The following is a 56,035-nucleotide window of genomic DNA, read 5'->3' as shown; positions in this document are numbered from 1 at the left end:
CAGCGGCTCATCGTCTTCGTCACCGTGACCCTCCTCGTCGCGCTCGGCATCGCCGCCGCCCAGGGCTGCCAGGGCCCCAGCCGCGGCCTCGGCCTGCTCCCCGGGGCCGGCGCGGACATGACGGCGCCGCACGCGCCGTAGCCTGCCGTCATCGCGCGTCACTGCCGCGGGGCCACCGCCGGCTCCTGTCCTGACCGTCCGCGTCCCGGCGCCCGGCCGCCTGGACCCGCGTGAACCCGAATGAACTCCCCACGCGCCTTCGCCGCGGCATGCCCCGTGCACGACCGCCGTCGCCGCAGAGGTGACCCCGTCGTCACCGGCGCGGGGTCGGGGCTCGGCGAGGCGGGAGCCAGGCGGCTCGCCCGCGAGGAGGCCAGGATCGTCGTGGCCAATGTCGACGGGGCGGCCGCCCAGCGCGTCGCCGACGAGATCAACCGCGCGGGAGGTGAAGCCGCACCGTACGAGGTCGACGTCGTGTCCCTTGAGGACACCCGGCGGCTCGTGGAGTTCACCGTCGCCACCTACGGCCGCCTCGACATCGCGTTCAACAACGCCGGCGTCACCCCGCGACCGGTCGACGCGCACGAGATCGCGCCGGCGGAATGGCTGCGCGTGATCGACGTCAACCTGACCGGTGCCTTCGCGTGCATGCAGGCCGAGCTGGCCCACTTCGTGGCCCACAGTGGCGGCGCCATCGTCAACATGGCCTCCACCGCGGGGGTCATGGCGCACGCCGGGCGGGCGGCGTACGCCGGGTCCAAGCACGGCGTCGTCGGCCTCACGCGCTCGGCGGCCGTGGAGTACGCGCGGCTCGGCATCCGCGTCAGCGCCGTCGCGCCCGGCCCGATCGACGCGCCGTCGGCGCGGGCGCTCCCCCCGGAAGTCCGCGCCGCGATCGCCGCGAAGACCGCGATGAACCGCACCGGCGCCGGCGTCACAGGCGGCCAGGGTGTCATGTGGCCGTGTCGCCGGAGGGCCGGGTCGCCGGCTCCCGGTCGGCGCACGGCACGGACTCCCCGCTCCGGAGAGCGGGGAGTCCACCGGCGCTGCCGGGGTCAGCCCTCGGTGTCGGCGGAGGCCTCACCGGGGCTGTCGACGACACCGCTCGCCGTGACGGCGTCGACGCCGTAGAGCGTGTCGGCGGTTCCGCCGGTTCCCTTGTCCGTGGTCATGTAGGACCGCGAGCCGAGATAGGCGAAGGTCTTCTTGTCGAAGATCCACTCGTCGCGGGTGGCGGACGCGGGGTCCTTACGCGTGATGCCGATGCCGTGACGGCCTGCCGCGTCGACGGCGTCGGGCACCACGGTGACGCCGGGGATCTTCTCGACGACCTTGTACAGCGCGGAGGCGGTGGCGGGCGGCATGATCGTCGAGCGCAGCAGCTCGCCGACGTTCCTGAAGACGGTCTCGTCCTGCGACAGGTCGCCCCACGGCTCGGTCTGGTCGTAGAGCAGGGCGCGCAGGGCCTCCGGGTCCGTGGGCAGCGTGGCGAGCCACTTGTAGGTGGGGTGGTCCAGGCCGGCGGGCACGGGCGAGGTGGTCACGATGGGGACCAGCTCACCGGGCATGACAGCGTCCTTGCCCGTGTCGCGGATCCAGCCCGTCCTGGTCGTGGGGCCCGAGCCCTGGGCGGTCCACACTTCGTGCTTGCCCAGCGCACCGAGCCGGACCGGGCCGCCCACGGTGCCCGTGTTCTGGCGGCCCAGGAACTCGACGTACACGAACTGGTCGTCCTTCACCGGCTTCACGTCCCGTGACATGGCGGCGGCGGCGATCCGGTCGAGGGTGACGGACGCGCCGTTGTCCTTCACCGGCCCGGCGGCGGAGGGCCGACGCGCGGCGGAGGTGTGGTCACCGCCGGACGCGGTGACGACCAGCACGCCGGTCAGTGCGGCTGCCACGGGCAGGACCATCGCCGGTCGGAGCAGTCGGCGGCGGGGTCGTGCCGTCGACGTCCGTGCGTCGGAGATGGTGTCCCGGTCGATCTGTTGCATCAGAACTTCCTTGTGGTGGAGATGGCGAGTCGGCGAGAGGTCCCAAGCGGGCGAGGTCGCCAGCAGTTCTTCCGCGTCACTCCGGGCGGCGCCGGTGCCGTGCGGATATTCGGCGTTCATGGGGTTTCCTCCTGCAGAAAGAGCGCCGCGAACGCGGCCTCGCTCTCTATCCCTCCGCAAGCGCCGTCCGGTTCCACCTTCGCGCCGGGCGCTGGTGCGGCACTCAGCTCGGCCAGTCGGTTCCGGGCACGCGAGAGCCGCGAGCGCACGGTGCCGACCGGGATGTTCAGAGCCTCGGCGGCTTGCTGGTAGTCCAGCCCGGCCGCCACGCACAGGGCGATCACTTCCCGGTCCTGGCGGCGCAGCCGGCGCAGCGTGTCGTGCACGGCGGCCAGGCGGCGTGCGTCGTCGATCCGGCCGGCCGTCTCGTCCGCGAAGTCCTCGACGGGGCGGGGCTCCGGGCTGCGCGCGAGGAAGGCGAGCTTCCGCCGCAGTCCACGGTTGGCGTTGTGCGCCTTGTACGTGGCGATGCCCAGCAGCCACGGGGTGAGTGTGCCGCCCTCCGGCTCCACGGTCTCCCGCACGCGCCAGGCGGCGAGGAACGTCTCGGACATGACGTCCTCGGCCTCCGACCAGCTCCCGGTCAACCGCAGTGCGTGACTGTAGACCGCTCGCGCGTTCTCTTCGTACAGGTCGGCGAACGCGGAACGGTCTCCTGCACGTATGCGCGCACGCGACGGCTCTGATGGCTCTATTTGCGTCACATTCATTACCCTCCGCCGCCCCGGCCGAGTTCCTGTGTCCGCTGTCACACAGCCGCCGGGGAGGCGCGAGAGTCATGGAAGCACACATCGGCGGGCGCCCTCGACGTCCGGGCCGGCGGCCGCTGCCGGACCGCGTGGTACGTGCTGCACCCGCCGGGCACGTGGGCGGTCGCGGCGACTGCGACCTTCGTCACCGTCCGGAGCCCGTTCGCTGGTGGACGCCCGCCGCAGGCGCGAAGCCCGCACTCGGGGCGCGCGGCACCAGGGGGTGACGAAAGCGCGCCGGGTGGGTTAGTTTCTAAGCGCTTGCTTAGGCTACCCACACGCGGAGGGACGCATTCGCATGACGGTCACACCGGAGGAGCTGCGCGGGCGCGTGCGCGCGCTGCTGGCCTCTCACGATCCGGCGGCGACGGACCGCATGGACTTCCTGCGGGCCCGGTTCGACGCCGGCCTGGCGTGGGTGCACTACCCGGAGGGCCTCGGCGGACTGGGCGCGCCCCGCGCCCTGCAGGGGGTCGTGGACGCCGAACTGGCCGCCGTCGCGGCGCCGGACAACGAACCGCGCCGGATCGGCATCGGCCTCGGGATGGCGGCCCCCACCGTCCTCCGGTACGGCACCGAGGAGCAGAAGACCCGCTTCCTGCGCCCGCTGTGGACCGGGGAGGAGGTGTGGTGCCAGCTGTTCAGCGAGCCCGGCGCAGGCTCGGACCTGGCGGGCCTGCGCACCAGGGCGGTGCGCGACGGCGACGACTGGATCGTCACCGGCCAGAAGGTGTGGACGTCCAACGCCCACAACGCGCGCTGGGCGATCCTGATCGCCCGCACCGACCCGGACGTGCCCAAGCACCAGGGCATCACGTACTTCGTGTGCGACATGACGGACCCGGGCGTCGAGGTGCGGCCGCTGCGGCAGATCACGGGTGAGGCCGAGTTCAACGAGGTCTTCCTGACGGACGTGCGGATCCCCGACGCGCACCGCCTGGGCGAGGTCGGCGACGGCTGGCGCGTGGCGCAGACGACGCTGATGAACGAGCGGGTCGCCATCGGCGGCACCGCGCTCCCCCGCGAGGGCGGCATGATCGGCACCGTCGCCGCGACCTGGCGTGAGCGGCCCGGGCTGCGCACGCCGGACCTGCACGACCGGCTGCTGCGGCTGTGGGTGGACGCCGAGGTCACCCGACTGACCGGCGAACGGCTGCGCCAGCAGCTCGCGGTGGGCGCCCCGGGCCCCGAGGGCTCGGGGATGAAGCTGGCGTTCGCCACCCTCAACCAGCGCATCAGCGGCCTGGAGGTGGAGCTGCTGGGCGAGGACGGGCTGCGTTACGGCGACTGGACGATGACGCGTCCGGAGATCGTCGACTTCTACGGCCGCGACGCCGGTTACCGCTATCTGCGGGCCAAGGGCAACTCGATCGAGGGCGGTACGTCCGAGATCCTCCGCAACATCATCTCCGAGCGTGTCCTCGGCCTGCCCTCCGAGCCCCGTACGGACAAGGACGTCCCCTGGAAGGACCTGCCGCGATGAGCTCCGACCTGCTCTACTCCGACGTCGAGAACGACCTGCGCGCCGCGGTGCGCGGCCTGCTCACCGACCGGTGCGCCCCGGCGGCCCTCCTGGCGCGCTGCGAGGGCGAGGAGCCGTACGACGCCGCGCTGTGGCGGACCCTGGCCGGGGAGGTGGGGGTCGCCGGGCTGCTGGTGCCGGAGAAACTCGGCGGCCAGGGCGCCTCCGCGCGGGAGGCCGCGGTCGTGCTGGAGGAGCTGGGGGCCTTCGTGGCCCCCGCGCCCTTCCTGGGCAGCGCCGTACTGGCCACCACGGCGCTGCTGGCGGCAGGCTCCACGGAGGCCGACGCCGTCGTGGCGCGGCTCGCGACGGGCGAGCGGACGGCCGCGCTGGCCGTGCCGCTGCCCTCGGCACCGGGCGCGGAGGTCTCCCAGGGAGTGCGGGCCGACGCGGACGGCGTCCTCGTCGGGCGCTCGACCAGCGTCGCCGACGCGACCGCCGCGGACCTGCTGATCGTGCCGGCGAACGGTCCCGACGGGCCCGGGCTCTACGAGGTGCGCAGCGACGCGGCCGGGGTCGCGCTGTCCGTGCCGGTGCCGCTCGACCTGACCCGGCCGATCGCGGACGTCACCTTCGACGGGGCGGCGGCCCGCCGGCTCGCCGGACCAGGGACGGCCGCGGCGGCCGTGGAGCGGGCCCTGCTGACGGGGGCGGGGCTGCTGGCCTCGGAGCAACTGGGCCTGGCCCAGTGGTGCCTGGACGAGACGGTGGCGTACCTGAAGGAGCGTCATCAGTTCGGCCGGGTCGTGGGCTCCTTCCAGGCCCTCAAGCACCGGCTCGCGGACCTGTGGCTCGAGGTCGTCCAGTCGCGCGCCGCCGCGCGCAACGCCGCCGACGCGCTCGCGGGCGACAGCGCCGGCGCCCCGGTCGCGGTCGCCGTAGCGCAGGCGTTCTGCGCGCCGGTCGCCGTACGGGCCGCGGAGGAGTGCGTACAACTGCACGGCGGCATCGGCATGACCTGGGAGCACCCGGCCCACCTGCGGCTCAAGCGCGCCAAGGCCGACGAGATCGCCCTGGGGACGCCCGGCCGCCACCGAGCGGCCCTCGCCGCGCTGGTGGACCTGCCGGCCGCGGCGGGCTGAGTCAGTCCCGGGGGCGGCCGGTCGCCACCGCGTAGAACGCGACCGCGGCGGCCGCCCCCACGTTCAGCGAGTCCACCCCGTGCGCCATCGGGATGCGCACCCACTCGTCCGCGGCGACCAGGGCACGGGTGGACAGGCCATCGCCCTCGGCGCCCAGCATCAGCGCCGCGCGCTCCAGGCGGTGCGGGGCGGCCTCGTCGATGTCGGTGGCCTTCTCGTCGGGGGTCAGCGCGAGCAGCTTGAAGCCCGCCTCCCGTACCGTCTCCAGATCCCGCGGCCAGCTCTCCAGCCGGGCGTACGGGACGGAGAAGACGGCGCCCATCGAGACCTTGACCGACCTGCGGTACAGCGGGTCGGCGCAGTCCGGGGAGAGCAGGACGGCGTCCATGCCGAGGGCGGCGGCGCTGCGGAAGATGGCGCCGATGTTGGTGTGGTCGTTGACCGACTCCATGACGACGATCCGGCGCGCGTCGCCCAGCAGGTCGGCGGCGTCGGGCAGTTGCCTGCGCTGCATCGAGGCGAGGGCGCCCCGGTGCACGTGGTAGCCGGTCACCTGCTCGGCGAGCTCGGGGCTGACCGCGTAGACCGGGGCGGGGACCTCGTCGATGACGTCCCGCATGGCATCGACCCACTTGGCGGACAGCAGCATGGAGCGCATGCGGTAACCGGCCTGCCGGGCGCGCCGGATGACCTTCTCGCCCTCCGCGATGAACAGCCCCTCGGCCGGTTCGCGGCGTCGGCGCAGCTCCACGTCGGTCAGGGACGTGTAGTCGCGCAGACGCGGGTCGTCGGGATCGTCGATGGTGATGAGCTCAGCCACAGGGTGCACTGCCTTGTCCGAAGTGCGGTGCCAACGGCACCGACGTCACTGGTTACCGCCGGTTACGCGATCGCCCACGGCGACGACCTCGCCGATGACGATCACCGCGGGCGGCCGGATGCCTTCCGCCGCCACCCGCTCCCCCACCGTCGCGAGCGTCGCGTCGACCCGGCGCTGGGCCGACATCGTGCCCTCCTGGATCACGGCGACGGGGGTGTCCGCACCCCGGCCGTGCTCCACCAGCGCCGCCGCGATCGGGCCGATCCGCTCCACGGCCATCAGCAGCACCAGCGTGCCGCGCAGCCGGGCGAGGGCCGCCCAGTCCACCAGCGACCGCGGGTCCTCCGGGGCCACATGTCCGCTGACCACGGTGAACTCGTGCGCCACGCCCCGGTGCGTGACCGGGATGCCGGCGGCGGCCGGGACGCTGATGGAACTGGAGATGCCCGGCACGACGGTGCAGGCGATGCCCGCCTGCGCGAGCGCCTCCGCCTCCTCCATGCCGCGCCCGAACACGTACGGGTCCCCGCCCTTGAGCCGCACGACCGCCTTGCCGGCCTTCGCGTGCTCGATCAGCGCCGCGTTGATCGCCTCCTGGGCCATCGCGCGGCCGTACGGGATCTTCGCGGCGTCGATCACCTCGACGTGCGGCGGCAGTTCGTCGAGCAGGTCGCGCGGGCCGAGGCGGTCGGCGATGACGACGTCCGCCTCCGCGAGCAGCCTGCGCCCGCGCACGGTGATCAGGTCCGGGTCGCCCGGACCGCCGCCGACCAGCGCCACGCCCGGGGTCCTCCCACGGTGCTGGGGCGCCGCGAGCGAGCCGTCGCGCAGGCCCTCCACGATCGCGTCCCGCACGGCCGCGGAACGCCGCGGGTCCCGGCCGGTCAGCACGGCCACGGTCACGCCCTCCGTACGGCCGGTCGCCGGCGTCCACGCGGTCGCCGCGTCGGCGTCGTCGCTGCGGACGCACCACACCCGGCGCTCCTCCGCCTCCGCGGAGGCCGCGGCGTTCGCCTCGCGGTCGGTGGTGGCGATGACCGCGTACCAGGCGTCGGCGAGGTCGCCGGGCCGGTAACGGCGGCGCTCCCAGCGGATCTCGCCGGCGGCGGCCATCGCGTCCACGGACGGTGTCGCGGACGGGGAGACCAGGACGACGTCGGCGCCGGCCGCGACCAGCGGGGGCAGGCGGCGCTGGGCGACCTGGCCACCGCCGAGGACGACCACGCGCCGGCCGGTGAGGCGCAGTCCGACGGGGTAGGCGGGTGCGTTGCGGTCCTCGGCGGCAGTCATGGCGGTGCGGCTCCTCGGGTGTGCCTCGCGGCGCGACAGGGGGTGGGGTTGCGGGGCGACCCTGCCCCGCCCCAACCCTACGGTGCGGGGTGGCCGCGCCGCAGCGCCCAAGATCACACCTGCGGTGCGGTGCGCCCGCGGCGGGCATCCCCCACCCACCCGCCCTCCCCCGGCCGGCACGATCGGTACGGCCCGCGCACACTGGCGTGGCACCGGCCGTTGGTCGCGCAACCGACGGAGGGGGCGCGGGCCCCGGGGCAGCCCCGGCCGAAGGCTGGGGGCGGGAGGGCGTTCTGGACGCTGACGTGTATGTGTTTGTGCGGCACCCGGGGCGGCCAAGCGCGAGTGCCCGCCATGCACATGAATATGCGGTACAGAACGCCCAGCCCCGGCGGGCCCCGACCCCGGCCCACCCAACGCACCCCGCGCAGGCCCGCACCTACCGCGCCGGACGGGGGTCCCCTCGGCCGAAGGCTGGGGGCGGGAGGGCGGGAGGGCGGGCGGGGAAACCAACCCGCCCACCACGGCCGCCCGCGTCAGGACTTCTCGGTGACCCCGGCGGAGTCGAACGTCGCCACCTCGTGCATCGCGCGCGCAGCGCTCTGCACCAGCGGCAGCGCCAGCAGCGCGCCCGTGCCCTCACCGAGCCGCAGGTCGAGGTCGACCAGCGGCCGCAGGCCCAGCTTCGTCAGCGCCGCACGGTGGCCGGGCTCCGCGCTGCGATGGCCGGCGATGCAGGCCGCGAGGACCTCCGGCGCGATGGTGCGGGCCACCAGGGCGGCCGCGCCCGCGCTGACGCCGTCGAGGATGACCGGGGTCCGCAGGGACGCCGCGCCGAGCAGCAGGCCGACCATGGCCGCGTGCTCGAGGCCGCCGATCGCCGCGAGGACCTCGATCGGGTCGGACGGGTCGGGCCGGTGGAGTTCGAGGGCGCGCCGCACGACGTCGATCTTGCGGGCGTGCATCTCGTCGTTGATGCCGGTGCCGCGCCCGGTGACCTCCGCCGGGTCGACCCCGGTGTAGACGGAGATCAGGGCCGCGGAGACGGTGGTGTTGGCGACCCCCATCTCCCCGGTGAGCAGCACCTTGTTGCCCGCGGCGACGAGGTCGCGGGCGGTCTCGATGCCGACCTCGATCGCGCGCAGTGCCTCCTCGCGCGACATGGCGGGCCCGGCGGTCATGTCGGCGGTGCCGGGTCGGACCTTGCGGGGCAGCAGACCGGGCGTGCTGGGCAGGTCGGAGGCGACGCCGACGTCCACCACGCACACCTCGGCGCCCACCTGGTTGGCGAAGGCGTTGCACACGGCCCCGCCGCCGAGGAAGTTGGCGACCATCTGGCCGGTGACCTCCTGGGGCCAGGCGGTGACGCCCTGGGCGTGCACCCCGTGGTCCCCGGCGAAGATCGCGACGGCCGCGGGCTCGGGGATCGGCGGTGGGCACTGCCGGGACAACCCACTGAGCTGCGCGGAGATGATCTCCAGCATGCCCAGCGCGCCGGCCGGCTTGGTCATCCGCTTCTGCCGCTCCCAGGCCTCGCCGAGCGCCTTCGCGTCGAGCGGGCGGATGCCGCGGAGGGTCTCCTCCAGGAGGTCGTGCGGCTCCTCGCCGGGCAGGGCCCGGTTGCCGTACTCCTCCTCGTGGACGACCCAGGACAGCGGGCGCCGCTTGGACCAGCCGGACTGCACCAGTTCGGGGTCCTCGGGGAACTCGTCGACGTAGCCGACGCAGAGATAGGCGACGACCTCGAGGTGCTCGGGCAGCCCGAGTTCGCGGACCATCTCACGCTCGTCGAAGAAGCTGACCCAGCCCACGCCGAGGCCCTCGGCGCGGGCGGCGAGCCAGAGGTTCTCCACGGCGAGCGCCGAGGAGTAAGGGGCCATCTGCGGCTGGGTGTAGCGGCCCAGGGTGTGGCGGCCGCCCCGGGTGGGGTCGGCGGTGACGACGATGTTGACCGGGGTGTCGAGGATCGCCTCGATCTTCAGCTCGCGGAACTGCTTGGCGCGGCCCTTGGGAAGGGACTTGGCGTAGGCCTCGCGCTGCTGCATGGCGAGTTCGTGCATGCGCTCCCGGGTCTTGGCGGAGCGGATGACGACGAAGTCCCACGGCTGGGAGTGGCCCACGCTCGGCGCGGTGTGCGCCGCCTCCAGCACGCGGATCAGCACCTCGTGCGGGATCGGGTCCTTGCGGAAGCCGTTGCGGATGTCCCGGCGCTCGCGGATGACGCGGTGCACGGCGTCCCGCACGGCGGGGTCATAGCCCTCGGCGGCGGGGAGGAACGGCTCCGGGCTCTCCTCCTCGCCGGCCGCCGGCACCTCGGGGGCTTCGGCTGCCTCGGGGACTTCGGCTGCCTCGGGCACCACGTCCGCCTCGGGCACGGCCTCGGCCTGCGGCTCGGCGACGGTGACAGCGACGGCGAGCGGGGTCTCCTCCTGCACGGCCGCGGCAGGGGCGGTGGCGGGTTCCACGACGACGGGCGCCGGCGCGACCGCGGGCTCGGGACCGGGTTCCGCCACGGCCTCGGCGACCGGCTCCGGCGCGGCGGCCACCGGCTCCGGCTCAGGAGCGGCGACCGGCTCCGGCTCAGGAGCGGCGACCGGCTCGGGCGTCACGACGGGCTCGGACGCCTCCGCCACGGCCGGAGCCACGGGCGGCTCGACGGCCGGCTCCATGCCGAACGGCAGCGGCTCGTCCGGGGTTTCCAGCGGTGCCACGGGCACGGCGGCGACCGGCTCCGGCACGACGGCCTCGGGCACCGGCGGCTCGGCCGAGGCCGTCCAGGTCTCGCCGGACGCGGGCACCGGCACCGGCACCGGCACCGGAGCCTGGGGCTCGGCAGGGGCCTCGTCGCGGGGGATGTCCAGGTACTCCGGTCCCGTGGTGGGCGGCCCGGACTGGCGCATGGGCGCCGGGACCGGCTGCGGCGCCGGGGCGGGTGCGGGGGTGGCCGGACCGCGGTCGGCCAGGGAGCGCACGATGCCACCGCCGTTGGACGGGTCCGGGATCGGGGGACCCATGTGGAGCGGCCGCCGCGGCGGTGCGGGCGCGGCCGGGGCGGCCTCCTGCACCTGTGCCTGCGCGGGTACATGGGGCTGCGGGGCAGGCTCGGCCGCCCGGACCTGGACGGCTTCCTCCGCGGGCTGCGGGAGGGTCTCCGCCACGGGCACGGTCTCCGCCACGAACTGCGCACGCTGCTCGGGCTGCTCGGACAAGGGCTGCGGCGACGCGGCCTGCTCGGCCGGCACCTGCTCCGGCACCGGCACGCCCGGTACGACCGGCACCTCCGCGCGGACCGCGGAGTAGTCAAGGGAGACGGAGTCACGGCCGCCGCTCTCGTGGGCGTCGTGCTCGATGCCCACGGGCGCCACGGGCACTCCGACGTGCGGGGTGTGCTCGACCGGCACGGGGGTGGGAGCGGGGCCCTGCGCCGGGACCGGCGTCGGCGGGATCACGGGGACGGGCGCCGGGACGGGGGCCGCGGCGACCGGGGACGGCTGCGGCGGCACCGGCTGCGGGTCGGCCCACGACCCCTGCAGACCGGGCATCAGCAGCATCTCCTCGTCCTCGTCGACCGGCAGGGCGCCGGACGGCTGGTCGAGGTACTGGTACTCGGGAGGAACCGGCGCGGTGAGCGGATCGACGTCCCACGAAGGGACGGACTGCTGCTGCGCGCCACTGCCGGGAAGGTCGGCGTGCGGTTGCAGAACCGCTTCTTCGCCTGCGTTCTCCGGCAGTCCCTCACCCGGGACCTGGCCGGTGTCAGTCATGCGTGCCCCTCGCCCATCGGTTTCGCTCCTTCCATCGCTGCGCCGAGCACACCGCCCACTCAGAGAACGAGCGTGGGCGGCAACCGGCACGACGACGGCGATTGACCGGTACTGACCAATACTGATCAGCCCTCACGCGACGTCAATGCGCGACGACGGCACAGCGGTCCGTCAGCCTACCGTGCGTGTGCCCGCGCATGCTCAGGGGGTTCACCTCAAACCGGTGCCAATGTGGGCGCAACCCACCGGCTCACCTGCGGTGTCCGAGGAGCGCGAAGACCACCGTGCGCTCCCGCTCGGACCACTCGTCGTCCAGCTCCACAGCCTGCAACAACGCGCGTTCCACGGTGTATCCGCCCTCGTCGAGGGCGCGGCTGACGGCTTCGGCCTCGTCCCGGTTCGCGGCGCTCGCGGCGATTCGCTCCGGCCGGCGCGCGGCGCAGGCGGCGACGACCTCCGGTCCGCCGCCTCCGATGCGCACGATGTCCGGTTCCGGAAGGTCCTCCAGCACGTGCGGTGCCTGGCCGTGGACGACCCGCACCCGCACCCCGAAGTCCCGTGCGGTGTCCTCGATCCGGTCGCACGCCGCGGCCTCGGCCTCCACCGCGATGACGGCCGCGCCGAAGCGCGCCGCCTCCACGGCGACGGCGCCGCCGCCGGCGCCGATGTCCCAGAGGAGGTCGCCCGCCCGCGGCCCGAGCCGGGCCAGTTGCAGGGCGCGCAGGTGCGCCGGACCGTCCCCCGGCGTGTACCGCTCGGCGGGCAGCCCCCAGCCGCGTACGCGGTCGGCCGCGGCGGGGTCGCCGCCCGCCAGCCAGCCGGACTGCGGGGTGACCGGAACGGGCACGGGCGCGGGGGCGGCGGCCGGGGCGGCACCGATGACGAGGACGACGTTGGGGTCCCGCCAAGTGTGGTCGGCGACCTTGTCGGAGGTGAGGACGGTGACCTGCTCGTGCTCGGTGCCGAGGGCCTCGCAGATCACGAAGGTGCGGTGCTCGTCGCCCAGCAGCAGGGCGAGTTCGGCCGGGCCTGCGCCGGGCGCGGTCAGCACGGCGACCTTGGGGTGGGCGCGGCAGACGTTGACGGCCCGCCGCAGGGTCCGGGTGTGCGCGACGACCACCCGGGCGTCGTCCCAGGGCATCCCGGCCCGTGCGAAGGCCTGGGCGACCGAGGAGACGCCGGGGACGACCTCGACCTCCAGCCCGTACTCGGGGGTGCGCAGGGCGCGGACGACGCCGAAGAAGCCGGGGTCGCCGTCGGCGAGGACGACCGCGGTGCCGCGGTGCCGAGCGATGCGGCGGGCGGCGAGGTCGATACTGCCCAGCACGATCCGCTCGGCGTCCTCCGGCACGAAAGGCAGTGCCAGATGGTGCCGGGTCCCGGCCACCAGGGTGGCGGCCGAGAGCGCGGAGCGCGCTGCCTCGCCCGGTGGTGAGCCGTCCCACCCGATCACGGTGACGCGGTCGGCCATCGTCGTCCTGCCTCCTGGGCGCGTCGCGGTGTGGTGCCCGGGGGTGGTGTGATCCCGGGGTGTGCACAGTACCCCGGACAGGATCTTGCGCTAGCGGGTGCTCACTGCCAGTCGGGGTACGCCGTGTAGTCGGAGCCGTCGGCGGACTGCTCCGCGAGCCCGTCCAGGTCCTCCGGGAGCAGGCTCCAAACGATCAGGTCGGTGCGGATCTCCTCCCAGTGGCCGCCGGTATCCCCGTCCGGCCTGTGGCGGACCAGGCCGGCGCCGCGCAGCACGCCCTCGCTGATGCAGCCGATCTTCTGCGCGACCTGCTGCGAGGCGGCGTTGCCGGCGGCGGTGCGCAGTTCCAGGCGCTCGAACTTCTGGTCGTCGAAGAGCCATTGGGCGGTGCCCTGGACGGCCTCCGCCGCGTAACCCTCGCCGCGCGCCCAGGGGGCGATCATGTAGCCCACCTCGCTGCTGCGGATGCGCCAGTCGGTGCGCTGCAGGTGGACGGTGCCGACCAGCCGCTGGGTGAGGAACTCGGTGACGGCGAGCACGATGCCGCGGCCCTCCGCGCGCTCGGCGGGGGCGAACTCGGTGATGAAGGAGCGGGCGTCCGCCTCGGTGTACGGGTGCGGCACGGAGGTCCAGGCGATCACGGACTCGTCGTTCATCATCTCCGCCAGGGCGGGGATGTCGGACTCCTCGTACGTGCGCAGCACCAGCCGCTCCGTACTGATGGAGATCTCCGGGAAGCTGGTCATTCGACGCTCCGTAGCCAGGGCATGTGTGAAGTGCACAGCATGCAGCATCCACCGGGTCACCGCAGGACCGGGTCGCCGCGGGGGCCTGCGCGGCCGTCGCCCAAGGGTACGTCCAACCATCCGTACGACGGGAGCAGTTGGTGTGCTGTTCCCCGGCTTTTCCGCAGGTCCGCTCCCCCTGTTGTCATACGGTCCTGCTAGCGTCTGCCCGCGTGACGGTGCACCACGCAGCAGGAGTCGGATATCAGCGGGCCGCGGGTGTGTACGAGCGGTCTCGGCCCTCGTACCCCATGGCGGCCCTGGCCGAATTGGCGGACGCGCTGCCCCTCGAGGCCGGCCGCACGGTGGTCGACCTGGGCGCCGGCACCGGCAAGTTCACCCGCTTGCTGGCGCTGACGGGCGCGGAGGTGATCGCGGTCGAGCCGGTGACGGAGATGCGCGAGCGGCTCGCGGAGCTGCTGCCGGGAGTGCGGGTGTCCGCTGGGACGGCGGAGGCGACGGGCCTGCCGGACGGGTGCGCGGACGCGGTGGTGGCCGCGCAGTCCTGGCACTGGTTCCAGGAGGAGGCGGCCCTGGCGGAGGTCGAACGCCTGCTGCGGCCGGGCGGTTCGCTGGCGCTGGTGTGGAACACCTACGACACCTCGGTCCCCTGGGTGCGGGACTACCAGGACATCGTCTTCCGGCTGGCGCCGCGCGATCTGCCGAGTCCGCTGGACGACGGCTGGCGCAAGGCCTTCACCGACCGCGCGGGCTGGTCGCGGGTGCACGAGCGGCACTGGCCGAACCCGCACTCGACGACGGTCACGGACGTGGTGGAGCGGATGACCTCCTCGAGCCACATCGCGGTGATGGACCCGGCCGAGCAGGAGCGGGTGCGTGCCGAGGTGGAGGCGGTGCTGGCCGGGCACGCTGCGACGCGCGGCAAGGACGCCGTCGAGATGCCGTACACGACGGACGTGTACTGGGTGCGGCGGCGCTGACCCCGCTGCTCTGCCGGTGGCGCCCTGTTGAATGGGCGGATGGACGCGGATCGGCTCAGGGGCTTCTGTCTCGGCTTCAACGGCGCGACGGAGGAGAACCCCTTCCCGCGGGACACCGAGGTGACCGTCTTCAAGGTCGGCGGGAGGATCTTCGCCATCAGCGCGCTGGGGGACGAGCCGCTGAAGGTGAGCGTGAAGTGCGATCCCGACCTGGCGGTGCGGCTGCGGGCGGAGCACGCGGCGATCGCGCCCGGATGGCATCTGAACAAGCGCCACTGGAACACGGTGACGCTGGACGGCTCGCTGCCCGACGCGATGGTGTGCGAGCTGGTCGAGGACTCGTACGACCTGGTCGTGGCGCGGCTGCCGCGCGCGGAGCGGTTGCGGCTTGACTGGCCCGGGGCGGCGGGGGACGGGGCGCGGTGAGCGGCGCGGTGCCCGCCCCCGCCGGGGGGCCGGTGGGTCAGAAGGAGGGGATGACGGAGCCGGCGTACTTGTCCTCGATGAACTTCTTCACCTCGGGCGAGGTGAGCAGCTTCTTGAGCTTCAGCACGCGCGGGTCCTTCTCGTTGCCCTCCTTGACGGCCAGGAAGTTGCCGTAGGGGTTGTTGTCGGCGGACTCCAGCACCAGGGCGTCGTCGGCGGGCTTGAGGCCCGCGGAGATGGCGTAGTTGCCGTTGATGACGGCGGCGTCGACGTCCTGCAGGGAACGCGGCAGCTGGGCGGCCTCCAGCTCCTTGAACTTCAGGTTCCTGGGGTTGGCGGTGATGTCGGCGGGGGTGGCCTCGTTGCCGACGCCGTCCTTGAGGGTGATCAGGCCGCCCGCTGCGAGCAGCTTGAGGCCGCGGGCCTCGTTCACCGCGTCGTTGGCGACGGCTATCGTGGCACCGTTCTTGATCGCGTCGGCGGACTTCAACTTGTCGGAGTACAGGCCGAGCGGCTCCAGGTGGACCGTGACGACGGGCACGATGTGGGTGCCCTTCTTCTTGTTGAAGTCGTCCAGGTAGGGCTGGTTCTGGAAGTAGTTCGCGTCGACGGAGCCGTCCTCGGTGGCGGTGTTCGGCGTCACGTAGTCGCTGAACTCCTTGACCTCGAGCCTGAGCCCGGCCTTGGCCGCCAGCTTGTCCTTGACGAAGTCGAGGATCTCGGCGTGCGGGACGGGGCTCGCGGCGACGACGAGCGGGTCGCTCGCGCTGTCCTTCGTGGAGCCGGAGTCCGCGCCGCAGGCGGTCAGGCCGAGGGTGAGGCCCGCGGCGGCGAGGACGGCGGTCGTGATCTTGACGGTGGTACGCACGAAAAGTGCCCTTCTTCAGCGGTGTTGCCTTGCGGTGTCAGGAGGTTTCAGGGGTCGCGGCCGGGCGCAGCAGGCGCAGCCGGGGCGCGGTGGAGCCGCGGCCGCGGTGCGAGGCGGCGCGGGCGGCGAGGTCGCCGGCGAGCTGGACGACGGTCACGATGACGATCAGCACGCCGATCGTGACGAGCATCAGCGAGGTCTCGAAACGCTGGTAGCCGTAGCGGATGGCGAGGTCGCCGAGGCCGCCGCCGCCGATGGTGCCGGCCATGGCGGAGTAGCCGATGAGCGCGATCACAGTGGTGGTGAGCCCGGCGATCAGGGAGGGGAGCGACTCGGGCAGCAGGGCCTTGCGGACCACGGTCCAGGTGCTGCCGCCCATCGCCTGGACGGCCTCGACGAGTCCGCTGTCGACCTCGCGCACGGAGGTCTCCACCAGGCGCGCGAGGAACGGGATGGCGCCGATGGAGAGGGGGACGACCATGGCCTCCGCGCCGATGGTGGTGCCGATCACCCAGCGGGTGAAGGGCAGCACGGAGATCATCAGGATGAGGAAGGGCAGCGAGCGGCCGAGGTTCACGACCACGCCGACGGCCTTGTTGACCGCGGCGTTGCGCAGCAGTCCGCCGCGGTCGGTCAGCACCAGCAGGACGCCCAGCGGCAGCCCCCCGGCCACCGCGATCAGCGTGGACCAGCCGACCATGATCAGGGTTTCCCAACAGGCCTGCGACAGCAGCGGCTGCATCTGCGACCAGCTCACTTCGCGCCCTCCTTGGCCGGCTCGTCACCGGCGACCGGGGCGACGTCGACCTGGAGGCCCTTCTCGCGGAGGAAGCCGATCGGCACGACGTTGTCCTCGAAGGCGCCGGGCAGCTCGATCCGCATCCGGCCGACCTGGCGGCCGCCGATGGTCTCCAGCGCGGCGCCGAGCACGGAGATGTCGATGTTGTAGGTCCGGGACAGCTGGGAGATGACGGGTTCGGTGGCGGCCTCGCCGTGGAAAGTGAGGTCGACCACGGTGCGGCCCTCGCCGGACGGCTCGCCGCCGACCGGGAAGAGTTCGTGGGCCAGTTCGGAGCCGGGCGTGGCGAGCAGGTCGGTGACCTTGCCGGATTCCACGATGCGGCCTCCCTTCATCAGCGCGGCGGAGTCGCAGACGGCCTTGACCACATCCATCTCGTGGGTGATGAGCAGGATGGTCAGGCCGAGCTGCCGGTTGAGGTCGCGCAGCAGCTGCAGGATCGAGCGGGTGGTCTCGGGGTCGAGCGCGGAGGTGGCCTCGTCGGAGAGCAGCACCTTGGGGTCGCCGGCCAGGGCCCGGGCGATGCCGACGCGCTGCTTCTGGCCGCCGGACAGCTGGGCCGGGTAGGCGCGGGCCTTGTCGGCCAGGCCCACCAGGTCGAGCAGTTCCAGGGCCTTGCGGCGACGCTCGCGGCCGGAGACGCCGAGGATCTCCAGGGGCAGCTCGACGTTGTCCCGGACGGTGCGCGAGGACAGCAGGTTGAAATGCTGGAAGACCATGCCGATGCCCGTGCGGGCGGTACGCAGGGCGGAGCCCGCGCGGTCGGAGCGGCCGGCGAGTGCGGTCAGGTCCCGGCCGGCCACCTCGACGGTGCCCGACGTGGGTCGCTCCAGCAGGTTGACGCAGCGGATGAGCGTGCTCTTGCCGGCACCGCTGCGTCCGACGACGCCGTACACCTCACCCTCGCGGACGTGCAGGTCGACGCCGTCGAGGGCCACCGTCTCCCGGTCGCGGGATCGGTAGACCTTGGTCAGGCCCGTTGTGGTGATCACTGGATTTCCGTCACTGTCGGGTGCGCGGCGGACGAGAGCCGCACACGGGGCGTATGGACCGCGGACATGGCATGGCTCCGCCCCTGTGCGGAGCGTGGAAGAAGGTCAGCAGCGGGTGCCGGGCGGCCGGCGGTCGTGCGCCGGCCGGCGACGGCGGAAGGACTGCTGCGATTCCATGTGCATGGGGGTGTGCGGTCCGCGGCAGGAGGGGCGGGTCTCGCTTCGGGGCGCGGGACTCAGATGGCGTGGGCCCTCAGCGTGCACACATTCGACACATACGACGAACACCGGGCGTCATCGCCTCGGTCGCGCGGCAGCGGCGGTTCGTCGTGGTCATGCGCACCAGTAAAGCAGACGCCCGTGCGGCGTACCAATATCCGGTCCCGGAGTCCGGAATGTGGACACCCAGGGGGCGGGGACCCGGCCGTTTCCGCCCGTAATAGAGTCGCGCCATGCTCGACGCGCTCACGATCGTGGTCTCGGCCACGGCGCTGCTCCTGGCCGCCTGGTGCGGCTTCGCGGCCTTCCGCGACCAGCCGACCAAGGACTGGCACTTCATCGGCATGGCCCTGGTGGCGGTGCTGGCGCTCGTCCAGCTGGTGATAGGTGTGGTCAAGCTCAGCGGCGGCGAGAAGCCGGTGGACGGCACGACGATCTTCGTGGCGTACCTGGTCGGCGCCGCCTGCACCGTCCCGGCGGCGGGCTTCATGTCGCTGACCGAGCGCACCCGCTGGGGCTCGGCGATCGTGGCCGCGGGCGGGGTGATCCTGGCCGTGCTGGAGGTGCGGCTCCACGACATCTGGGGAGGCGTCAGTGCCTGAGACCGCGAAGGACACCACCGCGCCCGCAACCGCCGGACGCGGCATCGGCCGCGGGCCGGGCAGGCTGCTGCTCTCCCTGTACGGGGTCTTCACCGTCGCCGCGCTCTCCCGCGCGATCGTGCAGATCAGCACGCAGTTCGATCAGGCGCCGCTGGCCTACCTGCTCTCCCTGCTGGCGGGTGTCCTCTACGCGGTGATCACGGTGGCCCTGTGGCGGGGCGGCGAGGGCGCGCGGAAGGTCGCGCTGGTCAGCTGCACGCTCGAACTGGCCGGCGTGCTGGCGGTGGGCACCCTGACGCTGGTCGACTCCGGAGCGTTCCCGGACCAGACCGTGTGGTCCGACTACGGCATGGGCTACCTGTTCCTGCCCGTCGTCGTACCGGTGACCGGCCTGCTGTGGCTGCGCCGGCAGGCGCGGCCACAGCAGGCCTCCGAGCAGTACCCGGCCCCCTGACGCGGGCTCAGGCGCTCGCGGCGTACGTCTCCGGCCGGGCGGCCGGCTTCTCCATGTGCACCAGGCTCAGTTGCCGGGTGACCGGTTCGACGCTGCCGACCTGCGCGTAGCCCAGCTTGCGGTACAGCCGCAGGCTGAACTCGCTGCGGTGCCCGGTGAAGAGCCGGTACCGCTTGGCCTCGCTCTCCGCGGCCAGGCGCTCCTCGATGGCCCGCAGCAGACGGCCGCCGAGTCCGTGCCGCTGCATGCGGGGGTGGACGATCAGCTTGGCGATCCGCGCGGTGCCGTCCTCGTCCACGCAGCCGCGGACCGAACCCACCACCTCCTCGCCGAGCCGGGCCACCACCACGATCCCGCCCGCGAGTTCGGCGCGCAGCGCGTCGAGGGTCTGGGTCAGCGGTTCTATGCCGTAGTCCCCGTACAGTGCGGCTTCGTCCTGGTAGCAGAGGTACTGCAGTTTGAGGATCTTCTCGGCGTCGTCGCCGGTAGCCGCAGAGATGGTCACGCTCATACCCATGTGCGCTGGCCTCTCCTTCGAGTCCGCCCGGGCCGCGGGGGGTGAGGGTGCGGCGCGGGACGTTGCCCTGAATCGTTTCCGGAAGGCGGCGCGGCCGTGCACAAGCGTCCATACGCCGACTGTTTACGGTGCATTACCCCGTCGTACGGGTCCTGCAACCCCGGTTGCGAGGATCGTACGCAGGCAACTCAGGCACCGGGAACGCATCGGTCCGAGGCTGCCCTGTGAGATTCCCAACTCGCCTGAGATTTCGCGGTAAGTGGGGTCGGAACGGGAGATCAGGGCGGATACCAGCTCAGGACAGCGCCCGGGCAGCCGGCGCGCGGCGGCCAGGAGGGTGCGCCGCTGCTCGGCGGCGAGCACCAGCTGTTCGGTGCTCTGCGGTGCCTCGGCGGCGGGGTGCCGGCCGGGGCCGTACGGCGTCTCCCGGCGCGCCCGGCGAACGGCCAGGCGGACCTCGGCGCGCACCGCGCGGCGCAGCCAGCGGGCGGGGTCGGCGGGCGGCTCGGGGAGTTCCAGCAACCGCAGCCATACCGACTGTTCGAGGTCGGCCGCCTCGATGCAGGCGGGGACGGACTCGGCCGCGGCCTCGGCGGCCAGCAGCGGCCGGATGGCGGTCAGTTCTTCGCTTCGTGCACGCGGGGTCATGCCCGCCGGGACACTCGTGCCGCGCCGGGTGGTTGCCCCCTGGCGGGGGAACCACCCGTGCGCGGGAGGGGGATCACCTGGTGTTGACGGTCACTTCCGGCCGGCGAAGTCCGCGCGGGCCAGGAGCGCGGTGTCGCAGTTGTCGGAGAAGATGCCGTCGATGCCCTGCTCGAAGTACACCTTGAAGGCGCCGAAGGCGTCGCCGTAGGCGTTGGGGTCCGTGCCGACCCGGAAGTCGGCGGGCAGGAAGCTGTTCTCGTTGCGCATCGTGTAGGGGTGCAGGATCAGCCCGGCCTGGTGGGCGTCGCGCACCAGCGTGGTGGGCATGCCGAGCTTGCCGGCCGCGTCGCGCGGGATGATCAGGTTCAGGGTGGGGCCGATGCCCTGCGCGAAACCGGCGATCCACTTCAGTCCGGCCGGGGTGACCAGGTCGGCGACGGTGCGCGGGTCCCCGGCGACGACGAAGTCGTAGGGGCGGGTGGTCGCCGCGTCCAGCAGGAAGACCTTGGGGTTGCGCAGGCCGAGCGCGCCGAGCCGCTGGAGGCTGCCGGGCTCGAAGGACTGCAGGAACAAAGGGGAGTTGCGCTTGTCGCGGCCGTAGCGGCGCAGCAGCTTGGCGAGCCGCTCCTCCAGGCCGAGGCCGAGGCCGCGGAAGTAGGTGGGGTGCTTGGTCTCGACGTGCAGCCACACCGCCTTGCCGCGCTTACGGCCCTGCTCGTCGGCCCAGCGCAGCACCTCCTCGAAGGTGGGCACCTCCCAGTGGCCGTTGTAGAGGGTGTTGCGCTGCCGCTGTGCCGGCAGCCGCTCGACCGCGCGCAGGGTCTTGAGCTCGGCGAGGGTGAAGTCCTCGGTGAACCAGCCGGTGGTCGCGACGCCGTCGATGGTCTTGGTGGTCCGGCGGGAGGCGAACTCGGGGTGGCCGGCGACATCGGTGGTGCCGCCGATCTCAGGCTCGTGACGGCAGACGAGGTGCCCGTCCTTGGTGGGGACGACGTCCTGCTCGATGACGTCGGCACCGAGGTCCAGGGCGAGCTGGTAGGAGCCCAGGGTGTGCTCGGGGCGGTAGCCGCTCGCGCCGCGGTGGCCGACCACGGTCGGCACGGGCAGCGGGTGGACGGGGACGGAGCCGTGCGAGGAGCCCCGCTCGCCGGCCGCGGCGGTCCCCGCGCCGCCGAGCACGGTGACGCCGGCGCCGAGCGCAGCGGCCCCGATCAGTGCCCGGCGCCCGGGCCCCCTGCCCTGTTCCCGGCCGCCCTGCTGCTCGTGCCTCATGTGCGCCCCCTCGTGTCGGCCGAACGTCCGTCCGGATCCTCGCAAACGACGCGCGCATCGTAGGCAGGCCGGTGTTGCCCCCGAGCGGCGAGCGACGGAACGTGACGCAAACGCACGTCAACAATGCGTACCGGTCGTGTGAACCCGGTGTGCGTGTCGCGACGTGGCGGAAGTATCGTCCTCACCGGGGGAGGCGCACACTGGTGAGCGAACCCCGCGGGCGTCCCGGCCGGACTCCCGCCGACCACGACCGGAGGACCCGTTGTTCCGCATCATCCTCAAGGCACTGCTCGGAGTACTGATGCGCGTTCTGTTCCGACCCAGGGTCGAGGGGGCGGAGAACATCCCGGGCGACGGCCCGGTGATCCTCGCCGGCAACCACGTCACCTTCATCGACTCGATGTTCCTGTCCCTGGTCGTGAAGCGTCAGGTCTTCTTCATCGGCAAGGACGAATACGTCACCACGCCCGGGATCAAGGGCCGGCTGATGGCGGCCTTCTTCACCTCCGTCGGCATGATCCCCGTGGACCGCGACGGCGGTCACGGCGGCGTCGCCGCCCTGATGACCGGCCGTCGCATCCTGGACGAGGGAAGGGTCTTCGGCATCTACCCCGAGGGCACCCGCTCCCCCGACGGCCGCCTTTACCGCGGCCGCACGGGCGTGTCGCGGCTGGCGCTGATGACCGGCGCGCCGGTCGTCCCGTTCGCGATGGTCGACACCGACCGGATCCAGCCGGGCGGCGCCGGCGTCCCGCGGGTGCACCGCTTCACCGTCCGCTTCGGCAAGCCGCTGGAGTTCTCCCGCTACGAGGGCATGGACCGCGACCGCTATGTGCTGCGTGCCGTCACCGACGAGGTGATGAGCCACGTGATGCGGCTGTCCGGCCAGGAGTACGTGGACATCTACGCCACCAAGGCGAAGGCGTCCAAGGCCTCGGTCCACGCGACGGCGGCATAGGCCGTGTCGTCGCATGAGCGCCCACCCGGCGACGTCCGGCACGGCACTCCCCCGGCCTTCGGCCCGCGGGAGTTGTCCGATCGTCCGAGTGGCCCACCACGAGGCCGACTCTCCGCCCTGCGACGCACCGCGCCTGGGGGCACCTCCCGGTAGCCGGGGGAGCTCATCCGACGACACGGCCGGCACGCGCCCCTGCCCGGCTCACAGCCGCGGCATCCGGCCGACCGGCCCGTTGCCGGCGGGTGTCCGCGCCGAGGCGAGCACGACCTCGCCGCGCGGGCCGCGGGAGATCTGGCCGATGCTCGCCGACAGGTCGGCCTCCATCCCCCCGGGCAGTTTGAGCCGGATCAGCACCGGCAGCAGGAACCCGACCGCGATGAGCCCGGCCAGCACCGGCGTCAGGGTCGTGAGCATCACGGCGGTGACGTGGTGCTTCCACAGGAAGTCCACCCAGGCGGCCGCGAGGACGGCGGTCGCCACCAGCACCAGGACCGCGCTGCTCAGCCGGCTTCCGCGGGCTGCTCGCGCGTCCTCCTCCAGCAGCCGCAGCGCCCGATCCGCGTCCTGGTGCGCCGGGTCGAGACGCCGGCACCGGGTCAGGAAACGCTGGGCCCGGCGCCGGTGGAGCAGTTTCAGCCGCACGTCGACGGTCTGCGTGCCCAGGCGCTGCTCCGCGACACCGGCCACGAAGTGCGGTTCGGCCTCCCGCTCGGCCAGCCGGATCGCGGCACGAGCCTCCTGGGCCGCGTCGCGGTAGCGGTCGGCGCTCTGCTCGGCGTCGCCGGCCTGCACGAGCAGCCGTGCGAGCGCCAGCCGCAGTTGCCACTGCGGCTGGTCGCGCACCCCGCTCCGGCCCAGTACGCGCCGCAGCTCCTCCTCGGCGGCGCCCAGGTCCCCCGCGCCCTCCGCCAGCGCCACCGCGAGCCCGAGGGCCGCGCTGCCGCTGTCCGGGTCCACCGCGACGGCCCGGCGGAACGCGCCGGCCGCCTCCGCCATCGTGGCGTCGCCCGCGCCCTCGCGGGCCCGGTGCAGCGCCAGGCTGCCGAGCTCCACGTGGGCCTGCACGTCGTACCAGTCCAGCTCCACGGCCCGGCGGAGCACGGCCTCGGCCTCCGGGTACCGGCCGAGCTGCACGTGGAGCGCGCCCAGTTCCGTGTGGGAGCGCCCGTACGGGTCCAGTTCCACGGCCCGGGCGAAGTGCCGCTCGGCGGCGGCCGGTTCCCCGCGCCGGTGGGCGATCAGCCCGAGGCAGGTGTGGGCGGCGGCGTTGCGGGGGTCCTCACGGCTGACGGCACGGCAGTGGGCGGCCGCCTCGGCGAGGCGCTCGTCCGCCTGCGGGCCGGGGGCGAGGTCGGCCAGGCGCACCAGCGACCAGGCACGGCCGACCCGGAAGTCGTGGTCGTGCGGCCACTGCCGCAGGATCTCCCCGAAAGCGTCCGCCGCGTCGAGCGGACGCTGGTCCATCAGTGCGACCCAGCCGGTCGCGGCCCGGGCCTCGGCCCGGGCGAGGGGGCCGGAGGCGGACTCCAGCAGCTCGTCCAGGACCCGCCGGGCCGTGGTGTGGTCGCCGCGCTCCGCGTGCACCGCCGCCAGCTCGAACCGGATCGACGTGAGGTGCGGGCGGCCGCGGGTGAACTCCTCGACGCGGCTCTCGGCCTCGTCCAGGCTGCCGCATTCGCGCAGCGCGGTGGCCCGCTGGTCGTGGGCGGCCACGCTGTACGGGTCGTCGGCCAGGGCGCGTTCGCACTGGGCCAGGGCCTCGTCGTACCGGTGCTGCTCGCACAGCACCGCGGCCAGCCTGCACCGCACGGACACCGCGTCCGGGACCCTGCCGAGCAGCGCCTGAGCCGCCTGTTCCGCCTCCTCGAAACGGCCGAGCGCGGCAAGGGTGTTGATCAGCAGCCGGCACGCCCACTCGTGCTCCGGGTCGAGTTGCAGGGCGCGCCGGAGGTGGGGCAGCGCCTCCTCCCGGCGGTAGGTGCCGGCGAGCACCTGGGCGGTCGCGACGTGCGCGGCGGCGATCTCCGGATGACTGGCGCGTGCCTGGCGCGCCACGGCCTCCGCCTCGTTCCACCGCCGCAGCGCGCACAGCACCTCCACCTTGAAGGTCAGCGTGCGGACACGGTCGGGTCGCAGGGCCAGGGCGCGGTCGACACTCGCGAGGCACTCCTCGTCCTTGTCCTGGTCCCAGAGGCAGTACGCGAGATCGACGTGGGCGTCCGGCTCCTCCGGGTGACGGCCGATGTAGCCGCGCAGCACGTCCTCCGCCTCGTTCCAGTGCCGCGCACGGCGCAGCAGCCAGGCCAGGAGGCCCGCGGCGTCGGCGCCGCCTCCGGTCAGCTCGTCGGCGCGCCGGGCGAAGGGCAGGCCGTCGTGCGGCCTTTCCATCGCCGAGTACAGCCGTCCCGCGGCGATCAGCACCTCCGGGTCGTCGGGCCGGAGTCCGACGGCGTGCTCGGCGGCGCTCTCGGCCTCCTCCCAGCGCCCGAGCGTCTGCAGGACGGAGAGCCTGCCCAGCAGAGCGTCGCGGTGGTCCGGCTCACGCCGCAATGCCTCCTCGTACGCCTCGCACTCCTCGGCGCGCCGGTCCTGCTCGCCGAAGCACCGGGCGAGCAGGCAGGGGCCCGCCGCCGAACGGGGCAACACGGCGGCGGCCCGCCGCGCGGCCGACTCGGACGCCGCCCACTGCTGAAGGCCCGCGTGCGCCAGGGTGAGCACGTGCAGGGCACCCACGGCGCTCGGGCGAAGGCGCAGACATTCCTCCGCCGCGGCGAGGGCCGCTTCGTGGTCCTCACCTCCCAGGTGCACCCAGGCCCGTTGAACGGCCACTTCATCCGCCGGCACACCGTGGCGGGCAGCCTCCTCCAGAGCGGCGGCGGCCTCGCTCCACCGTTGCGCCCCGCGGAGGCCGCCGAGCCGGGCCAAGTGGGCCTCCGTGGAGGTGATGTCGAGCCGCAGGGCGCGCTCGATCGCCGCGAGTGCCTCGTCGTCGCGCTCCGCGGCGAACAGAACCTTCGCCAGGAGCACGTGGGCGTCCGGGTCGTCGGGGGCGTCCTCGGCGCCCCGCCGGGCGGCGGCCTCCGCGTCGGCCAGGCGCCCGAGCATCTGCAGGGACTGGACGCGCAGCCGGGCGGCGAGGCGGCGCCCCGGGTCCGCGCGCAGCGAGGCCTCGAACTCCTCCAGCGCCCGGGCGTACATCTCCCGCCCGTAGGAGACGCAGCCCTCCTCCTCCAGGAGGAACGCCTCCAGTCGCTCCGCGCTCTCGCCCGCACGCACGGAGGCGATCAGTTGCCCCGCCTCGTCCCAGCGATGGGTCGAACGCAGCAGGCCCAGGATCTCCTCCACGAGGACGGTGTCGCCGGGGGCGAGTTCCCTGGCGCGCGTCAGGACGGCGAGCGCCTCGTCGTGCCGGGCGGCCGCGTGCAGGGCACGGGCGAGGGTGGTGAGAGCCACCGGTTCGGCGGGGCGCAGGGCGGCGCCACGCTCGGCGGTCGTGATCGCCCCCGCCGTGTCGCCGGTGTACATCAGCAGCTCGGCGCGGACTGACAGCCCCCATTCGTGGGTGGGGTCGAGCCCCAGGGCCTCCTCGGTACGGGCCAGGGCGCGGTCGAGTGCTCCGTCGGCCAACTCGGCGGCGGCCAGTTCCAGCCTGATGCCCGGGGAGTACCGGCACGTCCGTGCCGCGTGCCGTCCCGTGGAGAGAGCTTCAGCGAGGTCGCCGCGCTGCCGCTGTGCCTGGGCCTTGCACCCCCATGCCTCGACCCAGCGCGGTTCGATCGTCAGCGCCCGGTCGCAGGCCGCGATCGCCTCGTCCCATCGCCGGAGGTCCAGGAGGCCGCGGGCGTGCTCGACGTGCGCCTCGGGCCGGCGGCCGTACCTGCCCACGAGGCGCTGGGCGGCCTCCACGGCGGTCTGGTGGGCCCCGCGGCAGCTCTCGTACCGGACCTCCGCCGTCAGCACGGCGATGTCGTCGCGGTCCAGAGAGCGGGCGGAGACCAGCTTGGTGTGGGCGAGGTCGGCCTCGCCCCGGCTCGCCGCGATCCGCACCGCCGCGCAGCGCACCTCGACGGGGTCGGCCAGACCGCGCTCGGCGTCCTCCAGCCCCTGGAGCGCGGCCGTGGTGTCGCCCAGCTCGGCACGCGTCCACGCGGCGCCGATCCAGCCCTCCGCGTGGCGCGGTCCGACGGCGGTGGCCCGCTCGAAGGCGGCCAGGGCCTCGTCCCAGCGGCAGGCGCCGTGGTGCAGCCAGCCCAGCGCGGTGTGGACGTCCACGGCCTCCGGGAGCCGCGCCGCGGCCGCCGTGCCCTCGGCCAGGGCCTCGTCGTGGCGGCGCATGCGGTCGAGGGCCGCCACGCGCCATCCTGCCGCCTGGCCGCATTGCGGGTCGTGACGCAGGGCCGTGGCGAACTCGGCGAGCGCCGACGCGTGTTCGTACTGCCGCAGCAGCGACCGGCCGCGTGCGACGTGCAGTCGGGCCGTCCGCACCGGGTCGCCCTCCGCCCGGGCGAGTTCGGCGCCGATGAGGGCCTCGGTCTCCTCGTAGCGGCAGTCGAGGGTGTACTCCCTCAGGACGGCCAGGACGTCGGTGTCCTGACCGGACTGTGCGTCCGTGCTCATGGCGCTCCCTCCCCCGCGGCGGGTACCGGCAGCATACGGAGTGCAACCCGGCGGCGCGCAGACCACGTTGGCCTCGGCGCAACCCCGCGGCCCCCGCAGCGCGTCCTCGCGATCGACGGATCCGCCGGGGGCGGGGGGGACGTGTGCAGTACATAGAGGTCACGGAGCTGGCGGGGGTACGGTCGGCGCTCATCCGGTTCCGCAGTCGCGGCTCGGCGCTGACCTTCGAGCTGTACCCGATGATCCATCTGGCGGAGCCGGCGTTCTATGAGGAGGTGACGGCCCGTCTGCGCGCCTCGTGCGACCTGGTGATCGCCGAGGGCGTCCAGGGGGGCACGGCGGCGCTCGCGCTCACGCGGTCGTACCGCAGCCTCGGGGGGCACGAGCGTCTGGGACTGGTCGTCCAGGACATCGACTTCGCCACGCTGGGCGTGCCGGTGGTGTGCCCGGACATGAGCGGTGCGGAGTTCGACGACCGGTGGCGGCGGCTGCCGCTCAGGGAGCGGGCGACGCTGGCCGTGCTCGTCCCCGCCTACGTCGCGGGCATGCGGTTGCTCGGCACGCGCCGGTTCCTCGCCCGGTACCTGCAGTTGGAGGACCTGCCCGGTGACGACGAGGAGGAGACGGAGTTCTGGGCGGGGACGGAGGACCTGGTGCTGCACCGGCGCGACCGCCTGCTGATCGACGCGGTGACGCATGTGCACCACGCCCGGGCCGGCCGTACCGAGCCGTTCACGGCAGGGATCCTGTACGGCGCGGCGCACATGCGCGCGGTGACCACGGCGCTGATGGACCTCGGCTACCGGCCGGCGGGTTCGCAGTGGCTGACGGTCTTCACCCTCGACGACCCCGGCGCCGCGTGACCCGGCTGTCCGCAAGCCGCCGGCGGCGGAGGCGGCGGGCGGGCCGTCGGTGGGGGCGGCGGGCCGCCCGAGGCCGGGCCGCCGGATGTGCCGGTGACGGCGGAGCCGGGGAGGGCGATGCGAGGGCGGCGCCGAGGTCGTACGCGGTCTCGGAGACGCCGGAGGCGGCACCGGCCCGCCGCGGCGGGACGCCGGGGAGGCTGACCTCCGCCGTGACGGTGGACGACAGCCCGGCCCGCGCCGAGGCCGTCCGTGACGGCGACGCGGACCGGCCAGCGGCGCGCGACGGCGCCGCGGCGGCCCCGGCGGCGGCGCCGAGGGTCGCGGGAAGTGCGTCACCCGGATGAGACATCGGTGTCTCATCCGGGAGGACGAACAAGCCCGGCCGGGTGAACGGACCCGGCCGGGCTCGCGGTCCCCGGGATCAGCCCTTGGCCCGCGCCCACGCCAGCTGGACGGCCAGGTTCCGCTTGACCTCCGCGAGCTGCACGACCACGGCCGACGGCGCGGTCCCGCCGTGCCCGTCACGGGCGGCCAGCGCGCCGTGGACGTCGAGCACCGTGCGCACCTCAGCGGTGAGGTGGGGCGAGATCTTCGCGAACTGCTCGTCGGTGAGCTGATCCAGCTCGATGCCTTCGGCCTCGCAGACCTTGACGCACTCCCCCGCGACCTCGTGCGCGACACGGAAGGGCACGCCCTGCTTCACCAGCCACTCGGCGATGTCCGTGGCGAGCGAGAAGCCGGCCGGGGCGAGCTCCTCCATGCGCTCCCGGTTGACGGTGAGCGTGGCCATCATGCCCGTGAAGGCCGGCAGCAGGACCTCGAGGGTGTCGCAGGAGTCGAAGACCGGCTCCTTGTCCTCCTGCAGGTCGCGGTTGTACGCCAGGGGCAGCGCCTTCAGCGTGGCGAGCAGGCCGGTCAGGTTGCCGATCAGCCGCCCGGACTTGCCGCGCGCGAGTTCGGCGATGTCCGGGTTCTTCTTCTGCGGCATGATCGACGAGCCTGTGGAGAAGGCGTCGTGGAGGGTGACGAAGGAGAACTCCTTCGTGTTCCAGATGATGACCTCCTCCGCGATCCGCGAGAGGTCGACGCCGATCATGGCGGTGATGAAGGCGAACTCGGCGACGAAGTCGCGCGAGGCCGTGCCGTCGATGGAGTTGGCCACCGAACCGTGCTCGAAGCCGAGGTCCTTGGCGACGGCCTCCGGGTCGAGCCCGAGGGAGGAACCGGCCAGCGCGCCGGAGCCGTACGGCGAGACGGCGGTGCGCGCGTCCCACTGCCGCAGCCGCTCGGCGTCCCGGGACAGCGCCTGGACGTGGGCGAGCACATGGTGGGCGAAGAGCACCGGCTGGGCGTGCTGCAGGTGGGTGCGGCCGGGCATGGCGACGTCGATGTGCGTCTCGGCGAGCCGGACCAGGGCGTGCTGCAGTTCGGCGATCAGACCGCCGACGATCCGGGCGTGGTCGCGCAGGTACATCCGGAAGAGCGTGGCGACCTGGTCGTTGCGGGACCGCCCGGCGCGCAGCTTGCCGCCGAGGTCGGGGCCGAGCCGCTCCAGGAGGCCGCGCTCCAGGGCGGTGTGGACGTCCTCGTCGGCGATGGTGCCGGTGAACGAGCCGTCGGCGACGTCGGACTCCAGCTGGTCCAGGCCCACGAGCATGCGGGTCAGCTCGACGTCGCTGAGCAGGCCGGCCTTGTGCAGCACGCGCGCGTGGGCGCGGGAACCCGCGATGTCGTACGGCGCGAGCCGCCAGTCGAAGTGGACGGACGCGGAGAGTTTGGCCAGCGCCTCCGCGGGACCGTCGGCGAAACGGCCGCCCCAGAGCCGGACGTCGCCGCTGTTGGTGCTCACTGCTCTGCTCGCTTCCCTCGGGGGTGGATGTGCGGCCGCCTCCCCGCCGTGGGCGGGGAGGCGGGCTGCCATGGTCGAGGCTACTGACTAGGCCAGGTCGCGCTTGGCGGCGATCTTCGACGACATGCCGAAGATCTCGATGAAGCCCTTGGAGAGGGACTGGTCGAACGTGTCACCGGTGTCGTACGTCGCCAGGTTGAAGTCGTACAGGGACTCGCTGGACTTGCGGCCGGTGACGACGGCGCGGCCGCCGTGCAGGGTCATCCGGATGTCGCCGGTGACGTGCTGGTTGGCCTCCTCGATGAAGCCGTCCAGGGCCCGCTTGAGCGGGGAGAACCACAGGCCGTCGTAGACCAGCTCGCCCCAGCGCTGCTCGACCTGCCGCTTGTAGCGGGCGAGTTCGCGCTCGACGGTGACGTTCTCCAGTTCCTGGTGGGCGGTGATCAGGGCGATCGCGCCCGGAGCCTCGTACACCTCGCGGGACTTGATGCCGACCAGGCGGTCCTCGACCATGTCGATCCGGCCGACGCCCTGGGCGCCCGCGCGCTCGTTGAGCTGCTGGATGGCCTGCAGCACGGTGACGGGCTTGCCGTCGACGGCCACCGGGACGCCCTGCTTGAAGGTGATGACCACCTCGTCGGCCTCGCGCGGAGTGGCCGGGTTCTGGGTGTACTCGTAGACGTCCTCGATCGGGGCGTTCCAGATGTCCTCGAGGAAGCCGGTCTCGACGGCCCGGCCGAAGACGTTCTGGTCGATCGAGTAGGGGGACTTCTTGGTGGTGGCGATGGGGAGGTTCTTCTCCTCGCAGAAAGCGATCGCCTTGTCCCGGGTCATCGCGTAGTCGCGGACCGGCGCGATGCAGGTCAGCTCGGGGGCGAGGGAGGAGATGCCGGCCTCGAAGCGGACCTGGTCGTTGCCCTTGCCGGTGCAGCCGTGGGCGACGATCGAGGCGCCGTGCTTCTTGGCGGCGGCCACCAGGTGCTTGACGATGGTCGGCCGGGAGAGCGCGGAGACCAGCGGATAGCGTTCCATGTAGAGGGCGTTGGCCTTGATCGCCGGGAGGCAGTACTCGTCGGCGAACTCGTCCCTGGCGTCGGCGACCTCGGCCTCCACCGCGCCGCAGGCGAGCGCCCGCTTGCGGATGACGTCCAGGTCCTCGCCGCCCTGGCCGACGTCCACGGCCACCGCGATGACCTCGGCGCCGGTCTCCTCGGCGATCCATCCGATGGCGACGGAGGTGTCCAGTCCGCCCGAGTAGGCGAGTACGACGCGCTCGGTCACGGGTCTCTCCTTTGGTGCGCGAGGTCGGGTGCGTATGGCGGCGATGATGAGTCATACGCTGATGGGTATAAGTATGCACTCCTCTGCATGCTTCGTCAATCGCCCGTGTCGCCGCAGGTCACAGGCGTGTCGGCGGCTCTCCGCGGCAGCCGCGCCGAGGCCCCGCCCGGCCGCCCGGCCCTGCGGGCCCTCGGCGCGCGCGGCATTACCACACCGCCGTACGGCGCGTGGCGAGAAACCGGGCATTGAGCGGGGACGCGCGGCCACGCGTACACATGCGCATGGCGGCCACGACCACGATGATCCACAACGGCAGGGCGGGCAGGCGGCAGGCCATGCGCCGGATCCGGCCCCGCCGTTCCCCCGCGATCCCGCTGCTCCTCCTGGCCTGGGCGGGCGCCGCCGCGGTCGTGTGGCTGTGGTGGGACAACACTCCCTACGTCCAGCCGACCACGGCCGGCCGGCTCACCGCGGCGGGCCGGATCACCGGTCTGCTCGGCGGCTACGCCATCGCCCTGGTCGTCCTGCAGATGGCCCGTGTCCCCGCGCTGGAACGGCGCGTGGGCAGCGACCGGGTGGCCCGCTGGCACGCGATGAGCGGCCGCTACGCCGTGTCCCTGGTCGTCGTCCACGTCGCGCTGATCCTGTGGGGCTACTCCGAGCAGTCCGGGCAGCCGCTCGTGCGGCAGTCGGTCTCCGTGGTCCTGGACTACCCACGGATGATCGAGGCGACGGCCGGCACCGCGCTGCTGCTGGTCGTCGGCTTCGTCTCGGCGGGCGCGCTGCGCCGCCGGCTGCGCTACGAGACCTGGTACTACGTCCACCTGCTGACCTACGCCGCGGTCTACCTGACCTTCTGGCACCAGCTGGCCACCGGTGCCGAGTTCGTGGGCAGCGCCACCGCGCGCGCCGTGTGGTACGCGCTGTACGGCTCGGTGACGGGGCTGGTGCTCTGGTACCGCGTGCTGGTGCCGGTCCGGCTGAACATGAGGCACCGCATGCGGGTCGCGGAGACCGTCGAGGAGGCACCGGGCGTGGTCTCGGTGCTGATCACGGGACGCAGGCTGCACCGCCTGGGCGCCGAGCCCGGCCAGTTCTTCCGCTGGCGCTTCCTCGCCGGGGGGCTGCGCTGGAGCGCCAACCCGTACTCGCTGTCGGCACCGCCGCGGCCCGACCTGCTGCGGATCACCGTCAAGGCGGTGGGCGGCCACAGCTCCGCGCTGGCCTCGCTGGAGCCGGGCACGCGGGTGTGGGCCGAGGGCCCGTACGGCGCCATGACCGCCTCCCGCCGCCGCGGCGGCAAGGTGCTGCTGCTGGCGGGTGGCGCCGGGATCACCCCGCTGCGGGCGCTGTTCGAGACGCTGCCCGCCGCACCCGGCGACCTCACGCTGCTGTACCGGGCCCGCAGCAGGCAGGATCTGGCGCTGTGGGCCGAGCTGGAGGAGATCGCCGCCGAACGCGGCGCACGCCTGGTCTACGCGGTGAACGGGCCCGACGGCGCCCGTCCGGAGATCACCGCGCGGGGACTGCGGCGGATGCTGCCGGACATCGACCGGCACGACGTGTATCTGTGCGGCCCCCCGGGGCTGGCCGAGGAGTCGTACTCCGCGCTGCGCGAGGCGGGAGTGCCCGAACGCCGTATCCACCACGAGTCCTTCGAGATGTGAGGTCCGAGTGAAGAAGAAGCACCCGCTGCGCCGGATCCTCCTGAGCAGCGTGACGACCGTCTCCGGGGTCGTGCTGCTGCTCGCCCTGAAGCCGACGACGGCCCCCTTCACCTCGCAGGCCGGGGCCCCGGCGCAACAGCTGCCGCCGGTCTCCGCGGCCCCCTCGCCCGCCGGCCCGGACCCGTCGGTGCCGGTGGCCCCGGCGGACGGGGGCGGCTCCGAAGGGGCGCGGGCCACGGGGAAGCGGGGCGGCGCGCCCGCGCGGAAGACCGTCACCGGGGACGTCGCGCAGACCAGCTACGGCCCCGTCCAGGTCCGGATCACGGTCGAGGGCGGGCGGATCGTCTCGGCCGCCGCCGTCCAGGCGCCCGCCGGTACCCCCACCAGCGACCAGCTCACCGCCACCGCCGTCCCGGAGCTCAGCCGGGCCGCGGTCACCGCCCAGAGCGCGCAGATCGACACCGTCTCCGGTGCCTCGTTCACCAGCGACGGCTACCGGAAGTCGCTGCAGAGCGCCCTGGACAAGGCCGGTGCCTGACGATGTCCGACAACAACCCCCCGCGCCTGCGGCACGTGGAGCACTGCATGGGGACGGTGTTCTCCTTCGACGTGCGCGGCGCCCGCGACCCGCGCGTCCGGGCGGCCCTGGACGAGGCGGTGGCGGGCCTGCACCGGGTCGACGCGGTGTTCTCCACCTTCCGCGCCGACAGCGAGATCAGCCGGCTGGGCCGAGGCGAGCTCGCCCTCGCGCAGTGCTCGGCCGAGGTACGCGAGGTCCTGGGGCTGTGCGAGGAGGCCGAACGCCGTACCGACGGCTGGTTCACCCCGCGCTATGCGGGCCCGGGCACCGCGCTCGACCCCACCGGCCTGGTCAAGGGCTGGGCGGTGGAGCGGGCCGCCCGGACGATCGCCGCGGCGGGCGCCGGGAAGGTCTGCCTCAACGGCGGCGGGGACGTCCAGCTGACCGGCGGCCCCTGGCGGGTCGGCATCGCCGACCCGCTGCGGCCCGGCGGGCTGGCCACCGTCGTCGAGGCGGACGGCGAGCTGGCCGTCGCCACCTCCGGTCCCGCCGAGCGCGGCTGCCACATCCTCGACCCGCGCACAGGTGAGCCGCCCGCCGGGAGACTGGCGTCGCTCACCGTGGTGTGCCCCGCCCTCACCGAGGCGGACACCTGGGCGACGGCCGGGTACGCCATGGGCGGCCGGGCCCGGGAATGGCTGGAAGGACTCCCCGATGTGGAGGCCTTCGCCGTCGCCCCCGACGGCACGACCTGGCACACCTCGGGATTCGGGCGTTTCGTCGCGAAGTTGAGCGCTTGACGATCAGCTGTTCCAGGTGGCAAGAATTCGTCACATGAATCTGCAACTGAACGGCAAGGTCGTGCTGGTCACCGGAGGGTCCGACGGACTCGGCGCGGCCCTCGTCCGGCGGCTGGCCGCCGAGGGCGCCAAGGTGGCGCTGTGCGGACGTGACCCCGAGCGCATCGAGCACGTGGTGAAGGAACTGGGCGCCACCGGCGCCGACGTGCTGGGCGTGCCGGCCGACGTCACCCGTCCCGAGGACCTCGAGCGCTTCGTCGCCGCCGCCGACGGGCGCTGGGGACGGATCGACGCCGTGGTCAACAACGCCGGCCGCAGCGCGGCGGGCTTCTTCGAGCGCCAGGACGACTCGGTGTGGGAGGAGGACCTGCAGCTGAAGCTGCACGCCGCGGTACGGCTGACCCGGCTGGCCCTCCCCCACCTGCGCGCCGCGGGGGGCGGCGGCGTCGTCAACACCCTGGCCGTGTCGGCCAAGGCCCCGGGCGCCGGAAGCACCCCGACCTCGGTCTCCCGGGCGGCCGGACTCGCCCTGACCAAGGCGCTGTCCAAGGAGCTCGGGCCCGACAACATCCGGGTCAACGCGGTGCTCGTCGGCCTGGTCGAGAGCGGCCAGTGGAACCGGCAGGCCGAGGAGCGCGGGATCACCGTCGACGAGCTCTACGCCACGATGGGCCGCGAGTCCGGGATCCCGCTGGGCCGGGTGGGCCGCGCCGAGGAGTTCGCGGACCTGGTGGCCTTCCTGCTGTCCGACCGGGCCGGCTACGTGACCGGCACCGGCATCAACTTCGACGGCGGCCTGAGCCCCGTGGTCTGATCCGGCTCAGCGCTCGCCGCCCCCGGCCAGGCGCAGCAGGTGGTCGGCGACCGCCTGCCCGCCCGACGGGTCCCGGCTGATCAGCATCACCGTGTCGTCGCCCGCGATCGTGCCGAGGATGTCGTACACCTCGGCCTGGTCGATCGCGGACGCGAAGAACTGCGCCGCGCCCGGCGGAGTGCGGACGACGACGAGGTTGGCCGAGGCCTCCGCGGAGATCAGCAGCTCGCCGGCGAGGCGGCGCATCCGCTCCTCCTTCACCGACTCCCCGAGCGGCGCCATGGGGGTGCGGAAACCGCCCTCGCTGGGCACGGCGTAGATGAGTTCGCCGTTGTTGGTGCGGATCTTCACCGCGCCCAGTTCATCGAGGTCACGGGAGAGCGTCGCCTGAGTGACGCTCAGCCCGTCGTCGGAGAGCAGCTTGGCGAGCTGGCTCTGCGACCGCACCGGCTGCCGGTTCAGGATGTCCACGATCCGTCGGTGGCGTGCCATCCGGGTCTGCGGTACGGCGGCGGCTCCCCCGCCGGCCTGCTGCTGCGCCTCACTCATCGTCGTGTCATTCTCCGGATCGCGGTTCCTCTGCGGTGTGTACGGTGTCGAGGACACCCGGCAGCGCCCCCAGGAACGCGTCCACCTCGGCGTCACCGAGGATCAGCGGCGGGGCGAGCCGCACCGTGTCGGGTACGGCGGCGTTCACCAGGAGTCCGGCGTCCTGAGCCGCCTTCTGCACCTGCGCGGAGAGCGGCTCGGTGAGCACGATACCCAGCAGGAGGCCCGCACCGCGCACGTGATCGACCAGAGGGTGGTGCAGCGCCTCGACGCCCCGGCGCAGTTTCTCGCCCTGGCGCTTGACGTTCTCCAGCAGGCCCTCCTGGGCGATGGTGTCCAGCACGGCGAGCGCCGCGGCGCAGGCCACCGGGTTGCCGCCGAAGGTGGTGCCGTGCTGACCGGGGGTCAGCAGGCCGGCCGCGGGACCGAAGGCGAGGGTGGCGCCGATGGGCAGTCCGCCGCCGAGCGCCTTGGCGAGGGTGACGACGTCCGGCTCGACGCCCTGCGCCTGGTGCTCGAACCAGTGGCCGGTGCGGCCGATGCCGGTCTGCACCTCGTCCATGACGAGCAGGGTGCCGGTGGCCCGGGTGATCTCCCGCGCGGCGGCCAGGTATCCGGCGGGGGGAACGACGACGCCGTTCTCGCCCTGAATGGGCTCGATCACGACGAGCGCGGTCTCCTCGGTTACGGCGGCGCGCAACGCGTCGGCGTCGCCGTACGGCACATGGGTGACGTCTCCGGGCAGCGGGCGGAAGGGCTCCCGCTTCTTGGGCTGCCCGGTGAGCGCGAGCGCGCCCATGGTGCGGCCGTGGAATCCGCCGTCGGTGGCCACCATGTGCGTACGGCCCGTCAGCCGGCCGATCTTGAAGGCGGCTTCGTTGGCCTCGGCGCCGGAGTTGCAGAACAGCACGCGGCCGGGGCGGCCGGACAGCTGGAGCAGCCGCTCGGCAAGGGCGACGGTGGGCTCGGCGATGAAGAAGTTGGAGACGTGGCCGAGGGTCGCGATCTGCTCGGAGACGGCGCGGACCACGGCGGGGTGGGCGGTGCCGAGGGCGTTGACGGCGATGCCGCCGAGGAAGTCCAGGTACTCGTTGCCGTCGGCGTCCCAGTACCGCGCGCCCTCGCCGCGGACCAGGGGCAGCCGCGGAGTGCCGTAGTTGTCCATCAGGGAGCCCCGCCAGCGCCGTGTGAGCGCCCCGTTCCCCTGGTCGCTGCCGGTCCCGGTCATGCCCGTCCCCCTCCGTTCCGCGATGTGCCGCCTGCCGCGTCCGCGGTGTCGGGCAGCACCATCGTGCCGATTCCCTCGTCGGTGAAGATCTCCAGCAGGATCGAGTGCTGGACCCGCCCGTCGATGACCCGGGCGGTGTGGACGCCGTTGCGCACCGCGTACAGGCACCCCTCCATCTTGGGCACCATGCCGCTGGACAGCTCGGGCAGCAGCTTCTCGAGCTCACCGGCGGTGAGCCGGCTGATCACCTCGTCGCTGTTCGGCCAGTCCTCGTACAGGCCCTCGACGTCGGTGAGGACCATCAGGGTCTCGGCGCCGAGCGCGGCCGCGAGCGCCGCGGCGGCGGTGTCGGCGTTGACGTTGTAGATGTGGCCGTCGTCGGCGCTGCGGGCGATGGAGGACACGACCGGGATGCGTCCGTCGTCCAGCAGGGCCCGGATGGCGCCGGTGTCGATCTCGGTGATCTGCCCGACCCGGCCGATGTCGACGGCCTCGCCGTCGATCATCGGGCGGTGCCGGGTCGCGCTGATGGTGTGGGCGTCCTCGCCGGTCAGGCCGACGGCGAGTGGGCCGTGCTGGTTGAGCAGGTTGACCAGCTCGCGCTGCACCTGCCCGGCGAGCACCATGCGGACGACGTCCATGGCCTCCGGGGTGGTGACCCGCAGCCCCGCCTTGAACTCGCTGACCAGGCCCTGCTTGTCGAGCTGCGCGCTGATCTGCGGGCCGCCGCCGTGCACGACGACCGGCTTGAGGCCCGCGTGCCGCAGGAAGACGACGTCCTGGGCGAAGGCCGCCTTCAGCTCCTCGTCGACCATGGCGTTGCCGCCGAACTTGATGACGACGGTCCTGCCGTGGTGGCGGGTCAGCCACGGCAGTGCCTCGATGAGGATCTGCGCCTTCGGCAGGGCGGTGTGCTTGCGGGTGCTCATGAGCTGTAGGCGCTGTTCTCGTGGACGTACTCGGCGGTCAGGTCGTTGGTCCAGATGGTCGCGGTCTCGTTGCCGGCGGCGAGGTCGGCGGTGATGTGGACCTCGCGGTAGCGCATGTCGACCAGTGCGCGGTCCTCGCCGACGGACCCGGACTTGCAGACCCACACGCCGTTGATCGCCACGCCCAGGCGGTCCGGCTCGAAGGCGGCGGAGGTGGTGCCGATCGCCGAGAGCACCCGGCCCCAGTTCGGGTCCTCGCCGTGGATCGCGCACTTGAGGAGGTTGTTGCGGGCGATGGAGCGGCCCACCTCGACGGCGTCGTCCTCGGTCGCCGCGTTGATCACCTCGATCTTGATGTCCTTGGACGCGCCCTCCGCGTCGCGGATCAGCTGCCGGGCCAGGTCCGCGCAGACCTGTTCGACGGCGGCCGCGAAGGGCTCGTACGCGGGGGCGACGCCGGAGGCGCCGGAGGCGAGCAGCAGCACCGTGTCGTTGGTGGACATGCATCCGTCCGAGTCGGCCCGGTCGAAGGTGGTGCGGGTGGCCGCGCGCAGCGCCTTGTCGAGCGTGGGTGAGTCCAGGTCGGCGTCGGTGGTGAGGACGACCAGCATGGTGGCCAGGCCCGGCGCGAGCATGCCCGCGCCCTTGGCCATGCCGCCGACGGTCCAGCCCTCGCCCTCGTGCACGGCGGTCTTGTGGACGGTGTCGGTGGTCTTGATGGCGATGGCGGCCTTCTCGCCGCCGTGGGCGGAGAGCTCGGCCGCGGCCTTGGCGACGCCCGGCAGCAGCTTGTCCATCGGCAGCCGGACGCCGATCAGCCCGGTCGAGCAGACGGCGACCTCCCCCGCGCTCTGCCCGAGCGCGTCGGCGACCGCCTCGGCGGTGGCGTGGCTGTCCTGGAAGCCGAGGGGTCCCGTGCAGGCGTTGGCGCCGCCGGAGTTGAGGACGACGGCGGAGACCCGGCCGCCCTTGAGGACCTGTTCCGACCACAGGACGGGGGCGGCCTTGACGCGGTTGGAGGTGAAGACGCCGGCCGCGGCGAGCCGCGGGCCGTTGTTCACCACCAGGGCGAGGTCCGGGTTGCCGTTCTCCTTGATCCCGGCGGCGATGCCCGCCGCCGTGAATCCCTGTGCTGCCGTGACGCTCACTGTGCCGTCTCCTTGTCCGCTTCTGGGCCGGCGCACCGCAGGGGCGCGGCCTTCGCCGTGATGTCGGTGTGCGGCCCGGTCACCGGGGCCGTGCCGTGCGGGTCGGCGCCCGCGTCGCAGGGCGCGGCCCTGGTGAGCAGCTCGGCGACGGCGCGGCGGGCGCGGGCGGCGGGGCGGGGGGTCACGGCGCGACCCCCACGGTGCTCAGGCCGAGTCCCTCCGGAAGGCCCAGCGCGATGTTCATGCTCTGCACGGCGCCGCCGGCGGTGCCCTTGGTGAGGTTGTCGATGGCGCTGACGGCGATGACCCGGCCGGCGGCCTCGTCGTACGCGACCTGGATCAGCGCGGCGTTCGAACCGTACACGGCGGCGGTGGCGGGCCACCGGCCCTCCGGCAGCAGGTGCGCGAACGGCTCGTCGGCCAGCGCCTTCTCGTACGCCGTCCGTACGGCGTCCGCGGTGGTGCCGGGCCTGGCCTTGGCGCTGCAGGTGGCCAGGATGCCGCGCGGCATGGGCGCGAGGGTCGGGGTGAAGGAGACGGTGACCCGCTCCCCCGCCACGGCCGAAAGGTTCTGGATCATCTCGGGGGTGTGCCGGTGCGTGCCGCCGACGCCGTACGGGGTCATGTTGCCCATGACCTCGCTGCCCAGCAGGTGCGGTTTGGCCGCCTTGCCCGCACCGGAAGTGCCGGAGGCGGCGACGACCACGGCCTCGGGCTCCACCAGGCCCGCCGCGTACGCGGGGAAGAGCGCGAGCGAGACGGCGGTCGGGTAGCAACCGGGCACCGCGATGCGCTTGGACCCCTCCAGCGCGGCGCGGGCACCCGGCAGTTCCGGGAGACCGTACGGCCACGTGCCCGCGTGCGGGGAGCCGTAGAACCGCTCCCAGTCCGCGGCGTCCGCCAGCCGGAAGTCGGCGCCGCAGTCGACGACGAGCGCCGGCTCGCCGAGCTGCTCGGCGACGGCCGCCGACTGCCCGTGCGGCAGCGCGAGGAAGACGACGTCGTGCCCGGCCAGCGCCTGCACGCTCGTCGCCTCCAGCACACGGTCCGCCAGCGGCAGCAGATGCGGCTGCAGGCCGCCGAGGCGCTGCCCGGCGTTGGCGTTCCCGGTGAGCGCGCCGATCTCGATCTCGGGGTGGTTCAGCAGCAGGCGCAGGATCTCTCCGCCCGCGTACCCGCTCGCTCCCGCCACCGCTGCCCGGAATGCCATGGACCCTCCTCTTCGATGGCATGACTATACGGCGCCCGGAACTTTTATGCAAAGCTTTCCGGTCCACCACCCGGCGCGCGGTGGGGCGCCCCGGGGCCCGGCGAGTCTCGGCGCCCCGGTTGGCGCGCGGACCTCCGCCCGATGGCGGCCGTACGCCGCCCGGCGAACACTGGGCGAACTCCGCGCAGGTCAGTCCAGCAGTGCGACGACCTCGCGGAAGTCGCCGTAGGCCTCGCCGTACTGCCTGGCGGCGAGCAGGAACATCGAACGGCCGGTCAGTGCCCGCCCCGCAGCCTGTTCGCCCCGCTGGGCGCCGGGCAGGGCGGCGAGGCGGCGGGCCGGCGTGACGCCCTCGGCGAAGAGCGGCCGGAGCGGTTTCAGGATGCGATGGGTACGGCGCTCCCAGTGCGGCGCCGAGCGGACGGTCAGCCTGCGGTGAGCGGCGACCAGCGCCGGAAGGTGCCGCCCGGGCTCGGCCGCGGCCGCCTCGGTGAGCGCGGCGACCCCCGCCTCCGGCCGGGGAAGCTCCGCGGCGTACGCGCGGGAGACGTCCGGCGACCAGCTCATCGTGTCCCAGCCGTACGGCGGCGCCGGTGCGCTTGGGGCCCCGCCGGTTCCAGCGCCCTTCTGACGCGCCGTGAGCCGGCCTCATACGAGCAGCAGGGTCCGCGCCCGCAGCACCGCGTCCTGATCGACGCCCTCGGTGAAATCCATGACGGGAGTTCCGGAAGCCGCCTCCACTCCCCGACAACGCCTCTGAGCTGCGCGTTCCGTCCTGCAAAAAGAGCGGCCGGACTGTCATGACGGAGACGCCATCACCAGGTCACGAACGCCGGCGGGGCTTTCCGCGCTTCGCGGTGGGGCGAGGCGTCTTCGCGGACGCACGGCCGGATGATCTGGCGGCGGGCTTGCGCCGCGCCGCCCCCTCCTCGGGGCGCTGCTTCTTCGGCTGCGGCTGGTGCTGGGTACGGCCGCGGGTGCTGTTGACGGTGCGGCCGCGCACGATGCCGATGAAGTCCTCGACCCGGTCGGTCGTGGTGTCCTCGCGCCACGACAGGGCCACCCGGGACTGCGGGGCGTCGACGACGGGGCGGTAGGTGAGGTCCCGGCGGTGGTGCAGGCGCGCCAGCGACTGCGGCACGACCAGCACCCCCACGCCCGCCGCGACGAGCTCGATCGCGTCCGCGGTCGTGGCCGGGCGCTCGATCGCGGGCCGCCCGGGCAGCTCCTGCCAGTCCAGGGTGTCGTCGAGGGGGTGGAACACCACGTCGTCGGCCAGGTCCGCCACCGTCACCTCGTCGGCGGCCGCGACGAGGTGGTCCTTGGGCACGACGACGACCGTCGTCTCCGCGTAGAGGGGGATCGCGCTGAGATCCGTCCGGTCGATCGGCAGCCGTACGAAGCCCGCGTCCGCGTCCAGGCCGCGCAGCATCCCGGGAGCCTCGGCGGCCGGGACCATGACCAGCTCCAGGGGGACGTCCGGCAGCCGCTCCTGCCAGATCCGCACCCACTTGGCGGGGGTCACCCCGGGGACGTAGGCGAGGCGGAACGAGGAGGGAGCTTCCGAGCCGGTCATCCGGCCAGGCTACCCCGGCGCCGGTCGGGGGCCGTCCCCGCGATCGATATCCTGGGGGCATGACGTCGCACCACTCCGCCCAGACCATGAAACCCGCCACGGCGGCGAAGAAGCTGGGTGTGTACCTCGAGGCCACCCCCGCCGAGTTCCGGGAAGGCGTCGTGTCGCGCGACGAGCTGAACGCGCTGCAGGCCGACCCGCCCGAGTGGCTCCGGGAGCTGCGCCGCAACGGCCCGCACCCGCGCCCGGTCGTGGCGGCGAAGCTGGGCGTGTCCATCTCCGGTCTCGCCCGCGGCGGGGTCACCGAGGCGCTCACGACGGAGCAGATCGAGGCGCTGAAGCAAGAAGCCCCCGAGTGGCTGCATAAGGAGCGCGCCACCCAGGCCGAGGCCCGCAAGGAGGCCGCCCGTCTCAAGCAGCGCGACGCCGAGCGTTCCGGGCACGCCGACGCCTGACGTCCCTCTCGACGCCGAAGCCCGGGAAGCCTGAGCGGCTTCGCGGGCTTCGCGGGCGTGACGGCACTGCCGCTCGACGGTCGACCGCAGCCGGCGCGGGCCGGCCGCCGCGGATTCGAGGCCCTGCGCGGCGGGCCGGGAAACCCCGCATCCGCCGGTCCCCCACGCCCACAAAGCGCGTCCCGGTCCGTTGACAGCGCGGGGGGCGCGTCGCAGACTCAGTGCCCGGAGCATGAACGATAGTTCACTATGCGAACGATGGTGTTCGCGCGCCGGACAGGGGCTGCCATGACCATCACCCGTGAACTGCTGATCGGCGGCAAGGACGTCCCGGCCGTCTCCGGACGCACGACCGAGGACGTCAGCCCCTTCACCGGGGAGGTGTACGCGACCGTCGCCGCCGGCGGCGTCGAGGACGTCACCCGGGCGGTGGACGCGGCAGCGGCAGCGTTCCCGGAGTGGGCGGCGCTCAGCCCGTTCGCGCGGCGCAAGATCTTCCTGACCGCGGCCGACCTGCTGGAGGCCCGCACGGAACAGGCCGCCCAGATCATGGCTCACGAGGCCGGTGCGACCCGCCCCTGGGCGTACTTCAACGTCGGACTCGCGGCCAACATCCTGCGCGAGGTGGCAGCCGCCGTCACCGCGCCGCGCGGTGAGGTGCTGAGCGCGCAGGAGGAGGGCGTCCTCGGCATGGCGGTGCGCGAGCCGGTCGGCGTCGTGGGCGCCTTCGCGCCGTGGAACGCCCCGATCATCCTCGGCGTCCGCGCGGTCGCCGCGCCGCTGGCGGCGGGCAACACGGTCGTGGTGAAGCCGAGCGAGGACGCCCCGGTGGCCTGCGGTCTGTTCGTCGCGGACGTGCTGCGCGAGGCCGGGCTGCCGGACGGCGTGCTGAACGTGGTGACCAACGCCCGCGAGGACGCCGCCGAGGTCGCCGAGGCGCTCGTCGCCGATCCGAGGGTCCGCGCCGTCAACTTCACCGGGTCGACGGAGGTCGGGCGGATCATCGGCACCCACGCCGCGCGCCACCTGAAGCCGGCCGTGCTGGAGCTCGGCGGCAAGAACGCGATCGTCGTGCTGGACGACGCCGACGTGGACTACGCCGTCGACGCCGCCGTCTTCGGGGTCTTCCTCAACTCCGGACAGATCTGCATGTCCGGCGACCGGATCCTCGTCCACGAGAGTCTCGCCGAGGAGTTCACGGCCAAGTTCGCCGCCAAGGTCGGCACGCTGCCCTCGGGCGACCCCGCGCACCCGCACACGGTGATCGGGCCGCTGGTGAGCCCCGCCTCCGCGCGGCGCGTCGCCGCCTTGGTCCTGGATGCGGTCGCCAAGGGCGCCACGGTGCTGGCCGGCGGCGGCGAGCCGGACGGCGCGGTGCACCCGGCCACCGTGCTGCGGGACGTGCCCAAGGACGCGGAGATCTATCACGGCGAGGCCTTCGGCCCCGTCGTCACCGTTTCCTCTTTCGCCGACGACGACGAGGCCGTGGCCCTGGCCAACGACACCGACCACGGTCTGACCGCGGGCGTGATCACGGAGAACGGCACCCACGGGCTCGCCGTCGCCCGCCGGCTGCGCACCGGCATCGTGCACGTCAACGACCAGTCGGTGGCCGACGAACCGCAGGCGCCCTTCGGCGGCTTCAATGCCTCCGGCTACGGCCGCTTCGGCGGGCGCTGGGGCCTGGAGGCCTTCTCCAACACCCGCTGGGTCACCCTGGCCACTCAGCAGGCGCACTACCCGTTCTGAATCCGCCGCGCAGGGCGTAGGGTCCGCGCATGGAAGATCCACTCGGCGCGGCCCGCGCCCTTCTCACCGAACGCTTCCCCAATGCGCTCGCCGGTTTCCTGGGCGGGTCCACCGCCCGCGGCGAGGGCACGGCGACCTCCGACCTGGACGTGGTCGTCGTCCTCGACCCGCCCGCCGGGTGCCACGCGGAGTCGCTCACCTGGGGCTCCTGGCCGGTCGAGCTCTTCGTGCACACCCCGGAGTCGGCGCGTGCCTTCATGGGCTGGGACCGCGACCGCGGCAGCGGCACGATGGCGTTCATGTGCGCGCGGGGCGTCGTCCTGCTCGACCGTGACGGGACCGCCGCCAGGCTGCGCGACACCGCGGAGCGGATCCTCGCCGCCGGACCGCCCGCGGTCACGGACGCGGCGCGCGACCACCGGCGCTACTGCGTCACCGACCTGCGCGACGACCTCCTCGGCGCGAGGAGCGAGGACGAACTCCTCGCGGTGGCCGCGGCCCTGCTGGACGGCACCGCCGAGCTCCTGCTCGGTACGCGCGGCCACTGGCGCGGCGGCGGCAAGTGGCTGCCCCGCCGACTGCGCGAGGCCGACCCCGAGCTCGCGGCACTCCTGCTCGGCGCCTACCGCGATCTCGTTCGAGGCGGCCCGCGCGAGCCGTTCGCCGCCGCGGTGGACACAGTGCTGCACGCCTGCGGTGGCCCCCTGTGGGCGGGCTACCGGCGCACGCCGGACCCTCGCATGCTGGCGGAGCTCGGCCTACGGCCGGACTGAGGCCGGGCCCGGCTCCAGGGGGTGCGGAGCGGACGCCCGAACCTAGACTGGAGGGGCAAGGCTGCGGGCCGCCGAGTTCTCAGGAGGTCTACCGATGCACGCGAACAAGGGTGACCGGGTCAGGCAGCACGGGCGGGTCGTCGGCCAGCACGACAAGGTGGCCGAGATCGTCGAGGTCATGGGGCAGGGTGGCGAGCCGCCATACCGCGTCCGGTACGACGACGGCCACGAGTGCATCCTGTCCCCCGGACCGGACTCCACGGTGGAACACGGGCGGGGCAAGCCCCCCACCCCCTGAGCCGCTCCGTACGGAATCCTGCCGCACCGCGGCCGTCGCATCACCCGGCCGCGGCGGCACGCGTACCTACGCGCCCGCCCCCCGGCCGGGGGTGCGGACGCGGACAGTGGTCGGCGACGACACGGGACATCGCCCCGATCGGGTCGGCGGCGACCTCCGGGGCCAACGAGAAGCGTGGCGAGCCGCCATACCGCGTCCGGTACGACGACGGCCACGAGTGCATCCCGTCCCCCGGACCGGACTCCACGGTGGGACACGGGCGGGGCACGCCCCCCACCCCCTGAGCCGCTCCGTACGGAATCCTGCCGCACCGCGGCCGTCGCATCACGCGGCCGCGCCCTGCGGCAGGCGAACCTACGCGCCCGCCCCCCGGCCGGGGGTGCGGACGCGTGTCGGATAGTGGTCGGCGACCACCCGGGACATCGCCCCGATCGGGTCGGCGGCGACCTCCTTGGCCGAGAAGAACACGTTGCCGAGCACCTGGGGATGGTGCCGGTCCAGCTCGAGGTGGCGGGAGAGTTCCGCCGGGTCCTGCCAGGCCTGCGCCTCGCCGGCGGCGCCGGCGCGGTAGAGCGCCTCGCCGATGTAGAGCTGGACGCCCGTGCCGTCGACCACGTCGGCCCACCACGGCACGAGCGTGGCGTAGTCGGCGACGGCGAAGCCGATGTTCCAGTACACCTGCGGCACGATGTAGTCGATCCAGCCCTTGTGCACCCAGCCGCGTGTGTCGGCGTAGAGGTCGTCGTACGTCTGGACCCCGGCGCGGGTCGCGGAGCCGCGCGGGTCCGTGCCGCGGTTGCGCCAGACGGCGAAGGGGCTGACGCCGAAGCGGGTGCCGGGGCGGAGTGCCCTGATGCGGGCGGCGGTCTCGCTGACGAGCAGGTCGATGTTGTCGCGCCGCCAGGAGGCGAGGTCGTCGAAGCCCTCCCCGTACCGGGCGAAGGCGTCGTCGTCGGCGAAGTGCCGGCCCGCGACCGGATAGGGGTAGAAGTAGTCGTCCCAGTGCACTCCGTCGACGGGGTAGCGGCGGACGGCGTCGAGCATGGCGTCCTGCACGAAGCGCCGCACATGGGGAAGCCCGGGGTTGTAGTAGAGCTTCCCGCCGTACGCGACGGTCCAGTCGGGGCTGACGCGGGCCGGGTGGTCCGGGGAGAGCCGTGCCGGGTCGTCGTGGGTGGCGACGCGGAACGGGTTGAACCAGGCGTGCAGTTCCAGCCCCCGCGCGTGCGCCTCCGCCACGGCCGTGCCGAGCGGGTCCCAGCCGGGGTCCCGCCCCTGGACCCCGGTCAGGTACTCCGACCAAGGCTCGTACGGGGAAGGCCACAGCGCGTCGGCGGTCGGCCGGACCTGCATGACGACCGCGTTGAGACGCCGCTCGACGGCGAGGTCGAGGTAGCCGAGGAGTTCATCGCGCTGCTGACGGGCGGACATCCCGCGGGCGGAGGGCCAGTCGCGGTTGGCGACCGTCGCCAGCCACATGCCGCGGAACTGCGCCGGCGCGCCGGGACCGCCCGCCGCGCCGGACGACGCCTCCGCCCCCGCGGGCATCCCCCCGGCGGGCCTCGCCATCATTTCCGCCGCCCTCGCTGTCTCGCCCGCGGCGAGGACGGTGCCGATGGCCCCGGCGGCGCCCGCGGCGAAGGTCCTGCGTGAGAGTCGGCGCATGACTGTCCCCTGATTCCCCGTCATATTCATGTTTCGCTGATACTGGGCTGAATCAGCCCGTCCGGCAACCTGCCGGGAGCCGGTCGGGGCCGGTGTGCCTCCGGGTCCCGGCCACCCCGTGCGCCGCCCGCGTCGCCTCCGGCGCACGGGCGCCCGCGGCGGCTCGGGGCCCGGTCAGCGGGGCTACCGCGCCCGGCCGGGCGGCCCTCGCGGGCGCCCGGACCGGTAGGCCGGCCGGGTGTAATGTCGAGCGGGCTGGTCCGGACCTCACGACGGTCCGGGTCTCCATCTCGCGATCAGGGAGAGGCTGGGCGTTGAACGACGACATCCGTTTTGTCGGTGTGGTGGGCTGTGGCCAGATGGGCGCGGGTATCGCCGAGGTGTGCGCCCGGGCCGGACTGGACGTCCGGGTGGCGGAGACCACCGGCGAGGCCCTGGAGCTTGGCCGCACCCGGCTGACGAACTCGCTCCGCAAGGCGGCGGAGCGCGGCAAGATCACCGCGGAGGAGCGCGACGCGACGCTGGAGCGCCTCACCTTCACCACCGACCTGGGCGACTTCGCCGACCGCGACCTGGTCATCGAGGCCGTCGTGGAGAACGAGCAGGTCAAGACCGAGATCTTCCAGGTGCTCGACCAGGTGGTGACCCGGCGCGACGCGATCCTGGCCTCCAACACCTCCTCCATCCCGCTGGTCAAGCTCGCCGTGGCGACCTCCCGCCCGGAGCAGGTGATCGGCATCCACTTCTTCAACCCGGCGCCGGTGCAGAAGCTCGTCGAGCTGATCCCCGCCCTCACCACGGACGGCCAGACGCTGGTGCGCGCCGAGAAGCTCGTCACCGACGTGCTGGGCAAGCACCCGATCCGGGCCCAGGACCGCGCGGGCTTCGTGGTCAACGCGCTGCTCATCCCGTACCTGCTGTCGTCGATCCGGATGTTCGAGACCGGCATCGCCAGCCGTGAGGACATCGACAACGGCATGGAGATGGGCTGCGCCCACCCGATGGGTCCGCTCAAGCTCTCCGACCTGATCGGGCTGGACACCGTGGCCTCGGTCGCCGACTCGATGTACGAGGAGTTCAAGGAGCCGCTGTACGCCGCCCCCCCGCTGCTGCAGCGCATGGTCGACGCGGGCCGGCTGGGCCGCAAGAGCGGCCACGGCTTCTACGACTACGTGTAGTTCGGCGTCCGCGCCGCCGTCTCCCGCCGCGCGTCGAGCCGGGCCAGTTCCGCCCTGGCCCGCGCCTCGACCGGCGCGGCCCCGACCGCGGAACTGATCTCCAGGGCCTCGACCAGGGCGCCCCGGGCCGCCGCCGACCGCCGTGGACGGCGCTCGGCGGCGCCCAGCACGATCAGCGTGCGGGCCAGGTCGATGGGGAGCGAACGGCCGCGCAGCCGGTCCGCGGCGGCCTGGATGCGGGTGATGCCCCGCTTGGAGCGGCCCAGCACACAGTCGCGCAGTCCCTCGGCGCGGTCCAGGGCGGACAGCACGCTGGCGGAAGGCCGTGCCCCGGCGCGGCGGCGCGCCGCACGCAGGATCTCGGCGGCGGAGTCGGTGTCTCCGAGGATCACGGCCGCCTCGGCGAGGTCCCCGTACCAGCGCAGCATCACCGGGTCGGCGATGCCCATCGTCTCCCCCAGCCTGCGCACCTGCCGAAGGGTCTCGACGGCCGCCTCGGTGTGCTCCCGCCCCCCGGCGAGCAAATGTGCCCGGCCGCGGACGCCCAGGGCCCGCAGCAGGAAGAGCTGGTCCCCGTCGGTCATGCAGGCCCGGATGGTGCGGTCGGCGAGCTCGATGGCGCGCTCCGCGCGTCCCCCGGCGGTCTCGGCGAGCGCGGCGGCGTAGAGCACGGGCGGTGAGTCGCTGCCGGCCCGGACGGGGAGCACGGCGCAGCGGGCGACGTTGTCCAGGGCCTCGCGGCAGCGTCCGGAGCGCACCTGGATACGGATGAGCGCCACCAGCGTGGCGGCGGTCTCCTCGACGGAGGCGTACTCGCCCGTCCTTCCGAGAAGGCCGGCCATCTCGCGTTCCGCGTCGGTGACGCGGTCGGCGTCGGCGGCCAGGATCGCGCGGGTGCGGACGAGTTCGCGGGCGCCGGGCCCGTCGGACGGCACGGGGAGGCGGAACGCCTCGCCGAGCGTGGCCTCGGCTGACTCCGCCTCGCCGTGCAGCGCGTGCAAGCGGGCGAGCAGGGCCAGGGCGGCCACCCGGGTGTCGACGGCGCCCGCCTGGACCGCCATGTCGGCGGCGCGGCGGGCGTGGGCGGAGGCCTGCGCGGGCCGCCCGCCGATGAGGTGCCGCAGGGCTGCCCACTGGTGGAGCCGGGCCTCCAGCTCGGGATGCCCTTCGGCCTCCACCAGGCCGTCCGATATGAGGCGGCCCGCGGTGCCCAGCGCCTGGCCGGCGTTGCCGAGCATGATCAACCGGGCCAGCACCCGTTGCCGGGCGGACACGGCCTCGGCGAGCACGGTTTCCGCGGCCCGGTCGGCCTCGCCCCGCAGCCCGGCGTCGCTGGCGTACTCGGCGGCGGCCAGCAGCCGTTCGGCACGCTCGGCCGGGCGGTTTTCGGGCGTACGGCGGGCCGCCAGGGCGGCCAGTTCCGCGGCGGTGGCGGGGGCACCGCGGCGGCGCGCGGAGTCGGCGGCGGCGGCGAGCGTGGCCGCGGTGGTCTCGTCGGCGTACGGGTGGGCCAGGGCCAGGTGCCGGGCCTGCTCCACGGGCTCGGGGACCACCCGGGACAGCAGTTTGTGCGCGGTGCGCCGCCCGTGCTCGGGGGCGTCGGCGTACACCGCGGCGCGGATCAGCGGGTGCTGGAAGCGAATCGTTCCCTCGGCGTCGGCCACGGCGACCCCCAGGGTCTCCGCGGTGGCCAGGTCGCCCGCCGGGTCCGGGATCCCCGCGGCGCCGAGCAGCGGCAGCGTGGGGCGGGCCGCCGCGCTGGCGAGCAGCAGCGTCTGCCGGGCGGAGGCAGGCAGCAGCCGTACCCGGTCCAGCAGCAGGTCGCGCAGCCGCGGCGGTACGGACAGCACGTCCCCGGCCTCGAAGGGCGTGCCGTCCCGCAGCAGGGCGCGGCCGAGTTCGAGGGCGTAGAGCGGATTACCGGCGGCCGTGTCCTGTACGGCACGCACGGCGGGCTCGGGCAGCTCCGCACCGGTGTCGTCCAGCAGCAGTTCGGCAACGTCGCCGTCGGACAGCGGAGGCACGAGCAGCGCCGCGGTGCCCGGCGGGCAGCACCGAAGCCCGCGCGGCTCCTCGCCCTCCACCACCCGCTCGGCCGCCAGGAAACGCACCCCCTCACCCGGCGGGAGCCGCCGCAGCGCGAGCGACAGCACCTCGGCGCTGGGCATGTCGAGCCACTGCAGGTCGTCGACGACGATCAGCACGGGGCCGGCGGCCGCGAGTGCCCGCAGCAGTTCGACGGCCGCGTCGCGCACGGCCAGCCGGCTCTGCGTCGCGACCGGCTCGTGCCCCCGCAGTAACGCCGCCCGCAGGGCGGCCCGGGGCCCGGCGGACAGCGCGTCGACGTACTCCTCCGGCACGCGGGCGAAGAGGTCCATCAGCGCCACGAAGGGCAGCTTCGCGTCCTCCTCCACGGGCACGGCGCGCAACACGAACCCTTCCGGCGGGACCTCGTCGGTCAGCACGGCGAGCAGGGCGGACTTGCCGATCCCGGCCGCTCCGTGGAGCAGTACGCCCGGACCGGCGGTCAGCTGTGTCCGGGCATGGTCGAGGATCTCCCGACGCCCGATCAGGGACGGCATATGCTCATGACAACGTTTGCTCAACTGCCTTGTCAATGGGCGCAGTCAGGTCGACGTGTTCGTGGACCGGGGTGCGTCTGTGCGGCCGGTGGTTGTGTGCGGGTACGTTGGGGTTGCTGTTGGGGGTTTCCCCGCCCGCCCTCCCTCAACCAGCCTTCGGCCGGGGGGGACCCCCACCCGGATGGTTGGTGCGGGTCTGCGCGGGGTGCGTGGTGGGCCGGGAACGGGGCCTCCGGGGCTGGGCATTCTGGACCGCATGTTTATGTGCATGGCGTCCAGGTCGGTGCCGTCTGTGCTGCACAACACATATGCGTCAGCGTCCAGAACACCCACCCCTACGACCCCGCCCCCTCCGTATCGCCGGCGACCAACGGCCGGTGGGGGGTGTGGGCAGGCGGGCTTGCCGCATGCGCAGGGGCACCCCCAGCAGTAGCCGGGGTGCACAACCACAACGACGCCACACGTGCCCGGTGCGCACGGTCTCTCCCCCAGCCTGGCGGCTGGGACGTTCCCCCACGTGTGCACGCTGGCGGGTGGGGGTGTGCCAGCTCCCTCTGCCGTCGGGCCGGGGATCCCCATGGTGAGGGAGGGGAGGACTGCGCGTATCCCCACCCCACCGGCCGTCAGGCCCCCACACGACCGGAGAGGGTGTGGCGGCGTGCCCCCATGGGGGCACCTCCCAGCGGTAGCTGGGGGAGACGAGCGGCGGACCCGGCGCCCAATGATGTCGGGGTAGACCGCGAGCGCCGAGGTGGGGGCACCTCGGCCGAAGGTCGGGGGAGTACCCCGGCGCGGCACCGACCCACAACGCACGCAGCGAGGCGGTCACTGACCGCGCCGGGCGCTCGGGAGGGTGGGTGGGGGATGCCCGCCGCAGGCGCGAACAAGCCGCACACGACAACCCGGCGGAACAACGACGCACCCCGGGTCAGGCGACCCCGTCGGGGTGAGGCAACAGCACCACACGGTGCGCCCCCGCGTCCGCGGCCAGCGAACTGTCGCACGCCGCGACGACCGTGATCCCCGCGGCCGCCACCCGCCGCAGCTCGCTCCACGCGCCGCGGCTGATGACGGTCGTCGTGACGGAGGGACCCCGGCTCCAGGGCGCGCTGTTGAGGGCGAGCTGCAGTGCCGACCGCTGCGGCCCCGGCGGGCCGACCACAGCGATCAGTTCGCCCGTGGGCGTGGACAGATCGGCTCCCGTGGCGGTGGGGGTGGGGGTTGCCATGTCTGCCCCTCTCCTCGTTCTGGCCGGTATACGAGCAATGAGTGTTTTACTCGGGGATCGACCCAGGTTTACCAAGGATTGGGCGGGATCAGGGGCGCGGCACTCCGGGAACCCCGGGTGCGGTGCGGACGGCGGCCGCCTGTGCGGGCACCCGGGGCGCGTCCCTGTGGAGCACGAGCAGCGCCATGTCGTCGGTGAGTCGCCCTCGCGTGTGCCGCAGGAACGAGGCCCGCACCGCGTCGACCAGCGTCCGCGCGCACAACGAGCCGCCCCGGGCGGCCGACTGGGCGGCGCCCTCCAGGACCGGCAGCAGGGGGAAGAACTCCCCGGCGCTGTCCCGGGCGTCCATCACGCCGTCGGTGTGCAGGAACAGCGCCTGGCCGGGGAGGAGTTCACCGCAGGCGACGGACTTCGCGTCCGGGCCGGGGTCGAACAGGCCGAGCGGCGGGAACGGTTCGCCGGTCTCCAGCGGGCGGGCGCGCAGCCGCCCGGGGCGGTCGGGGAAGAGCCGGTACGGCTGCGGATGGCCGCAGTTGATGACCTGGACCTCGCAGTCCTCGCCCAGTTCGAGCAGCATCAGGGTCACGAACTCCTCGGCGGCGTGCGAACGTCCCCGCAGGTGCCGGTGGAGCGCCCGGTCCAGGCGCCGGAGCACGCCCCCGAGCTCAGGCTCGTCGTGCGCGGCCTCGCGGAAGCTGCCGAGCAGCGCGGCGACGGTGCCGATGGCCTCGAGGCCGTGGCCGCGTACGTCGCCGATGACCGCGCGAACCCCGAAGGGCGTGGCGAGCACCTCGTAGAGATCGCCGCCGATGCGGGCGCCGCGGCTGGCCGAGAGGTAGTCGCCGGCCACCGCGAACTCGTTGACGCGCATTGGCAGCGGGGGCAGCAGCACCTGCTGGGTGGCGACGGCGATCTCCCGGGTGCGGTCGAGTTCGGCGGCGAGCCTGGCCCTGCGGTGGACGAGCAGGAAGCAGACGGCCAGGACGGCGAGGACGGCGGCCTCGGTGCCGAGCCGCGCTCCGGTGTCCGGGACGGCGACGGCCGCCACGGCGAGCGCGCCGCCGGCCAGGACGCAGCGGCGGCGTCCCGTCCCGACGCAGGCGATCACGGGGGCCGCGACCGCGGCCGGCGCCCACTGGACACCCCCGGGCACCGCGTACACCAGCCCCAGCACCCCGGCCACCCACAGCCCCGGCAGCGACAAAAGCGCCCACCCCCGTGCCCGGCCGGTACCCCGGCGGCTCACTGCCCTGGGTCGGATCATGCCTCGGGGCTCCCCCTGAAGCCGCTGACGCGGCCGGCGACGACACAGCCCCCGCGTCGAGTGGGCCCTGGTCCGCGATCGATTGTGGCGACTGCGCGCGACGAACCGGATACCCAGTGGAGCCACTTCACCCGATCGGACTACGTGACCGGCGGGAAACGCCTGTGGGGCGCCCCCGGCGGACCGGGGGCGCCCCACAGGAACGCGACGCGCGGGCGTCAGGCGCCGCGCAGGGCCGCTCCGGTGTGCTCGGCCGCGGCGGCGACGGCCGCGTCACGGGCCGCGGAGGCCTCCTCCGCGGTGAGCGTGCGGTCCGGGGCGCGGAAGCGCAGGCTGTACGCCAGCGACTTCTTGCCCGCACCGATCTGCTCACCGGTGAAGATGTCGAACAGCCGCAGCGATTCGAGCAGTTCGCCGGCGCCGGAGCGCAGGGCGCCCTCGACCTCGGCGGCCGGTACGGAGGCGTCCACGACCAGGGCGACGTCCTGGGTGGCCACCGGGAAGGTGGACACTCGGGGCGCGACGACCGGGCCGCCGGCGGCCCGCTCCAGGCGGTCGAGGTCGATCTCCATGGCGGAGGTGCGCTCCGGCAGGTGCAGCGCCTTGGTCACCCGGGGGTGCAGCTCGCCGGCGTTGCCGACCAGCACCTCCTCGCCCTCGACGACCGCGAGGAGCGCGGCGCAGCGCCCGGGGTGGAAGGGTGCCTGCTGGTCCTGGCGGACGATCAGCTCGACGCCCGCCTCGCCGGCGACGACCCGTCCGGCCTCGATCGCGTCGGCCCACTGCGCGGGACGGCCCTGGCCCCACCAGCCGGCCTGCTCACGACCGCCGGCCAGGACGACCGCGACGCGCCGCGGCTGCCGCGGCAGGGATGCGTCGAGCGCGGCGATCTCGGCGTCGGTCGGGCGCCGGTCGACCGGCAGCCGCGGCGGCGCGGGCTCCTCGCCGCTGGGGCGGAAGACCAGGCCGGTCTCGAAGAGCGCGAGGTCGTGCGCGCCGCGGCCGACGTTGCGGCGCAGGGCGGCGAGCAGGCCGGGCAGCATGGTCGTGCGGAGCGCGGGCTCCTCGTCGGACAGCGGGTTGGCCAGCTTGACGGTGATGCGGCGCGGGTCGTCCGCGTCGAGGCCGAGCTGGTCGAAGACGGCCTCGCCGAGGAACGGGTAGTTCTGCACCTCGACGTAGCCGGCCCCGGCGAGCGCCCGGCCGACCCGGCGGCGCAGCTTCTGCGACTCGGTCAGACCGCGGCCGGAGGGCAGTTTCGGCAGGGTGGAGGGCAGGTTCTCATAGCCCTCCAGCCGGATGACCTCCTCGGCGAGGTCGTTGGGGTCGCGCAGGTCGGGGCGCCACGACGGCACGGTGACGATCAGCTCGTCGGCGCCGTAGACGTCGCAGCCGACCTGCTGCAGCCGGCGCACCACGGTCTCGCGGCCGTACGCCATGCCCGCCACCTTGTCCGGGTGGTCGGCGGGGATGGTGATCGTGTGCGGCGCGGAGGGCGCGATGACCTCGGTGACGCCGGCCTCGGCGGTGCCGCCCGCGAGCAGCACCAGCAGGTCGACGGTGCGCTGCGCGGCGGCGGCCGCGGCCTGCGGGTCCACGCCGCGCTCGAAGCGCTTGGACGCCTCGGAGGACAGCTTGTGCCGGCGCGCGGTGCGGGCGATGGCGACCGGGTCGAAGTGCGCGGCCTCGATGACGACGTCGGTCGTCGAGGCGCCGGTGTCGTCGATCTCGGTGTTGGCGCCGCCCATGACCCCGGCCAGGCCGATCGGCCCGCGGTTGTCGGTGATCACCAGGTCCTCCGGGTCGAGGACGCGGACCTGGCCGTCGAGCGTGGTCAGCTTCTCGCCCGGCTGGGCCCGGCGGACGCCGATGGCGCCCTCGATGCGGTGCCGGTCGTACGCGTGCAGGGGCTGGCCCAGCTCCAGCATCACGTAGTTGGTGACGTCCACGGCGAGCGAGATCGGCCGCATGCCGGCCTTCTGCAGCCTGCGCTGCAGCCAGATCGGCGAGCCGGCCTCCGGGTCCAGTCCGGTGACGGTGCGCGCGGTGAAGCGGTCGCAGCCGACCGGGTCGGCGACCTTCACCTCGTAGCCGTAGGAGTTCGGGCCGGGCACGTCGAGCAGCGCCGGGTCGCGCAGCGGCAGACCGTAGGCGATGGCGGCCTCGCGGGCGACGCCCCGCATCGACAGGCAGTAGCCGCGGTCCGGGGTGACCGCGATGTCGAGCACCTCGTCGACCAGCTCCAGCAGCTCGACGGCGTCGGTGCCGGCCTCGTGCTCCGGCGGCAGGACGATGATGCCGTCGTGGTCGTCGCCCATGCCGAGCTCGCGGGCGGAGCAGATCATGCCGTGCGAGTTGCGGCCGTAGGTCTTGCGCGCGGAGATCTCGAAGTTCCCGGGCAGGACGCCACCGGGGAGGATGACGACGACCTTGTCGCCGACGGCGAAGTTGGTCGCGCCGCAGACGATCTCCTGCGGCTCGCCGGTGCCGTTGGCGGTGCCGACGTCGACGGTGCAGAAGCGGATCGGCTTCTTGAACCCGGTCAGCTCCTCGATGGTGAGCACCTTGCCCACCACCAGCGGGCCCTTGAGCCCGGCGCCGAGCTGCTCGACGGTCTCGACCTCGAGGCCGGCGGAAATGAGCTTGGCCTGGACGTCGCGGCCGGACTCGCCGGCGGGCAGGTCGACGTACTCCCGCAGCCAAGAAAGCGGGACCCGCATCAGATCTCCATCCCGAACGGAAGGGTGAAGCGCACGTCACCCTCGACGATGTCTCGCATGTCCTCGACGTTGTGACGGAACATCAGCATGCGCTCGATGCCGAAGCCGAAGGCGAAACCGCTGTACTTCTCCGGGTCGACGCCGCAGGCGGTGAGCACCCGGGGGTTGACCATGCCGCAGCCGCCGAGCTCGATCCAGCCCTCGCTGCCGCAGGTGCGGCAGGGACGGTCCGGGTTGCCGACGGACTCGCCGCGGCAGACGTAGCAGACCATGTCCATCTCGGCGGACGGCTCGGTGAAGGGGAAGTAGTTGGGGCGCAGCCGGGTCGTGATGTCCTCACCGAAGAGCGACTGGACCATGTGGTCCAGGGTGCCCTTGAGGTCCGCCATGGTCAGGCCCTCGTCCACGGCGAGCAGCTCGACCTGGTTGAACACCGGGGTGTGCGTGGCGTCCAGCTCGTCCGAGCGGTAGACCCGGCCGGGGCAGATCACGTAGACCGGCGGCTCGCGGTCGAGCAGCGAGCGGATCTGCACCGGGGAGGTGTGCGTGCGCAGCACGACACCGCTCTCCTCCGGGGCGGAGCCGGCGGGCTTGTCGCCCTCGACGAAGAACGTGTCCTGCATGGTGCGGGCCGGGTGGTCCGCCCAGATGTTGAGGGCGTCGAAGTTGAACCACTCGGCCTCGACCTCGGGGCCCTCGGCCACCTCGTAGCCCATGGCCACGAAGATGTCCTCGATGCGCTCGGAGAGCGTGGTCAGCGGGTGCCGGGCGCCGCGCGGGGCGCGGTCGTACGGCAGGGTGACGTCCACCGCCTCCTCGACCAGCACACGCTCGTC

The 56,035-nt window shown here is 73.6% G+C and carries 49 protein-coding genes and 1 pseudogene (2 of these 50 only partly in view); 20 read left to right on the top strand and 30 right to left on the bottom strand.

From position 1 onward, the window contains the following. On the top strand, positions 1-141 hold the 3' end of the coding sequence (locus tag ACRWNP_RS09190; RefSeq protein ID WP_431960639.1) for a protein kinase domain-containing protein. It extends 1,095 nt beyond the left edge of the window; only the last 141 of its 1,236 coding nucleotides appear in the window; the start codon falls outside the window, past its left edge; the stop codon is at positions 139-141. Between the two features lie 99 nt (positions 142-240). Beyond that, entirely contained in the window at positions 241-1,131 is an 891-nt protein-coding gene (locus tag ACRWNP_RS09185) for an SDR family NAD(P)-dependent oxidoreductase (RefSeq protein WP_431960548.1), read from the top strand. On the opposite strand, the gene ACRWNP_RS09180 is transcribed toward ACRWNP_RS09185, so the two are convergent. Beyond that, positions 1,056-2,114: a CU044_5270 family protein gene (locus ACRWNP_RS09180; protein ID WP_431960547.1), complete on the bottom strand. Its 1,059-nt coding sequence runs from the start codon at positions 2,112-2,114 to the stop codon at positions 1,056-1,058. The genes ACRWNP_RS09185 and ACRWNP_RS09180 overlap by 76 nt on opposite strands. Beyond that, positions 2,111-2,764 carry an RNA polymerase sigma factor gene (locus ACRWNP_RS09175; RefSeq protein ID WP_431960546.1) on the bottom strand — a complete coding sequence of 218 codons (654 nt, stop codon included), beginning with the start codon at positions 2,762-2,764 and terminating at the stop codon, positions 2,111-2,113. The genes ACRWNP_RS09180 and ACRWNP_RS09175 overlap by 4 nt, the downstream gene beginning before the upstream one ends. Positions 2,765-3,101: 337 nt before the next feature. On the opposite strand from ACRWNP_RS09175, the gene ACRWNP_RS09170 reads away from it, so the two are divergent. Both ACRWNP_RS09170 and ACRWNP_RS09165 read left to right on the top strand, forming a co-directional pair. Beyond that, on the top strand, positions 3,102-4,286 hold the full coding sequence (locus tag ACRWNP_RS09170) for an acyl-CoA dehydrogenase family protein (protein ID WP_431960545.1): 1,185 nt from the start codon (positions 3,102-3,104) through the stop codon (positions 4,284-4,286). Beyond that, on the top strand, positions 4,283-5,407 hold the full coding sequence (locus ACRWNP_RS09165; RefSeq protein WP_431960544.1) for an acyl-CoA dehydrogenase family protein: 1,125 nt from the start codon (positions 4,283-4,285) through the stop codon (positions 5,405-5,407). The genes ACRWNP_RS09170 and ACRWNP_RS09165 overlap by 4 nt, the downstream gene beginning before the upstream one ends. A gap of 1 nt (position 5,408) precedes the next feature. Here ACRWNP_RS09165 and ACRWNP_RS09160 read toward each other — a convergent pair whose 3' ends face one another. The 5 genes from ACRWNP_RS09160 to ACRWNP_RS09140 form a co-directional block, all read right to left on the bottom strand. Next, positions 5,409-6,227 carry a TrmH family RNA methyltransferase gene (locus ACRWNP_RS09160; protein WP_431960542.1) on the bottom strand — a complete coding sequence of 273 codons (819 nt, stop codon included), beginning with the start codon at positions 6,225-6,227 and terminating at the stop codon, positions 5,409-5,411. 45 nt (positions 6,228-6,272) lie between these two features. Further along, a complete protein-coding gene (cobA, locus tag ACRWNP_RS09155) occupies positions 6,273-7,517 on the bottom strand; it encodes a uroporphyrinogen-III C-methyltransferase (protein ID WP_431960541.1) in 1,245 nt (414 codons plus the stop codon). A 536-nt stretch (positions 7,518-8,053) separates the two neighbouring features. Further along, on the bottom strand, positions 8,054-11,281 hold the full coding sequence (cobT, locus tag ACRWNP_RS09150) for a nicotinate-nucleotide--dimethylbenzimidazole phosphoribosyltransferase (protein WP_431960540.1): 3,228 nt from the start codon (positions 11,279-11,281) through the stop codon (positions 8,054-8,056). Between the two features lie 250 nt (positions 11,282-11,531). Then, positions 11,532-12,752 (bottom strand): precorrin-6y C5,15-methyltransferase (decarboxylating) subunit CbiE, encoded by a 1,221-nt coding sequence (cbiE, locus tag ACRWNP_RS09145; RefSeq protein WP_431960539.1) that lies wholly within the window; start codon positions 12,750-12,752, stop codon positions 11,532-11,534. 101 nt (positions 12,753-12,853) lie between these two features. Continuing rightward, positions 12,854-13,498, bottom strand: coding sequence for a GNAT family N-acetyltransferase (locus ACRWNP_RS09140; protein ID WP_431960538.1), 645 nt, complete (start codon positions 13,496-13,498; stop codon positions 12,854-12,856). A gap of 212 nt (positions 13,499-13,710) precedes the next feature. Between ACRWNP_RS09140 and ACRWNP_RS09135 the strand changes: the two genes are divergently transcribed. Both ACRWNP_RS09135 and ACRWNP_RS09130 read left to right on the top strand, forming a co-directional pair. Then, positions 13,711-14,478, top strand: coding sequence for a class I SAM-dependent methyltransferase (locus ACRWNP_RS09135; protein ID WP_431960537.1), 768 nt, complete (start codon positions 13,711-13,713; stop codon positions 14,476-14,478). Positions 14,479-14,517: 39 nt separating this feature from the next. Then, positions 14,518-14,904, top strand: a complete 387-nt coding sequence (locus tag ACRWNP_RS09130) for an MmcQ/YjbR family DNA-binding protein (RefSeq protein WP_431960536.1) — start codon at positions 14,518-14,520, stop codon at positions 14,902-14,904. 37 nt (positions 14,905-14,941) lie between these two features. On the opposite strand, the gene ACRWNP_RS09125 is transcribed toward ACRWNP_RS09130, so the two are convergent. The 3 genes from ACRWNP_RS09125 to ACRWNP_RS09115 are packed head-to-tail and all read right to left on the bottom strand — an operon-like array spanning position 14,942 to position 17,563. Further along, positions 14,942-15,772 (bottom strand): MetQ/NlpA family ABC transporter substrate-binding protein, encoded by an 831-nt coding sequence (locus ACRWNP_RS09125; protein ID WP_431960535.1) that lies wholly within the window; start codon positions 15,770-15,772, stop codon positions 14,942-14,944. 37 nt (positions 15,773-15,809) lie between these two features. Then, on the bottom strand, positions 15,810-16,529 hold the full coding sequence (locus ACRWNP_RS09120) for a methionine ABC transporter permease (RefSeq protein WP_431960534.1): 720 nt from the start codon (positions 16,527-16,529) through the stop codon (positions 15,810-15,812). Next, the gene (locus ACRWNP_RS09115) at positions 16,526-17,563 is read right to left on the bottom strand and encodes a methionine ABC transporter ATP-binding protein (protein WP_431960533.1); all 1,038 of its coding nucleotides are present in this window, start codon (positions 17,561-17,563) and stop codon (positions 16,526-16,528) included. The genes ACRWNP_RS09120 and ACRWNP_RS09115 overlap by 4 nt, the downstream gene beginning before the upstream one ends. 452 nt (positions 17,564-18,015) lie before the next feature. On the opposite strand from ACRWNP_RS09115, the gene ACRWNP_RS09110 reads away from it, so the two are divergent. Then, a complete protein-coding gene (locus ACRWNP_RS09110; protein ID WP_431960532.1) occupies positions 18,016-18,384 on the top strand; it encodes a hypothetical protein in 369 nt (122 codons plus the stop codon). Then, on the top strand, positions 18,377-18,838 hold the full coding sequence (locus ACRWNP_RS09105; protein WP_431960531.1) for a hypothetical protein: 462 nt from the start codon (positions 18,377-18,379) through the stop codon (positions 18,836-18,838). Before ACRWNP_RS09110 ends, ACRWNP_RS09105 begins: the two co-directional genes overlap by 8 nt. Positions 18,839-18,845: 7 nt before the next feature. Here ACRWNP_RS09105 and ACRWNP_RS09100 read toward each other — a convergent pair whose 3' ends face one another. From ACRWNP_RS09100 to ACRWNP_RS09090, 3 genes are all read right to left on the bottom strand, one after another. After that, on the bottom strand, positions 18,846-19,355 hold the full coding sequence (locus ACRWNP_RS09100) for a GNAT family N-acetyltransferase (RefSeq protein WP_431960530.1): 510 nt from the start codon (positions 19,353-19,355) through the stop codon (positions 18,846-18,848). A gap of 123 nt (positions 19,356-19,478) precedes the next feature. Beyond that, positions 19,479-20,003 carry a sigma-70 family RNA polymerase sigma factor gene (locus ACRWNP_RS09095; protein WP_431960529.1) on the bottom strand — a complete coding sequence of 175 codons (525 nt, stop codon included), beginning with the start codon at positions 20,001-20,003 and terminating at the stop codon, positions 19,479-19,481. A gap of 90 nt (positions 20,004-20,093) precedes the next feature. Further along, a complete protein-coding gene (locus ACRWNP_RS09090; protein ID WP_431960528.1) occupies positions 20,094-21,275 on the bottom strand; it encodes a glycerophosphodiester phosphodiesterase in 1,182 nt (393 codons plus the stop codon). Between the two features lie 301 nt (positions 21,276-21,576). Between ACRWNP_RS09090 and ACRWNP_RS09085 the strand changes: the two genes are divergently transcribed. Next, entirely contained in the window at positions 21,577-22,233 is a 657-nt protein-coding gene (locus tag ACRWNP_RS09085) for a lysophospholipid acyltransferase family protein (RefSeq protein WP_431960637.1), read from the top strand. A 201-nt stretch (positions 22,234-22,434) separates the two neighbouring features. Here the strand turns inward: ACRWNP_RS09085 and ACRWNP_RS09080 are convergent, their stop codons facing one another. Beyond that, positions 22,435-26,850: a tetratricopeptide repeat protein gene (locus ACRWNP_RS09080; RefSeq protein WP_431960527.1), complete on the bottom strand. Its 4,416-nt coding sequence runs from the start codon at positions 26,848-26,850 to the stop codon at positions 22,435-22,437. 143 nt (positions 26,851-26,993) lie between these two features. Between ACRWNP_RS09080 and ACRWNP_RS09075 the strand changes: the two genes are divergently transcribed. After that, positions 26,994-27,713 (top strand): hypothetical protein, encoded by a 720-nt coding sequence (locus ACRWNP_RS09075; RefSeq protein WP_431960526.1) that lies wholly within the window; start codon positions 26,994-26,996, stop codon positions 27,711-27,713. Positions 27,714-28,137: 424 nt separating this feature from the next. On the opposite strand, the gene argH is transcribed toward ACRWNP_RS09075, so the two are convergent. Then, on the bottom strand, positions 28,138-29,565 hold the full coding sequence (gene argH / locus ACRWNP_RS09070; protein ID WP_431960525.1) for an argininosuccinate lyase: 1,428 nt from the start codon (positions 29,563-29,565) through the stop codon (positions 28,138-28,140). Positions 29,566-29,652: 87 nt separating this feature from the next. Then, positions 29,653-30,846 (bottom strand): argininosuccinate synthase, encoded by a 1,194-nt coding sequence (locus ACRWNP_RS09065; RefSeq protein WP_431960524.1) that lies wholly within the window; start codon positions 30,844-30,846, stop codon positions 29,653-29,655. A gap of 281 nt (positions 30,847-31,127) precedes the next feature. Here ACRWNP_RS09065 and ACRWNP_RS09060 point away from each other — a divergent pair, with 281 nt between their 5' ends. Genes ACRWNP_RS09060 through ACRWNP_RS09045 form a run of 4 tightly spaced genes read left to right on the top strand, consistent with a single transcriptional unit; the run spans position 31,128 to position 34,647 of the window. Then, positions 31,128-32,513 (top strand): ferredoxin reductase family protein, encoded by a 1,386-nt coding sequence (locus tag ACRWNP_RS09060; protein ID WP_431960523.1) that lies wholly within the window; start codon positions 31,128-31,130, stop codon positions 32,511-32,513. A gap of 7 nt (positions 32,514-32,520) precedes the next feature. After that, a complete protein-coding gene (locus ACRWNP_RS09055) occupies positions 32,521-33,051 on the top strand; it encodes an FMN-binding protein (RefSeq protein WP_431960522.1) in 531 nt (176 codons plus the stop codon). 2 nt (positions 33,052-33,053) lie between these two features. After that, on the top strand, positions 33,054-33,833 hold the full coding sequence (locus ACRWNP_RS09050) for an FAD:protein FMN transferase (protein ID WP_431960521.1): 780 nt from the start codon (positions 33,054-33,056) through the stop codon (positions 33,831-33,833). Between the two features lie 34 nt (positions 33,834-33,867). Further along, complete coding sequence (locus ACRWNP_RS09045; RefSeq protein WP_431960520.1) at positions 33,868-34,647, top strand: SDR family oxidoreductase; 780 nt, start codon at positions 33,868-33,870, stop codon at positions 34,645-34,647. 6 nt (positions 34,648-34,653) lie between these two features. On the opposite strand, the gene ACRWNP_RS09040 is transcribed toward ACRWNP_RS09045, so the two are convergent. The 8 genes from ACRWNP_RS09040 to ACRWNP_RS09005 form a co-directional block, all read right to left on the bottom strand. Beyond that, positions 34,654-35,196, bottom strand: coding sequence for an arginine repressor (locus ACRWNP_RS09040; protein WP_431960519.1), 543 nt, complete (start codon positions 35,194-35,196; stop codon positions 34,654-34,656). A 7-nt stretch (positions 35,197-35,203) separates the two neighbouring features. Further along, a complete protein-coding gene (locus ACRWNP_RS09035) occupies positions 35,204-36,424 on the bottom strand; it encodes an acetylornithine transaminase (RefSeq protein WP_431960518.1) in 1,221 nt (406 codons plus the stop codon). Continuing rightward, on the bottom strand, positions 36,421-37,353 hold the full coding sequence (gene argB, locus ACRWNP_RS09030; protein ID WP_431960517.1) for an acetylglutamate kinase: 933 nt from the start codon (positions 37,351-37,353) through the stop codon (positions 36,421-36,423). Before argB ends, ACRWNP_RS09035 begins: the two co-directional genes overlap by 4 nt. Next, the gene (gene argJ / locus ACRWNP_RS09025; RefSeq protein WP_431960516.1) at positions 37,350-38,501 is read right to left on the bottom strand and encodes a bifunctional glutamate N-acetyltransferase/amino-acid acetyltransferase ArgJ; all 1,152 of its coding nucleotides are present in this window, start codon (positions 38,499-38,501) and stop codon (positions 37,350-37,352) included. Before argJ ends, argB begins: the two co-directional genes overlap by 4 nt. Next, positions 38,498-38,686, bottom strand: coding sequence for a hypothetical protein (locus tag ACRWNP_RS09020; RefSeq protein ID WP_431960514.1), 189 nt, complete (start codon positions 38,684-38,686; stop codon positions 38,498-38,500). The genes argJ and ACRWNP_RS09020 overlap by 4 nt, the downstream gene beginning before the upstream one ends. Further along, positions 38,683-39,711 carry an N-acetyl-gamma-glutamyl-phosphate reductase gene (gene argC / locus ACRWNP_RS09015; protein ID WP_431960513.1) on the bottom strand — a complete coding sequence of 343 codons (1,029 nt, stop codon included), beginning with the start codon at positions 39,709-39,711 and terminating at the stop codon, positions 38,683-38,685. The genes ACRWNP_RS09020 and argC overlap by 4 nt, the downstream gene beginning before the upstream one ends. Before the next feature lie 189 nt (positions 39,712-39,900). Beyond that, a complete protein-coding gene (locus ACRWNP_RS09010) occupies positions 39,901-40,278 on the bottom strand; it encodes a hypothetical protein (RefSeq protein ID WP_431960512.1) in 378 nt (125 codons plus the stop codon). A gap of 256 nt (positions 40,279-40,534) precedes the next feature. After that, positions 40,535-41,287, bottom strand: coding sequence for a LysR substrate-binding domain-containing protein (locus tag ACRWNP_RS09005; protein WP_431960511.1), 753 nt, complete (start codon positions 41,285-41,287; stop codon positions 40,535-40,537). Positions 41,288-41,346: 59 nt separating this feature from the next. Here ACRWNP_RS09005 and ACRWNP_RS09000 point away from each other — a divergent pair, with 59 nt between their 5' ends. The 5 genes and pseudogenes from ACRWNP_RS09000 to ACRWNP_RS08980 all read left to right on the top strand — a co-directional run. Then, entirely contained in the window at positions 41,347-41,742 is a 396-nt protein-coding gene (locus ACRWNP_RS09000; RefSeq protein WP_431960510.1) for a DUF5997 family protein, read from the top strand. Between the two features lie 288 nt (positions 41,743-42,030). After that, positions 42,031-43,491 carry an aldehyde dehydrogenase family protein gene (locus ACRWNP_RS08995; protein ID WP_431960509.1) on the top strand — a complete coding sequence of 487 codons (1,461 nt, stop codon included), beginning with the start codon at positions 42,031-42,033 and terminating at the stop codon, positions 43,489-43,491. A gap of 29 nt (positions 43,492-43,520) precedes the next feature. Then, positions 43,521-44,264: a nucleotidyltransferase domain-containing protein gene (locus ACRWNP_RS08990; RefSeq protein WP_431960508.1), complete on the top strand. Its 744-nt coding sequence runs from the start codon at positions 43,521-43,523 to the stop codon at positions 44,262-44,264. 94 nt (positions 44,265-44,358) lie between these two features. Beyond that, the gene (locus ACRWNP_RS08985; protein WP_431960507.1) at positions 44,359-44,562 is read left to right on the top strand and encodes a DUF1918 domain-containing protein; all 204 of its coding nucleotides are present in this window, start codon (positions 44,359-44,361) and stop codon (positions 44,560-44,562) included. A gap of 176 nt (positions 44,563-44,738) precedes the next feature. Further along, positions 44,739-44,846: pseudogene (locus tag ACRWNP_RS08980) on the top strand (DUF1918 domain-containing protein); the annotation flags it as partial. 70 nt (positions 44,847-44,916) lie between these two features. Here the strand turns inward: ACRWNP_RS08980 and ACRWNP_RS08975 are convergent. Beyond that, on the bottom strand, positions 44,917-46,227 hold the full coding sequence (locus tag ACRWNP_RS08975) for a glycoside hydrolase family 10 protein (protein WP_431960506.1): 1,311 nt from the start codon (positions 46,225-46,227) through the stop codon (positions 44,917-44,919). A gap of 314 nt (positions 46,228-46,541) precedes the next feature. Between ACRWNP_RS08975 and ACRWNP_RS08970 the strand changes: the two genes are divergently transcribed. After that, positions 46,542-47,405 carry a 3-hydroxybutyryl-CoA dehydrogenase gene (locus ACRWNP_RS08970; protein WP_431960505.1) on the top strand — a complete coding sequence of 288 codons (864 nt, stop codon included), beginning with the start codon at positions 46,542-46,544 and terminating at the stop codon, positions 47,403-47,405. Here the strand turns inward: ACRWNP_RS08970 and ACRWNP_RS08965 are convergent. From ACRWNP_RS08965 to pheS, 5 genes are all read right to left on the bottom strand, one after another. Further along, entirely contained in the window at positions 47,396-49,987 is a 2,592-nt protein-coding gene (locus ACRWNP_RS08965; RefSeq protein WP_431960504.1) for an AAA family ATPase, read from the bottom strand. The two genes, ACRWNP_RS08970 and ACRWNP_RS08965, sit on opposite strands and share 10 nt — an antisense overlap. Positions 49,988-50,915: 928 nt before the next feature. Then, the gene (locus ACRWNP_RS08960) at positions 50,916-51,215 is read right to left on the bottom strand and encodes a hypothetical protein (protein ID WP_431960503.1); all 300 of its coding nucleotides are present in this window, start codon (positions 51,213-51,215) and stop codon (positions 50,916-50,918) included. 88 nt (positions 51,216-51,303) lie between these two features. Then, positions 51,304-52,479 (bottom strand): PP2C family protein-serine/threonine phosphatase, encoded by a 1,176-nt coding sequence (locus ACRWNP_RS08955; protein ID WP_431960502.1) that lies wholly within the window; start codon positions 52,477-52,479, stop codon positions 51,304-51,306. Positions 52,480-52,697: 218 nt separating this feature from the next. Continuing rightward, the gene (pheT, locus tag ACRWNP_RS08950) at positions 52,698-55,199 is read right to left on the bottom strand and encodes a phenylalanine--tRNA ligase subunit beta (protein ID WP_431960500.1); all 2,502 of its coding nucleotides are present in this window, start codon (positions 55,197-55,199) and stop codon (positions 52,698-52,700) included. Continuing rightward, on the bottom strand, positions 55,199-56,035 hold the 3' portion of the coding sequence (gene pheS / locus ACRWNP_RS08945) for a phenylalanine--tRNA ligase subunit alpha (RefSeq protein WP_431960499.1). 297 nt of this gene lie beyond the right edge of the window; 837 of the gene's 1,134 nt are visible here — the last part of the coding sequence; the start codon falls outside the window, past its right edge — the gene reads right to left on this strand; it ends in the stop codon at positions 55,199-55,201. Before pheS ends, pheT begins: the two co-directional genes overlap by 1 nt.

This window comes from Actinacidiphila sp. bgisy160 (assembly GCF_965342435.1).
Classification (GTDB): domain Bacteria; phylum Actinomycetota; class Actinomycetes; order Streptomycetales; family Streptomycetaceae; genus Actinacidiphila.
This window is presented reverse-complemented; position numbering and strand designations above follow the sequence as displayed.

What these genes read in the sequence shown, in the direction of transcription:
- ACRWNP_RS09040 (WP_431960519.1), bottom strand. Translation starts at nt 35,196, where the DNA reads ATGAGTGAGGCGCAGCAGCAGGCCGGCGGGGGAGCCGCCGCCGTACCG.
- ACRWNP_RS08965 (WP_431960504.1), bottom strand. Translation starts at nt 49,987, where the DNA reads ATGCCGTCCCTGATCGGGCGTCGGGAGATCCTCGACCATGCCCGGACA.
- ACRWNP_RS09170 (WP_431960545.1), top strand. Translation starts at nt 3,102, where the DNA reads ATGACGGTCACACCGGAGGAGCTGCGCGGGCGCGTGCGCGCGCTGCTG.
- cbiE (WP_431960539.1), bottom strand. Translation starts at nt 12,752, where the DNA reads ATGGCCGACCGCGTCACCGTGATCGGGTGGGACGGCTCACCACCGGGC.
- ACRWNP_RS08990 (WP_431960508.1), top strand. Translation starts at nt 43,521, where the DNA reads ATGGAAGATCCACTCGGCGCGGCCCGCGCCCTTCTCACCGAACGCTTC.
- ACRWNP_RS09165 (WP_431960544.1), top strand. Translation starts at nt 4,283, where the DNA reads ATGAGCTCCGACCTGCTCTACTCCGACGTCGAGAACGACCTGCGCGCC.
- ACRWNP_RS09175 (WP_431960546.1), bottom strand. Translation starts at nt 2,764, where the DNA reads ATGAATGTGACGCAAATAGAGCCATCAGAGCCGTCGCGTGCGCGCATA.
- ACRWNP_RS09060 (WP_431960523.1), top strand. Translation starts at nt 31,128, where the DNA reads ATGGCGGCCACGACCACGATGATCCACAACGGCAGGGCGGGCAGGCGG.
- ACRWNP_RS09085 (WP_431960637.1), top strand. Translation starts at nt 21,577, where the DNA reads ATGCGCGTTCTGTTCCGACCCAGGGTCGAGGGGGCGGAGAACATCCCG.
- ACRWNP_RS09185 (WP_431960548.1), top strand. Translation starts at nt 241, where the DNA reads ATGAACTCCCCACGCGCCTTCGCCGCGGCATGCCCCGTGCACGACCGC.
- ACRWNP_RS09005 (WP_431960511.1), bottom strand. Translation starts at nt 41,287, where the DNA reads ATGACCGGCTCGGAAGCTCCCTCCTCGTTCCGCCTCGCCTACGTCCCC.
- pheT (WP_431960500.1), bottom strand. Translation starts at nt 55,199, where the DNA reads ATGCGGGTCCCGCTTTCTTGGCTGCGGGAGTACGTCGACCTGCCCGCC.
- argC (WP_431960513.1), bottom strand. Translation starts at nt 39,711, where the DNA reads ATGGCATTCCGGGCAGCGGTGGCGGGAGCGAGCGGGTACGCGGGCGGA.
- cobA (WP_431960541.1), bottom strand. Translation starts at nt 7,517, where the DNA reads ATGACTGCCGCCGAGGACCGCAACGCACCCGCCTACCCCGTCGGACTG.
- ACRWNP_RS09100 (WP_431960530.1), bottom strand. Translation starts at nt 19,355, where the DNA reads ATGGGTATGAGCGTGACCATCTCTGCGGCTACCGGCGACGACGCCGAG.
- ACRWNP_RS09090 (WP_431960528.1), bottom strand. Translation starts at nt 21,275, where the DNA reads ATGAGGCACGAGCAGCAGGGCGGCCGGGAACAGGGCAGGGGGCCCGGG.
- ACRWNP_RS09140 (WP_431960538.1), bottom strand. Translation starts at nt 13,498, where the DNA reads ATGACCAGCTTCCCGGAGATCTCCATCAGTACGGAGCGGCTGGTGCTG.
- ACRWNP_RS09180 (WP_431960547.1), bottom strand. Translation starts at nt 2,114, where the DNA reads ATGAACGCCGAATATCCGCACGGCACCGGCGCCGCCCGGAGTGACGCG.
- ACRWNP_RS09050 (WP_431960521.1), top strand. Translation starts at nt 33,054, where the DNA reads ATGTCCGACAACAACCCCCCGCGCCTGCGGCACGTGGAGCACTGCATG.
- ACRWNP_RS09035 (WP_431960518.1), bottom strand. Translation starts at nt 36,424, where the DNA reads ATGACCGGGACCGGCAGCGACCAGGGGAACGGGGCGCTCACACGGCGC.
- argB (WP_431960517.1), bottom strand. Translation starts at nt 37,353, where the DNA reads ATGAGCACCCGCAAGCACACCGCCCTGCCGAAGGCGCAGATCCTCATC.
- ACRWNP_RS08960 (WP_431960503.1), bottom strand. Translation starts at nt 51,215, where the DNA reads ATGGCAACCCCCACCCCCACCGCCACGGGAGCCGATCTGTCCACGCCC.
- ACRWNP_RS09110 (WP_431960532.1), top strand. Translation starts at nt 18,016, where the DNA reads ATGCTCGACGCGCTCACGATCGTGGTCTCGGCCACGGCGCTGCTCCTG.
- ACRWNP_RS09130 (WP_431960536.1), top strand. Translation starts at nt 14,518, where the DNA reads ATGGACGCGGATCGGCTCAGGGGCTTCTGTCTCGGCTTCAACGGCGCG.
- ACRWNP_RS09080 (WP_431960527.1), bottom strand. Translation starts at nt 26,850, where the DNA reads ATGAGCACGGACGCACAGTCCGGTCAGGACACCGACGTCCTGGCCGTC.
- ACRWNP_RS08955 (WP_431960502.1), bottom strand. Translation starts at nt 52,479, where the DNA reads ATGATCCGACCCAGGGCAGTGAGCCGCCGGGGTACCGGCCGGGCACGG.
- ACRWNP_RS08995 (WP_431960509.1), top strand. Translation starts at nt 42,031, where the DNA reads ATGACCATCACCCGTGAACTGCTGATCGGCGGCAAGGACGTCCCGGCC.
- ACRWNP_RS08985 (WP_431960507.1), top strand. Translation starts at nt 44,359, where the DNA reads ATGCACGCGAACAAGGGTGACCGGGTCAGGCAGCACGGGCGGGTCGTC.
- ACRWNP_RS09045 (WP_431960520.1), top strand. Translation starts at nt 33,868, where the DNA reads ATGAATCTGCAACTGAACGGCAAGGTCGTGCTGGTCACCGGAGGGTCC.
- ACRWNP_RS08975 (WP_431960506.1), bottom strand. Translation starts at nt 46,227, where the DNA reads ATGCGCCGACTCTCACGCAGGACCTTCGCCGCGGGCGCCGCCGGGGCC.
- ACRWNP_RS09000 (WP_431960510.1), top strand. Translation starts at nt 41,347, where the DNA reads ATGACGTCGCACCACTCCGCCCAGACCATGAAACCCGCCACGGCGGCG.
- ACRWNP_RS09095 (WP_431960529.1), bottom strand. Translation starts at nt 20,003, where the DNA reads ATGACCCCGCGTGCACGAAGCGAAGAACTGACCGCCATCCGGCCGCTG.
- ACRWNP_RS09010 (WP_431960512.1), bottom strand. Translation starts at nt 40,278, where the DNA reads ATGAGCTGGTCGCCGGACGTCTCCCGCGCGTACGCCGCGGAGCTTCCC.
- cobT (WP_431960540.1), bottom strand. Translation starts at nt 11,281, where the DNA reads ATGACTGACACCGGCCAGGTCCCGGGTGAGGGACTGCCGGAGAACGCA.